The 57,671-nt window shown below is 46.3% G+C and carries 49 protein-coding genes (2 of these 49 running past the window's edge); 27 read left to right on the plus strand and 22 right to left on the minus strand.

All coding sequences use genetic code 11. From position 1 onward, the window contains the following. The 3 genes from MHN31_RS08680 to MHN31_RS08690 all read left to right on the plus strand — a co-directional run. On the plus strand, positions 1-230 hold the final stretch of the coding sequence (locus tag MHN31_RS08680) for an oligosaccharide flippase family protein (RefSeq protein WP_125559565.1). It extends 1,078 nt beyond the left edge of the window; 230 of the gene's 1,308 nt are visible here — the last part of the coding sequence; its start codon lies beyond the left edge, outside the window; its stop codon occupies positions 228-230. Positions 231-346: 116 nt separating this feature from the next. After that, the gene (locus tag MHN31_RS08685) at positions 347-742 is read left to right on the plus strand and encodes a glutaredoxin family protein (RefSeq protein WP_125559567.1); all 396 of its coding nucleotides are present in this window, start codon (positions 347-349) and stop codon (positions 740-742) included. Positions 743-845: 103 nt separating this feature from the next. Beyond that, on the plus strand, positions 846-1,898 hold the full coding sequence (locus tag MHN31_RS08690) for a tetratricopeptide repeat protein (protein WP_239444071.1): 1,053 nt from the start codon (positions 846-848) through the stop codon (positions 1,896-1,898). On the opposite strand, the gene MHN31_RS08695 is transcribed toward MHN31_RS08690, so the two are convergent. After that, entirely contained in the window at positions 1,885-2,511 is a 627-nt protein-coding gene (locus MHN31_RS08695; protein ID WP_239444072.1) for a hypothetical protein, read from the minus strand. The genes MHN31_RS08690 and MHN31_RS08695 overlap by 14 nt on opposite strands. A gap of 88 nt (positions 2,512-2,599) precedes the next feature. Between MHN31_RS08695 and MHN31_RS08700 the strand changes: the two genes are divergently transcribed. Next, a complete protein-coding gene (locus MHN31_RS08700) occupies positions 2,600-3,469 on the plus strand; it encodes a LysR family transcriptional regulator (protein WP_239444073.1) in 870 nt (289 codons plus the stop codon). Between the two features lie 346 nt (positions 3,470-3,815). Here the strand turns inward: MHN31_RS08700 and MHN31_RS08705 are convergent, their stop codons facing one another. Then, on the minus strand, positions 3,816-4,802 hold the full coding sequence (locus MHN31_RS08705) for a rhodanese-related sulfurtransferase (RefSeq protein WP_239444074.1): 987 nt from the start codon (positions 4,800-4,802) through the stop codon (positions 3,816-3,818). 237 nt (positions 4,803-5,039) lie between these two features. Between MHN31_RS08705 and MHN31_RS08710 the strand changes: the two genes are divergently transcribed. The 3 genes from MHN31_RS08710 to MHN31_RS08720 all read left to right on the plus strand — a co-directional run bounded on the left by MHN31_RS08710 (position 5,040) and on the right by MHN31_RS08720 (position 10,028). Continuing rightward, the gene (locus MHN31_RS08710) at positions 5,040-6,371 is read left to right on the plus strand and encodes a DEAD/DEAH box helicase (RefSeq protein ID WP_239444075.1); all 1,332 of its coding nucleotides are present in this window, start codon (positions 5,040-5,042) and stop codon (positions 6,369-6,371) included. 2 nt (positions 6,372-6,373) lie between these two features. After that, the gene (locus tag MHN31_RS08715; protein ID WP_239444076.1) at positions 6,374-7,210 is read left to right on the plus strand and encodes a S1-like domain-containing RNA-binding protein; all 837 of its coding nucleotides are present in this window, start codon (positions 6,374-6,376) and stop codon (positions 7,208-7,210) included. Between the two features lie 568 nt (positions 7,211-7,778). Beyond that, positions 7,779-10,028: a hypothetical protein gene (locus tag MHN31_RS08720; RefSeq protein ID WP_239444077.1), complete on the plus strand. Its 2,250-nt coding sequence runs from the start codon at positions 7,779-7,781 to the stop codon at positions 10,026-10,028. Positions 10,029-10,423: 395 nt separating this feature from the next. Here the strand turns inward: MHN31_RS08720 and MHN31_RS08725 are convergent, their stop codons facing one another. Then, positions 10,424-11,275: a GNAT family N-acetyltransferase gene (locus MHN31_RS08725; RefSeq protein WP_239444078.1), complete on the minus strand. Its 852-nt coding sequence runs from the start codon at positions 11,273-11,275 to the stop codon at positions 10,424-10,426. 791 nt (positions 11,276-12,066) lie between these two features. Here MHN31_RS08725 and MHN31_RS08730 point away from each other — a divergent pair. From MHN31_RS08730 to MHN31_RS08750, 5 genes are all read left to right on the plus strand, one after another. Further along, positions 12,067-12,918 carry a hypothetical protein gene (locus tag MHN31_RS08730; RefSeq protein ID WP_239444079.1) on the plus strand — a complete coding sequence of 284 codons (852 nt, stop codon included), beginning with the start codon at positions 12,067-12,069 and terminating at the stop codon, positions 12,916-12,918. A 3-nt stretch (positions 12,919-12,921) separates the two neighbouring features. Next, positions 12,922-13,485, plus strand: coding sequence for a hypothetical protein (locus MHN31_RS08735; protein ID WP_164517511.1), 564 nt, complete (start codon positions 12,922-12,924; stop codon positions 13,483-13,485). A 228-nt stretch (positions 13,486-13,713) separates the two neighbouring features. Continuing rightward, entirely contained in the window at positions 13,714-15,000 is a 1,287-nt protein-coding gene (locus MHN31_RS08740) for a hypothetical protein (protein ID WP_239444080.1), read from the plus strand. Positions 15,001-15,157: 157 nt separating this feature from the next. Continuing rightward, positions 15,158-15,631, plus strand: a complete 474-nt coding sequence (locus MHN31_RS08745; RefSeq protein ID WP_049865313.1) for a peroxiredoxin — start codon at positions 15,158-15,160, stop codon at positions 15,629-15,631. 388 nt (positions 15,632-16,019) lie between these two features. Further along, positions 16,020-16,619 (plus strand): GNAT family N-acetyltransferase, encoded by a 600-nt coding sequence (locus MHN31_RS08750; RefSeq protein ID WP_239444081.1) that lies wholly within the window; start codon positions 16,020-16,022, stop codon positions 16,617-16,619. Between the two features lie 60 nt (positions 16,620-16,679). Here MHN31_RS08750 and MHN31_RS08755 read toward each other — a convergent pair whose 3' ends face one another. The 7 genes from MHN31_RS08755 to MHN31_RS08785 form a co-directional block, all read right to left on the minus strand. Beyond that, on the minus strand, positions 16,680-16,967 hold the full coding sequence (locus MHN31_RS08755) for a transcriptional regulator (protein WP_239444082.1): 288 nt from the start codon (positions 16,965-16,967) through the stop codon (positions 16,680-16,682). Continuing rightward, positions 16,960-17,439, minus strand: coding sequence for a hypothetical protein (locus tag MHN31_RS08760; protein WP_239444083.1), 480 nt, complete (start codon positions 17,437-17,439; stop codon positions 16,960-16,962). Before MHN31_RS08760 ends, MHN31_RS08755 begins: the two co-directional genes overlap by 8 nt. A 159-nt stretch (positions 17,440-17,598) precedes the next feature. After that, entirely contained in the window at positions 17,599-18,726 is a 1,128-nt protein-coding gene (locus tag MHN31_RS08765) for a PAS domain S-box protein (protein ID WP_239444084.1), read from the minus strand. Between the two features lie 189 nt (positions 18,727-18,915). After that, on the minus strand, positions 18,916-20,187 hold the full coding sequence (locus tag MHN31_RS08770) for a metallophosphoesterase (RefSeq protein ID WP_239444085.1): 1,272 nt from the start codon (positions 20,185-20,187) through the stop codon (positions 18,916-18,918). Between the two features lie 43 nt (positions 20,188-20,230). Then, positions 20,231-23,020: a TonB-dependent receptor gene (locus MHN31_RS08775; RefSeq protein ID WP_239444086.1), complete on the minus strand. Its 2,790-nt coding sequence runs from the start codon at positions 23,018-23,020 to the stop codon at positions 20,231-20,233. A 523-nt stretch (positions 23,021-23,543) separates the two neighbouring features. Then, positions 23,544-24,470 (minus strand): FAD-binding protein, encoded by a 927-nt coding sequence (locus tag MHN31_RS08780; RefSeq protein ID WP_125559598.1) that lies wholly within the window; start codon positions 24,468-24,470, stop codon positions 23,544-23,546. Then, on the minus strand, positions 24,467-25,219 hold the full coding sequence (locus tag MHN31_RS08785; RefSeq protein WP_058795437.1) for an electron transfer flavoprotein subunit beta/FixA family protein: 753 nt from the start codon (positions 25,217-25,219) through the stop codon (positions 24,467-24,469). The genes MHN31_RS08780 and MHN31_RS08785 overlap by 4 nt, the downstream gene beginning before the upstream one ends. A gap of 175 nt (positions 25,220-25,394) precedes the next feature. On the opposite strand from MHN31_RS08785, the gene MHN31_RS08790 reads away from it, so the two are divergent. Beyond that, positions 25,395-27,044 carry an electron transfer flavoprotein-ubiquinone oxidoreductase gene (locus MHN31_RS08790; RefSeq protein ID WP_138538219.1) on the plus strand — a complete coding sequence of 550 codons (1,650 nt, stop codon included), beginning with the start codon at positions 25,395-25,397 and terminating at the stop codon, positions 27,042-27,044. 114 nt (positions 27,045-27,158) lie between these two features. Beyond that, entirely contained in the window at positions 27,159-27,641 is a 483-nt protein-coding gene (locus MHN31_RS08795; RefSeq protein WP_010384630.1) for an acyl-CoA thioesterase, read from the plus strand. A 28-nt stretch (positions 27,642-27,669) separates the two neighbouring features. On the opposite strand, the gene MHN31_RS08800 is transcribed toward MHN31_RS08795, so the two are convergent. Beyond that, positions 27,670-28,464 (minus strand): MipA/OmpV family protein, encoded by a 795-nt coding sequence (locus tag MHN31_RS08800; RefSeq protein ID WP_125559602.1) that lies wholly within the window; start codon positions 28,462-28,464, stop codon positions 27,670-27,672. 344 nt (positions 28,465-28,808) lie between these two features. Here MHN31_RS08800 and MHN31_RS08805 point away from each other — a divergent pair, with 344 nt between their 5' ends. Beyond that, positions 28,809-29,570 (plus strand): response regulator, encoded by a 762-nt coding sequence (locus MHN31_RS08805; RefSeq protein ID WP_239444087.1) that lies wholly within the window; start codon positions 28,809-28,811, stop codon positions 29,568-29,570. Here MHN31_RS08805 and MHN31_RS08810 read toward each other — a convergent pair. Continuing rightward, positions 29,567-29,920, minus strand: a complete 354-nt coding sequence (locus tag MHN31_RS08810; RefSeq protein WP_138538215.1) for a hypothetical protein — start codon at positions 29,918-29,920, stop codon at positions 29,567-29,569. The genes MHN31_RS08805 and MHN31_RS08810 overlap by 4 nt on opposite strands. A gap of 150 nt (positions 29,921-30,070) precedes the next feature. Between MHN31_RS08810 and tsaA the strand changes: the two genes are divergently transcribed. The 3 genes from tsaA to MHN31_RS08825 all read left to right on the plus strand — a co-directional run bounded on the left by tsaA (position 30,071) and on the right by MHN31_RS08825 (position 33,594). Next, on the plus strand, positions 30,071-30,781 hold the full coding sequence (tsaA, locus tag MHN31_RS08815) for a tRNA (N6-threonylcarbamoyladenosine(37)-N6)-methyltransferase TrmO (protein WP_125559607.1): 711 nt from the start codon (positions 30,071-30,073) through the stop codon (positions 30,779-30,781). 158 nt (positions 30,782-30,939) lie between these two features. After that, entirely contained in the window at positions 30,940-32,664 is a 1,725-nt protein-coding gene (locus MHN31_RS08820; RefSeq protein WP_194867249.1) for a proline--tRNA ligase, read from the plus strand. 129 nt (positions 32,665-32,793) lie between these two features. Then, a complete protein-coding gene (locus MHN31_RS08825) occupies positions 32,794-33,594 on the plus strand; it encodes a UDP-2,3-diacylglucosamine diphosphatase (RefSeq protein WP_010384619.1) in 801 nt (266 codons plus the stop codon). Between the two features lie 48 nt (positions 33,595-33,642). Here MHN31_RS08825 and MHN31_RS08830 read toward each other — a convergent pair whose 3' ends face one another. From MHN31_RS08830 to MHN31_RS08840, 3 genes are read right to left on the minus strand one after another with little or no spacing between them, the layout of a single operon-like run. After that, positions 33,643-34,851: an ABC transporter permease gene (locus MHN31_RS08830; protein WP_239444088.1), complete on the minus strand. Its 1,209-nt coding sequence runs from the start codon at positions 34,849-34,851 to the stop codon at positions 33,643-33,645. Next, on the minus strand, positions 34,844-35,629 hold the full coding sequence (locus MHN31_RS08835) for an ATP-binding cassette domain-containing protein (RefSeq protein ID WP_138538212.1): 786 nt from the start codon (positions 35,627-35,629) through the stop codon (positions 34,844-34,846). Before MHN31_RS08835 ends, MHN31_RS08830 begins: the two co-directional genes overlap by 8 nt. After that, positions 35,626-36,447, minus strand: coding sequence for a DUF3025 domain-containing protein (locus MHN31_RS08840; protein WP_125559618.1), 822 nt, complete (start codon positions 36,445-36,447; stop codon positions 35,626-35,628). The genes MHN31_RS08835 and MHN31_RS08840 overlap by 4 nt, the downstream gene beginning before the upstream one ends. A 182-nt stretch (positions 36,448-36,629) precedes the next feature. On the opposite strand from MHN31_RS08840, the gene MHN31_RS08845 reads away from it, so the two are divergent. Both MHN31_RS08845 and MHN31_RS08850 read left to right on the plus strand, forming a co-directional pair. Continuing rightward, positions 36,630-38,261, plus strand: a complete 1,632-nt coding sequence (locus MHN31_RS08845) for a M28 family metallopeptidase (RefSeq protein ID WP_125559620.1) — start codon at positions 36,630-36,632, stop codon at positions 38,259-38,261. Between the two features lie 72 nt (positions 38,262-38,333). Continuing rightward, positions 38,334-39,500 (plus strand): putative manganese transporter, encoded by a 1,167-nt coding sequence (locus tag MHN31_RS08850; RefSeq protein WP_239444089.1) that lies wholly within the window; start codon positions 38,334-38,336, stop codon positions 39,498-39,500. A 510-nt stretch (positions 39,501-40,010) separates the two neighbouring features. On the opposite strand, the gene rmf is transcribed toward MHN31_RS08850, so the two are convergent. The 7 genes from rmf to lrp all read right to left on the minus strand — a co-directional run bounded on the left by rmf (position 40,011) and on the right by lrp (position 47,601). Next, positions 40,011-40,181, minus strand: a complete 171-nt coding sequence (gene rmf / locus MHN31_RS08855) for a ribosome modulation factor (protein ID WP_010384607.1) — start codon at positions 40,179-40,181, stop codon at positions 40,011-40,013. 517 nt (positions 40,182-40,698) lie between these two features. Beyond that, positions 40,699-41,988 carry a serine--tRNA ligase gene (serS, locus tag MHN31_RS08860; RefSeq protein WP_239444090.1) on the minus strand — a complete coding sequence of 430 codons (1,290 nt, stop codon included), beginning with the start codon at positions 41,986-41,988 and terminating at the stop codon, positions 40,699-40,701. Positions 41,989-41,999: 11 nt separating this feature from the next. Further along, entirely contained in the window at positions 42,000-42,380 is a 381-nt protein-coding gene (gene crcB / locus MHN31_RS08865) for a fluoride efflux transporter CrcB (RefSeq protein ID WP_125559788.1), read from the minus strand. 5 nt (positions 42,381-42,385) lie between these two features. Beyond that, on the minus strand, positions 42,386-43,738 hold the full coding sequence (locus MHN31_RS08870; RefSeq protein ID WP_239444091.1) for a replication-associated recombination protein A: 1,353 nt from the start codon (positions 43,736-43,738) through the stop codon (positions 42,386-42,388). Continuing rightward, positions 43,731-44,384 carry an outer membrane lipoprotein chaperone LolA gene (gene lolA / locus MHN31_RS08875; RefSeq protein WP_125559626.1) on the minus strand — a complete coding sequence of 218 codons (654 nt, stop codon included), beginning with the start codon at positions 44,382-44,384 and terminating at the stop codon, positions 43,731-43,733. The genes MHN31_RS08870 and lolA overlap by 8 nt, the downstream gene beginning before the upstream one ends. Continuing rightward, on the minus strand, positions 44,384-47,053 hold the full coding sequence (locus MHN31_RS08880) for a DNA translocase FtsK 4TM domain-containing protein (protein WP_239444092.1): 2,670 nt from the start codon (positions 47,051-47,053) through the stop codon (positions 44,384-44,386). Before MHN31_RS08880 ends, lolA begins: the two co-directional genes overlap by 1 nt. Before the next feature lie 68 nt (positions 47,054-47,121). Beyond that, positions 47,122-47,601 carry a leucine-responsive transcriptional regulator Lrp gene (gene lrp / locus MHN31_RS08885; RefSeq protein ID WP_010384600.1) on the minus strand — a complete coding sequence of 160 codons (480 nt, stop codon included), beginning with the start codon at positions 47,599-47,601 and terminating at the stop codon, positions 47,122-47,124. Positions 47,602-47,740: 139 nt separating this feature from the next. Here lrp and ald point away from each other — a divergent pair, with 139 nt between their 5' ends. The 7 genes from ald to mfd form a co-directional block, all read left to right on the plus strand. Beyond that, positions 47,741-48,862: an alanine dehydrogenase gene (gene ald / locus MHN31_RS08890; protein ID WP_125559630.1), complete on the plus strand. Its 1,122-nt coding sequence runs from the start codon at positions 47,741-47,743 to the stop codon at positions 48,860-48,862. Between the two features lie 137 nt (positions 48,863-48,999). Continuing rightward, the gene (locus MHN31_RS08895; RefSeq protein ID WP_239444093.1) at positions 49,000-49,836 is read left to right on the plus strand and encodes an HDOD domain-containing protein; all 837 of its coding nucleotides are present in this window, start codon (positions 49,000-49,002) and stop codon (positions 49,834-49,836) included. A 171-nt stretch (positions 49,837-50,007) separates the two neighbouring features. Then, positions 50,008-51,882, plus strand: a complete 1,875-nt coding sequence (locus MHN31_RS08900; RefSeq protein ID WP_194867335.1) for a methyl-accepting chemotaxis protein — start codon at positions 50,008-50,010, stop codon at positions 51,880-51,882. Positions 51,883-51,966: 84 nt separating this feature from the next. Beyond that, complete coding sequence (locus MHN31_RS08905) at positions 51,967-52,560, plus strand: PilZ domain-containing protein (RefSeq protein WP_125559633.1); 594 nt, start codon at positions 51,967-51,969, stop codon at positions 52,558-52,560. Positions 52,561-52,614: 54 nt separating this feature from the next. Next, a complete protein-coding gene (locus MHN31_RS08910) occupies positions 52,615-53,664 on the plus strand; it encodes an agmatine deiminase family protein (RefSeq protein WP_239444094.1) in 1,050 nt (349 codons plus the stop codon). Beyond that, entirely contained in the window at positions 53,664-54,554 is an 891-nt protein-coding gene (locus tag MHN31_RS08915) for a carbon-nitrogen hydrolase (RefSeq protein ID WP_125559637.1), read from the plus strand. The genes MHN31_RS08910 and MHN31_RS08915 overlap by 1 nt, the downstream gene beginning before the upstream one ends. Positions 54,555-54,669: 115 nt before the next feature. Next, on the plus strand, positions 54,670-57,671 hold the 5' portion of the coding sequence (mfd, locus tag MHN31_RS08920) for a transcription-repair coupling factor (RefSeq protein ID WP_239444095.1). 472 nt of this gene lie beyond the right edge of the window; the window shows 3,002 of its 3,474 coding nt (coding positions 1-3,002); the start codon lies at positions 54,670-54,672; the stop codon falls past the right edge of the window.

The raw sequence follows: 57,671 nt of genomic DNA on the forward strand, positions 1-57,671 counted from the left end.
AATACACGGGTAAAGGAAAATACGTGGTAGTCATTGGCCTGTTAACACTTGTTACGGATGCAGTACTAAATTGGCTACTTATTCCAACACATGGAATTACTGGGGCGGCAATTGCAACTTGCATTGCGCTCTGTGTAGCCTCATTACTGACCTGGAGTACGTTCATGCTATGCAGAAAACCACCCTATTCCAATGCGACTATTCGGTCGGCCCAGTCAGGTCATCGCTAATTTAACGGCTGTCATCGATTATTTATTAAAATAATTGACACAATCTGTACCCTTTTGTAATTTTAACTTACCTGCTAGTTTGCAGACTGGAACAAATAAAAATAATAAGGAAAATTATGGCGCAACGAGCTAAGCGAAGTGCGGTGTTTATTCTGATGTTGTTACTGGGTTTAAGCTTGGGCGTCATGCTCAAATATGGCTATCTAAAACTATATCATCATCCGAATATAATGACTCAAGATACATCTGCCCATTACGAGGGGACTGACAAACCTGTGATTTTATACACCACTCTCTGGTGCCAATACTGTAAACAGGTTCAAGATTACTTTAAAAAGCACAATATTGATTACCTGAGCAGAGACATAGAATCCAATGATCAAAAGATAAAATCTCTGTTTGACAGCCTTAAACGCGCTGACATACCGCAGATCATCATTGGCAATAAAGTCATTACAGGTACAAACCTGAGTGTGGTGGAAAAAGCATTACAAGAACAAGCTTTTCTCTAAGATTGGCCCTTTCAAGGCGTATACCTAATACGTAGACGCCTTACCTTTATTGCGCTATCTTAAAAAGTGTTTCGTCGTTCACTCACTTTTTTAGGAGTATGCGTTGCAATATAAGTTGTTACTACTCATTGGTTTACTATATGGCTTACCTGTTTCAGCCACACCTCAATTGCAACCCATACACCGCTCCACCGCGGATATCCTAAGAGAGGCCGAAGACTATATTATTGTAGAGCCTTCACACTCTTACCAACTGCTCAGGCAAGTTGAGTCAATAACCACACTCACTCCCTCACAGCGGATCCGCTGGCACTTAATTAAGGTACGTTCAGCTATTGCCACAAATAATTTAAGCGACATAGAAGCAGAGCTAGCTGCCCTGATTAAGTTACAGCAACACGCCTACTTTAAAAACCATCTTCCCAGTATGCTCAGTGCAATGGGCATCGCGCTAAGACGCCTTGGTTATCAGGCAGAAGCTAAATCTTTATATACCTGCGCATTGTCACTTGATGTGACAGACAAAAAAAGAATGGCATTACTCATCAATCTTGCCGTTTTATCACGGCATATGAATGACTACCCGCTTGCCAGACAATCTTACAAATCCGCAAAGAACATTGCACTCAGACTTCATCACGAACGTGCACTGGCAAACGTTAATAATAATTTGGGAACTCTTGCACTGGATGAAGGTAAAATAGACTTAGCTGAAACATACTTTCGGGAAGCCTTGGTTGGTTATCAGTCCAGTGACAAACGCTCAGGCAATATTACAGCAGGCACCAACCTGCTACTCGTATTTGCAATTCAAGGGCATACTCTCAATTTCCAGCGCCTGATCAGCCCTATTTCAGCCTTGATAGACGCTTACCCAGATGCGTCAAAAAAAGCGCTGTTACTATGGCTGATAAGCGCGAATGATGCCAACCTTGGCGTGGCACTCCCGCAAAACATGAAAGAAAACCTGATCTCAGCGTTTGAGCAACTTGAGAGCGTCAAAGTGCAACAGCTGATTCAACGCCACCTGGCGCCCAAAGTACAGGTTGCAGTCACGCCAGGCAAGCGCTCGGCCCGAACTACAAAAATCACACCAACCTGGTTTCAAGAGCTCTCATTTTGCTCTAACAAGGAGCCTGAGTTTAAGGTTCAATAAAGTCTTGCGTTTCCTGATATAAGGAACGAACAAATTGCAATTTTAAGGGAGTAGTTTTATCTAACGGTTTATCAGTCATACTATCCAGCAACCGCGGTAAACTTGCATGGTCACGACACCTCACTTGAATAAGCTGATCGAAACTAGGGAGATGGCCGATTTTATGCACTAGCAAACAATCGTTCATGGTGAGTGGTAAGATGTAGTACTGGCCATTGTCAGCCAGCGCCACAGGCTCATCGAGCAATATCTCTTTTACTTTGAGTGTCAGCCCGGTTAGCGCTTGAACACCACCTCGTTCAAAATGTCCCTGATAGACATGACCTTTCACCCGAACTAACTCCCCACTGCGTAACTTGTCAAGTTCGAAGGCTCTCGGAGCAAACGTCACTAAAGAGTTTGAATTAATTAACTGCACCAAAGATTCTTGGTGTTGCTCTTCAGCGTGCACTTCAAAGATAAGTTGCCGAGCATGCACTCCCCTCGGAAGTGGCAAATGTGAAGCGATAATTTTGTGCTCTGCATATACCAGCGCAAGTCCATGCACACCAAAACTGCTGTGCTGATGAGAGAACACAACCGGCGTAAATAATACCAATAGCCATCTAAGCAATGAAAGATCCTCTTTTTATCAAATTCCTGACAAGTTTAAGGTATATTTAGTTCCACATCGTTACCAAATAGGCATTGATGATTCCAAAATGGAAATAATAGAATTAACTCGATTTGTCGAGATTGCGAATGCAAAGACGCTTCAGAGTGCGGCAGCCAACTTGCACACTACACCTGGTGCATTATCCAAGTCATTGAAAAAATTGGAGTCTTCACTAGGTATATTGCTTTTCGACCGAGTTGGAAAGCAGCTGTTCCTTAATGAAAATGGTAAACGCCTGTTACCTGAGGCACTTAAGATTTTAGACCTTAAAGATAACGTAAAAGCCATGTTGACTCCGACAACCCCTGTTTTTAATTGCCGTGTCTCAGCGCCAGCTATCCTCCAATATCGCTGGGTAGGCAGTATCGGCGCCAAGGCTTGCGATATCCAAATAGAATATGAAACCGACTTCGAACTCACTGCGCTCGAAAAAGTTAAAAGAGGCCTGGTTGATATAGCACTGACAACTCAGCTAATCCAATCCCGTTTGAATGAGGATCTCGAAATGGTCACTATTGGAGAGCTGACCTTGAAGTTAGCGGTTGGTAAAACCCATCCATTGGCCGGCAAACATTCAGTCACCTCAGCTGAGCTTGCGAACTACCCATTCGCCGTGCCAAATACGTCTCCATTCTGTGGAGAATTACGTGGATTTAGTTGTGATGGCTGGCCACACAGCAATTTAAAAAGAGATATAAAGTGGATTGTTAACGATTACGCCGCGCTGTGCGAACTTGTGAAATGCGGGCTGGCCGTTGCTTTTTTGCCTGATTACATGATTGAGGCCTGGCAACTCACTCAGCTTGAAGTGGATTCAAACCTGAAGAACGATACTGAACAGGTGTGTTTGATTTACCGGCAACATGCGCCTGCCTGGATAAAAGCACTGGCTGAAGAGGTAAAATTAATCAGTTAAAAAATGGGCGTAATCGTTTCCCCTTGCTCAGATACCACCTTTAAGTAGATAGTCTGTAAGCCAAAAAAGTTTAGAAATGAAAATAAAGCAACTTAAAGTCATCTTAATCACTTAATTCTGCAATGACATTTTAGATAGGCAACGACTCTTTAAACTGTCGCGCTGATAGCGGCACGTGTGCTTATGAATCTTGTTATTGTCGCGAAGCCCACACTGACTGTAGTGACCTCATTGAATAATTGACAAGATTTGGCAGTTTTCATAGCCATACACAAACCAAATTCACTTGATTTATAAACTAAAAAAGCCAGCAATGTGCTGGCTTTTATGATCTTAATAAATAATTTTAAGCTGATTTAGCGCGCTGCGCGTCTTTCTTCGCTTGTTTTTGCTCTTTACGGGCACGTAAAGTTTCCTGTGCCTCATGGCCGATATGGCCTTCACCACGTTGCTTTGCCAGCTCCATTTGTCTTTGACGCTCTGCAAAACGGGCTCTTTGCTCTTCGGTCACATTATCATGACAGTGATGACAAGATACACCTTCCATATATTCCGGACGCTGCATTTCTTCTGCAGTGATCGGCATACGACATGCGTGGCACTGATCATATGAGCCTTTATTCAAATCGTGGTCAACGGCAACGCGGTTATCAAATACAAAGCACTCGCCCTCCCACATCGTTTCTTCTTTAGGCACATCTTCCAGATATTTAAGAATACCGCCTTCGAGGTGGTAAACTTCATCAAATCCCTGCTCCTTCATATAGGCAGTGGACTTTTCACAGCGTATGCCACCTGTACAGAACATGGCTACTTTTTTATGTTTTGCGGGATCCAGGTTCTTCTCGGCCCACTCTGGGAATTCGCGAAACGTTTTTGTATTCGGGTCGATGGCATTTTTGAACGTACCGATTTCAATCTCATAATCATTACGCGTATCAACCAAAACCACGTCAGGGTCAGAAATCAGTGCGTTCCAATCCTGTGGCTTAACATAGGTTCCAACCACTTCTTTAGGATCGATGCCCTGAACACCCATTGTCACGATTTCTTTTTTCAGCTTGACCTTAGTGCGATAAAATGGGCAGGTTTCGTCGTATGATTCTTTGAAAACAATATTATCCAGACCCGGTTGCTCATTCAGCCACGCTAGTAAAGCATCAATGCCTTCGCGCTTTGCGGCAACGGTACCGTTGATCCCCTCTTCTGCCAGTAATAAAGTGCCACGCACTTCATTGGCTTCCATGACATCCAGCAAGGGCTGACGGATCGCCTGATAATTTGGCAAAGACACAAACTTGTACAAAGCACATACAACAAAATGGTTATTCATAACTTTCTCTTTAATAAGCTTTATAACAGCCTACACTTAAGCACGACGTGTAAGCACTTAACCGAATCGCAAATCCGGCGCCAGGCGCGATATTTTACGGATTTTAAGGATAATTGCAAAACCGTTTGCCCCCGGTGGTCAAAGAACTCACACAAAGCACTGTAAAGTTATGGTGGTAGTGGAAGTTAGTTTGTTATAATGCTGCGTTTTAGAAAATAATTACTGGAGAAAAGTACCTTGAGATTTTCCGAACTGGGTCTTGACCTGCGCTTTGAAAAACAATTAGAACACCAGGGGATCACAACCCCGACCGAGATCCAGGCTCAGGCCATCCCTACAGCCCTTGCCGGGCATGACACCTTTGCTCAGTCAAAAACGGGCTCCGGAAAAACTCTGGCATTTTTACTTCCTGCTGTACAACGCGTGATGAAACAAAAGGCGCTCAGTAAACGAGACCCACGTGTGCTTATCGTTGCGCCAACCCGAGAGCTGGCCACACAGGTATTCAACCAATGCCGTTTGTTAATTGCGGGTACCGCCATGTCTTGTACAAAAGTACTCGGTGGTGAGAACTTTAACGACCAGGTAAAAGCGCTTCGCAAAGACCCGCACTTTGTTATTGGTACGCCGGGTCGTATAACCGATCATATAGAGCAACGCAGTTTGCAGCTTCACGGCCTTGAATTGTTGATCTTTGATGAAGCCGATCGGATGCTTGACTTAGGCTTTGAAAAGCAGCTTTCTACAATTAACAATGCGGCTGATCACCGCCTGCGTCAGACTTTGTTATTCTCTGCAACGCTTGAGCATGCTCAGGTCGAGATCACATCAAGAGATTTACTTAAATCGCCAAAACGTATCCTGCTCAGTGGCAGTAACGAAAAGCATGACGATATTCGCCAGGCAATGTACTTTGCTGATCACCTGGATCATAAAGAAGCACTGCTTAAACATTTTGTACAACAAAGCGATGTAAAACAGTGCATTATTTTTACTGCGACTCGACAAGATACTAATCGCTTCAGCGACATGCTCAATGAACTGGGAATAAAGGCCGTTGCGCTCGCAGGCGACCTGGCACAGAGCAAGCGTCTGGATATTATGGATGCATTTAGCCGTGGCTTATTTAAAGTGCTGGTTACCACAGACGTGGCATCGCGAGGCCTGGATCTGCTAAATGTATCACACGTCATCAACTTTGATTTACCTAAGCAGGCAGAAGAATACGTTCACCGAATTGGTCGTACCGGACGTGCTGGTTTCAAGGGAGACGCGATTTCCTTTGTAGGCCCTAAAGATTGGAAAAGTTACGAAGCCATTGCTGCTTATCTTAAAGAAACAGTCCAGTTTCAGTTTGTCGAAGGGTTAGAAGCCAAGTTTAAAGGCTTTAAGCCCAATGTAACTAAGCCTAAACAGAATATCAAGCGTAAGCCAGCTGACACCAAAGCTAAGGCAAAGCGCGTCCTTAAGCACAAACCACAACAACCGAAAAAGGCGATCCCGGCACCGTTTGATGTCGATGGACACGCACCACTAAGAAGAAAGCCTAAGAAGCCAACCGAGGAATAAACATGCTAGGTACCACACAGTTTTTAATGATCGAAGAGATCTGTGCCGAAGGCGCATACCTGGATGGCAAAGAACAAGGCGATGTTTTTTTGCCGCTTAAAGAACTACCGGACCACCTCGAAGCGGGTGACAACGTTGAAGTATTTGTGTTCAGTGACAACCTGGGCCACCCTTGCGCCACCACGCAAAAGCCGCTTGCGCAACTGGGCGAGTTCGCCCTGCTGCGCGCCAAGCAGATTAATAAAGTGGGTGCCTTCTTAGATCTTGGGATCAGTAAAGATGTATTAGCACCATACAACGAGCAAAAACCAAAAATGCGCGAAGGATACAGCTATCTGGTTAAGCTCTACCTGGATAACGCCAGTAAACGCCTGTGTGCCTCAAGTAACCTTGGGAAATTTTTAAATAAGACGCCTGCGCAGTACAAGAAATTTGAGCAAGTTGACTTAATTGTCGCCGCTAAAACTGATCTCGGCTACAAAGTCATTGTCAACGAACAACACTTTGGCATGGTATTTTTCAATACCGTATTTAAACGCATGTATATCGGTCAACGCATGACGGGTTATGTAAAACAAGTTCAGGAAGATGATAAGATTGATATCTTACTCGAAAAACCGGGCATGGATAAAATCTCAGATCTGGGCGAACAGATCCTTAAAAAGTTGGAAGATAACAATGGGTTTCTACCACTTGGTGACAAATCAGACCCTGAGCTGATTAAGAAAACTTTCTCCACCAGCAAAGCCAACTTTAAAAAAGCCATCGGTGGTCTGTTCAAGCAGGAAAAAATCCAAATTGAAGCGACATCCATCTCTTTGATTAAAAATCAAAAATAGTCAACTCGAGTGATTCTTGAGAAAGGCGCAAAGGTGATGCGCCTTTCTGGCGCGGTGTTTGTCCTTGCATGAATGAGGTCACGCCAAGTGTTTTATCGATATTAATTTGTGGGGTGTAACTGGTATACATGCTTGCTGTATAAAACACAGGCGTCATGACAAGCTTTTACTCAGTTCAACCGCTGCCAGATTACATTCTGGCACATCCAGAAACAGAGTCCCGCTCGCCTACTATGGCCGTCTGCTAGGTTACCAGGCCATAGCGCATCCCGGTAAACTTTCTCAAAAGATAGCAATAATAAAGCAGGATGTTTTTTAACACCTTGGTGTTGACTAAAGCGTGACCCGGAGGCACAGTGCTCTGGTCATTCTAGTCTGGATAATTAATGCCGAAAATGAAGGCTTCGTTAATTGTCAGGCTTTACCAGCATGATGTATCAATGACAAATACTATGCCGCGGGCAGTATCTATTACTTCGGAAAAATGAGATTTTGGAACCTACCGCCCATAAAAGCACACGACACAAAAATACACGCAAGTGTTGAATAATAACAAAAGGAATTATAAATGAATTTCCTCAATGTACTTTCTCTGAGGAGAGAGCAGATCAATACTATCAGCTCGCTGACTCTCATAACTGGTTTAGTCGCCAGCCCGGCTTTTGCAAATCCTGTAGTCGGAAAAGTAACGCACTCAATATCAGCACCTAGCTCTGGCAGCGTATACGAAAACAGTACCGTTAACTGGTCACCTTTGTCAGGCTACTCAAACCTGAATTTTTCATATGTCAAGTTAGGTATAAAAGCGCCCGGGTCGGGTTACAGTTACCGCAATCTGTCCTCGAGTAGCTACTCATTTAAACCAAGCAAAGCAGGTAAATGGTGCTTTGTGGTAAGAGGTTTGCACGATGGCGCATTTGGTCTTTTCAGCTCCGAACAGTGTATGAACGTGAGCGATTCCATTTCGGGTTTAGTTACACATTCTGTGTCTGTCCCTGAAACAGGCAATACCTATAAAAACACCACCATTGCCTGGTCGCCATTATCGGCATTTTCAACAACCGATTTCTCATATGTAAAGTTGGGGATCCGTTCACCGAATGGGAGCTGGCGCTATCCAAATTTTGGCGGTAGTAGCTATACATTCGTACCCGATCAAAAGGGCACCTGGTGCTTTAAAGTACGCAGTGTGTCGGGAGGCACATTTGGACTGTACAACACCCAAAAATGTATGACTGTGAATGATTCTGTATCACAGTTTGTAACGCACTCTCTGAATGTCCCTACCAGTGCGGCCATAAACAATCCGATAAAGGTAAACTGGGCACCTTTACCTGCTTTTTCTGACCGTAACTTCTCTTATGTAAAGCTAGGGACAAAAGCGCCCGGTACGGCTTGGAGCTTCCAGAATCTGTCTGCTTCAGATATAAATATTACGCCTACTACAGCAGGTCAATGGTGCTTCCAGGTTAGAGGTAATACCAGTGGCGTATTTGGCTTGTTTACCGCGCAACAATGCGTGAATGTACAAACCTCTGTCAATGGCTTGGTTACTCACCAGGTTACGCCCGTTCCTGCGGCTATAGAAGGGGATCCGGTGACTGTTAAATGGTCTGCATTACCCGACTTTGAACACCTTGATTTCTCCTATGTAAAGCTTTATGTCACACGCCCGGACGGAACAGCTTACCATGACAATTACCCCGAACATGGCGAGTATCAGTTTAACCCAAATCAACCGGGTAACTGGTGTTTTAGAGTGCGCGGAAAATATGATGTACTTGGACTGTACAGCAATGATGTGTGTGCCAAAGTAAAACATCGAAATATGCTGTTCGACGGAGAGTTCACGCATGCAACCAACACGGATTTGTCGCCTTTTACCAGCCACCAGACTTACCACATCGGGGACTGGAATATTGTTGATGTAAACGGTGACAAAAAAATTCGTTTCACAACCCCGGTATTGAGCGAGCAATTGAACGATCCGGTTACTTACGAACTTGATTCATATCAGCAGTTTTACGACTACTGCACGGGTGCTCAAACGCCATACACTAACTTTAAGTCTTTTCGGTGTATAAAATCAGAAATTACGTTTGGCCGTGACAATTACGAAGACGGCGCTGCTGTAAGTGCCGGTGCCACAAGCTGGTATGCTTATGAGTTTACGATTGACAAAATGCTCACCAAAGAAGAGTGTACATCGAAACAGTCCAATAAGTGCTATGTATTTATATCTCAGTTTCATACGACCAGCGCACACCCGCATTTGTCTCCCAATAATGCGGTATTGCTGAGATATACTGACGATAATTTCAACGACATCAGTCTGAACATTAATACAAAGGTTGATTGTGATAGTCCCGCTTTAACGGATACTTCTTATTGCAATGCTCCTAAAACTTACTGCGCTGAAAAAGATGAAGACGACAACTGTATCTTAGTCAGAAAATACCAGCAGCACATAATGGGCAGTCTATCTGGCTTAAAAGAAGGCGAAACTTACTTAATCAAAATGAAAATCAAATGGGATACAGGGCTGGATGGCCGGGTAACGTCATATATTAAACGCCCGGGAGAAGCCGATTTTGTACAGTTTGGTGATCAACAAGACATCCAGACTTTACCCGACAACATACCTCTGGTTGTGCAAACCGGAATGTACTGGGGCGGGTTAGACCCAACGATTCTATTTCCAAATGGAGATAATGGTTCACCAATGACGGTAACTTTAGATAAAATCCAGATGGTGAGAGAGGCATGTCACCTCCCTGACATTTTCAAAAATCAGTCTGAGTTAAGCAGCTGTCATTAAAAGGTGCATTAGTCATCATTAGACAAATCTACTGAATCAGAAAAGCACAAAGGCGTAAGCCATTGTGCTTTTTTCATTGTCTCGTTCAAAATAAGGAATACATGTGAAGTTAAACTTTCCTGGACAACCAACGGTGGTGAAACGGGAGGGTACAACATCTATTACGATGTTAACAAAGACAGCTCAACTAATTTCAACGATCAGGTTGCTAAACGTCAATATGACACAACTAAAGCAATCCTCACCAATCTAAAGTAAGGCGACGAGCTATTCATTCAGTCTGCATTTGGGCGTGATAACGACCCATGTGAAGTGACTTTAAGACACAACATTAGCCTGTGATCTGGCACTATGGCGCACTATCTCGCGCCATCTTAGTTTTTTGACTCATCAAATTAGCCAATTTCAAAAGACGTCACGCCAAACGTTTTCTCTATACCAATAGACGGTGCCTCTTTGGTATACATTCTCGCCGTATCAAATACTGCCGTCATGTTGAGTTTTTCAACGAGCGCTAGTGCTTCTGAATTACACGTAGGTATATCAAGATATACAGCACTATCATCAACTACTTTGGCATTCAATGCACCAATGATAGCCTCTGCTTGCGACGCACTTTTGGTAAACAAAGGCGCTATTTTATAGCCCTCCTGGCACTGTCTGATTACCCCTGCCCCCTGTAATTCTCCCGAAACAATCACACCAACAGAGAAAGCATTATTCTGTCCAAGCCAGGCATGCCAAAATTCTGTTCTTTGCGCAGGAAAAAAGGGCATTAAAAATTGATTAAGAACTTCAGACGGCAGCGAGTCAAGCGCTACGAGGTCTGCCGCGCCTCTGGATGCCAATTTGTGACTAATGCCCTGATAGCGACGATTTGAATAGGCTAAATTAAAGCCCGACTTTTTGTAGTTTTCTTGCTGCTCAACAACACCATCCAGACCTATATTACACCCATCCAATCGAGTCATGGCCGCCTGCCAGATTTTTAGACCAAACCCCTGACCCCGGTATTCAGGTTTAACAATATAAAATCCAATAAAACCAAACGAACTGCCATATTTTACGGCAGAAATCACAGCGACCGGCTCATCATTCAGTAGCCCAATGAGAAACCCCTGAGGATCGGCCTGATAGTAACAATGTGCATCTTCAAGCCCCGGGTTCCAGCCTTCTTGTGCCGCCCAGTCGATTGCTAAATTCACCTCATCACGGGTCATAGTACGAATTGTATACTCTTTATTCATAGCGCTTGCTCCTTGTGTACAGCGATGCCGACATGACAGTGTACCAGCACTATAAACTTCTGGGTGGGAAAGTGAAGTCCGACTAGCGCTGTTAGCCTTCCATTATCAATACGGACAGAAGCTAAACATGAGTACTCATCTGGTCCAGACGCTAGCTGATAAACGCAACGTAATGCCACAAACCGGGATAAATCCAGCCCAGTGAAACTAAAAAGAGTGACGAAAGAGCGGCCACCAGGACCACCCATTTAGGATGTAATTCATTACCATCCGGGTTGTCCGGCCCACCGGGTAGCTCTTCAGGTAAATGAACTATTTGGCTTAGAATTATGAACAAGCAAAGGCATATAGCACAGAAAAGTAAACTCAACTCAGTAATATAAGACAGGACAAATGCCATACAAGGCACGATGAAAGCCGCGTTTCTAGCGCTCTGCCAGTACCTGTTCATCGGGCTATCTCCTCATATGTGATTTAGTTGTCGAGGTAAGATTGAGTGCTACTACAATACCAGTCGGATTAAGCCGCACTTAATGTGTTTTTCACATAAGAATATCTTTACAGCAGAGTGATGGAACTGTAACGACATACTTTGCGGAACGTCAATAACCAATACTATCATGCATTGTTACTTGGCAACCCGCCGTGAAAACCTAGGCGTCAATTGATACTTTACCCTGCTAAAGGGTACCGATATAATGCACAGCTTTCAAACAACCAAAACCTACTAACATATGAAAAAGCTGCTACTTATAAGCTCTATAGGCTTGATTTTACAAGGGTGTTCGGGAATGAAGAACATCCCTATGACACAAGAAACACGGGATGCCGCAAAGCAAACCAATACTTACAATTTGGTACTACAAGATGAAGTCAGACCCGCAGTCAATTTATCTAATAGTGTCAGTGGCGGTGTTGCAGGTGGCCTGGTTGGCGCATTAGTCACCTCTGCCATTGATTCATCCATAAATGAAGACCGAGCGATCGGTGCATTTGGTGTAGCAGCCCCTTTGTTGAACAATACGCTTGATTTGAACTTCCGCAAGTTGATCGTTGAAGAGTTTAATCCGGTGCTTATCTCTGAGTTTAACGCGCAAGACACCAAAGACAGCGCAGAAACAAAATATCTTAATGATGATAAAGTCAAAGAACAAATATCTGCCCTGAAAGAAGGTGAGGCTGCGCTTTACCTTTTCACCCACTATCAGTTTTTTGATAATTTCAAAGTCGTTTTGTTTGAAACAAACGCGACACTCTATGTGGCTAAGCAAGGCAAGGTCTCTGTTTCAAAGCCTGCGTACCGAAATTCATTTACCTATATTTCAGATAATGTAGGCAATGGTGGTATGGATTCAATCCGTCTATGGAATGATAACAACGCAGATTTATACAGAACAACAGTCAGTACAGCATTGTCTGAGATTAGAGAAATGCTAGAACATGATATTAAAGTGGCCCAGGAAGAGTCATGCATTACCGGTACCAAATATATCCGATATAACGCATTAGGTGAGATGAAAAGCTCAGGCAAGATTACAGAGCGAGAGGGAAAGCGGGTTCAAATCAGAGACAAAAATGGTTCACTGGTTAATTTGGCCGACAACTTACTTGTTAAAGAATTACCGAAAGAATGTAAGGCGTAAACAATGAAAAAACTAACGACTCTTTTACTTCCTCTTGCACTACTTTCAACGAATGCTCTGGCTGTTGTCGACGTAGAGATGAAAGTGAGCAAACTCCCAAAAAAGGTAAGTAAAACGCATCAACAAATCGCAGCTAAACTTGCCGATTCCAAATGCACATATGTTGTAAATCCCGTTTCAGACATCCGCCAAAACAAGGATGCAATCAGCTGGAAAGTGAACGCAACAGGGGTTCAGCAATGGTTTAATACTGTGCATCAGAATGTTGTGGCCCCCCTGCTCCCAGAAACAACTAAAGATATCGTTGTTGAAGTCACACCAAAATTGAACATGCTATACACCTATAACGAACAGTTAAATATTAATGGTATGGCGGTATCTACAGTGGGCTACTCTATCAACGGTAAACCTGCTGGCCAATATCATGTCAGAGGGTTTAACTCAGACTCTAACTGGGCAAATGGAGACAGCGAATTTGTGGGATCAGCAGAACACGCTGCTCAACATATGATCACACGCATTCTGGAAAAACTGCCAGAAATTTGTAACAACGCTGAATCAGCATAATTATCGCTACAGCAAAGGGCTGCGACACAGCCCTTTGCTTGTTTACACGAAATCACAATTCTCGTCCCCTTTCACATCAAACAAGGGTTGGATGAACTTACCAGGTACATCATCCGGATAACCCATACTCAACTCAAAGTGATCTGATCTGTGTAATACTCAGTAATGGTAACTTCTTGTGATTGCTCTACAGTAGTAAGGACCGTCTTGATATTGAAAGGAATTGTTATGCATCCCCTTAAGCTTTCCCTAATAACAGCTGCAATCACAACATTGCTGGCTTGCTCCACCGAGCCTACAGGCTCTGAAAATACGGCTTCCAGTCAGGATCCCCTGTTTTGCCCGGCCAATATTAACTGGGTAACAAACCCCAATAATCCTCCCAGTGAAATTCCAGGTGGCGGGCAGAACTTGTGTCAGTTTTACCAATTCTCCTGGCAATGGTTTATTTCTTTGGTAAATGCGCCAGATGGCAATGAACGTACCTTTTTGAACGAGGAGCGCTACCGAATATTTCTTGGTGGAGGCCAGGATTCTTGTGCCCCCAATACGTTGCAATCTAAGTTGTTTGTCAGGGGTGGGAAAGACCCCCATACTACAAGTGAAGACTTTAAAGCGCCTCATGAAATGAATCAGGCGTTAAACAATGCTGTATTGTACGACCAGAATGGCAACATCGTATTGTACGAAACCCGGTTTGACAGTGGTATGTGTGATGTCGCTAAGGGCTCACCGACACTACCTGCCGGTACAACCGAGATTAAAACCTCCTGGCGCAAAATCACTGAGAAAGACAGACCTAATTATGTCTGGGTAAGATCAGATACCAATAACAATGGAGAGCTGGATGCCGATGAATTATATGGCATGGTTGGCTTCCACTTGGTAATTAGCACCCCAGATCACCCCGAATTTATCTGGGCTACCTTTGAGCACAAATACAATGCGCCGGATTGTCAAAAGGCCAACCAGCCCATCTCCGGCTGGAGCTTTGCCAGCGAGCAATGTACCGCCTCGTTGCCCACCCCGGATGCAAACTGTGAATTCAACAAAACCCTAGATCCCGACAAAAAAGGTGACTCCCCGTTAACGGGCACGCCCACAGAGGTCTGTCAGGTTTACGCGCAAGGTACAGCTAAGGGCGACAACCAGGCCGAGCATAACAGAGCTAATATTATCTCCCTTAATGAGCAACTAAATAAAGTGTTTAAGCGCATGCCTACCTACAATTCACTACGTGTACTCGCAAAGTATGAACTGGTGGGTGGGCTCTGGTTGAACGATGTCACTCAGCCCTCAAGCAACCGCAACAATCAGCGCGGCTCCATTCAGCTAGCCAACACCACCATGGAAACCAACGCACAACAAGGACGCAAGTTCAATGAAGTGGTCTATACGGGTCCACACAACTTGACACCTGCGACAAACTGCTTTGATTGCCATGCGTATTCAGGCCCTACCAAAAACGCTGGCGTTAGCCATATTTTTAACTCTATACATGGCTCTACCAAATAACGCCCCAAAGTCAGTGATAACCTGGGTCTATCAGGTTATCACTGTCAAACCAAAATAATTGCAAAAACATGTATTAACCCTGCATTTTATCTGTGTTTAACCTGCAATTTTAAGTCTAAAATAAGCGTAATCTCAGTAATATCCGATGAGGAAAATCATGATTGAACAAGGGCAAGCCTTACCTAAGACAACATTAAGTGAATTGACAGCAGATGGCATGGTCACGCATCACAGCGACGTTCTTTTTGCAGATAAAAAAGTTGTCTTGTTTGCACTACCTGGCGCGTTTACACCAACCTGCTCTGCAGCCCATTTACCTGGTTACGTCGCTCTGGCCGACAAGATCAAAGCCAAAGGTGTCGATATCATTGCATGTGTGTCTGTAAATGATGCATTTGTAATGAAAGCCTGGGGAGAAGCACATAATGCGAGCGAAATAATGATGCTCGGTGACGGCGATGCTAGCTTTACTAAAGCGCTGGGGCTGGAAATGGACACAGAAGGGTTTGGCGGGATCCGCTCACAACGCTATGCCATGATAATCGACAATGGTGTAGTGACAGAGCTTCTGGTTGAAGCACCGAAAACCTTTGAGGTCAGTAAAGCAGAAGTCATCCTTGAAAAATTGTAATTTTCAATGACAAGCGCTGAGGGGGTGCAAACGCTCTCTCAGTATTTCGTTCGTTATCCTTTTCACTTTCCCACCTTATTTGAACACAATAACGAATACAAAAAACCAGGAATGTCATTAGGTGTCACAACTCAGTGAATCAATGGCCACAGTGCTTGAAGATCTTATTGGAACTTTAAAGGAGGCGAGAACGGGCTAGTCTGGTTCGAGCAATTCAATATCCAGTTTAACCGATGCGAACTAAGGGGTGCTATCAAAGCACTTCAGGCTTATGGAGATATGTGCAATTTGGATGGACTTGTGCTCTCGAAGCTATTGAGATAAAAAGCATACTTAAGTATCCTTCAAACCTAAACTTGGCAGCTTGTTCAGCACATTGTGAAAAATTATGAATGCTCACCTAATGCAGATTAACATTGAACACGGTTGGGATATCATACACAGTCAAACCATTGCACAAATTTACGACGACGCGTTTGGTGCTAAGTTTGCTCGTGCAATCCCCGACAAAGCAAAGCGGCTCGCCGTACTCGCAGATTGCTTTATGCCCGAGTATTCCTTCATAGCTTTCGATAATGATCAACCAGTCGGAGTCGCAGGCTTTAGTGACCAAAATGGTGCACTCACATCAGGCATCGATTTTATAGGGTTATTCAAACACCTTGGCATACTCGGTGGAATACGTGCTTGCGTTATTTTTAGTTTATATGAGCGGCAGCCAAAATTGCGAGAGTTAGTGATGGACGGTATAGCAATTACAGAGTCACATCGCGGCAGAGGCATTGGCACTCAGTTACTGGACAGCATTATCAGTTATGCCCAGTCACATCACTATTCATCAATCCGCCTGGATGTGATCAACAGCAACCCCAGAGCAAAAAAACTGTATGAAGCGAAAGGTTTTGTTGTCGTTGAAACAGACTACTTTCCATATCTGAACTGGTTGCTCGGCTTTTCAGGATCAACCACCATGCAGTTTACCCTTTAGTTAAGTACAAAAACGCCCCGACTTTCTAATAGCTGCGGGCTTACTTTGTTTCGAACAACCTCAGAGGCCAACAATCTCTCGTAATGCAGCAACATGCCCTCGATAAGCGGCTTCTCCTTGTACACTCAAAGAGAGCCAGGTGCGCTGACGAGCAAAGCTGGTCCGTTTATTGACTGTGAGATAGCCAGCCTGCTCTAGTGCTTTTACGTGCTTAGATAAAACCGAATCGCTGACCTCCAGCTGTGCCTTTACTAAAGAAAACTCCATTTCGGCTACGGTTTCGAGTAATGCGCAGATCTGCAAACGGTTATGTGCATGGATCAGCGGATCAAAACACGCTTCAGTCATTGGCTTTATCCCGCGATATCCACTCCCCTGTAGGAAGCTTATACAGCACAACAAAACTCAGCAAGCCAATCATAATCCCAGCGGCGTATGCAAAGTGCCAGTCCCCCTGTTCAGTAAAATAGTGGCCCAGTAACACGATAAGTGCACTCGTAAAAGCCAGCGCAATATTGCGGACTCCGGCTTGAGACTTGGAAGCCATGCTTTTTGCTTTTATACCCACACCTTTTAGATAAAAAGACCAACTCATTACCAGTACAATTAATGTACCTACAGACACGAAAGTTACGAAAGTCCACATACTACTGTGACCTGCCTGGGCACTCGCCGCAGTTGCAAGTGCAGCTAACACACTTATTAACCCGTTGAGCCAAACAGGTGGTCTGAATTTCAACAGGGCAAACCTCTTACCTTCGGCCGACATCGCCAACAGGGCTTCAGCAGACCCCACCCCTACCTTATTGTCTTTATTCATTGTCATTCCTTTACTTTCCAATATGGAAACTAAATACTAGCAGCGACTTTCCACATTGGCAAGTGAATAAATACTACATTGCTGTATTCAAAATCACAGTGCGGCACGTCGGATGGTAAATATCAGTAGTTGGGTAGTGTTTTATACCTAGTAGAGCAATTATTGACCGCCGATAAGGGACAACAACTGCTCGCCAGCCATAATGGCATTGCTCTCCCCGGCAAACACATTATCGGTTTTACGCTCAACAAACACGTCATTCAACCAACTACTGATATCTTTGTTAAACATCAACAAAAATTCAATAGGAAAAGACGGATCCGTTGCCTGGCTGTCCAAACGCTCTGCAACCTCATCAATCATTAATGCACCGTCATTAAATTCAATACAAAAATACAATGTGTTTGCGAGCTCTTTGTATAGCCGCGCGACATTTTTAAACCGGGCCTCAGAGTAACCGTTAAGCTCTATCAAGCCTGTTTCTGATTCCAGCTCATTAAGCGCTCCGACGATAGATTCAACATCATCTTCTTCAATTGGGCTGTCCGCCCAAAAATCTTCAGCAGTCAGCGCTTGCTTGTTCAATCGCTGATCTGTGCCTCCTTCTGATGGTTCGTCCAGGTCAAAAAACAGCTCATCGAAACTGTTTTCATCAGGTTCCTGATACGGAAAAGCTTCCTGAAATAGCTCAACATTGTCTTTCAGGTGCAATCTGCCGTTTAACAACTTAGCACTTCTTTTTAAGGCCCGAAGCACAGAGTCAGAAGCATCGCCAAAGCGATTACCCTGACGCGCTGAATCCTGATAAAACTGTTTAAAGACATCGGTTGACTCACGTATTTGCCTGACCAGACGACGCATGTTCGTCAGGTCTTTTTGCAACGAAATATAATGAGTGACCTCTCCTGCCTCATTGGTAATTGCCGAGATATTCCACTCCACTGGATACATTGAGCCGTCTTTTCGATAATTAACTGAAGACCCATAGAAATAGCCGTTTTCCTCCAGTGCCGGACTCAACCTGGCCAGGACTCTGCGATTACTTTTTGGTCCCTGTAAAATGGCCGTTGACTGACCTATCAGTTCTGCAAGCTCATAGCCTGTATGACGGCAAAACACCCGATTTGCATAAACAATCCGATATCCATGGTTACGATCCGCATCTGTGACGACAATGGCGTGCTGTGAGCGCATCAGTATTTGTTTGAGTAATTCAATTGGAGAAGAATTCTCTAACAACTGACCAAAAAACAGGGTTTCTTCCATCGAGGGATCATTGGTATTCATTGGCAACTCAACTCATATTCGACCATAACGACGCTCTGCACGACTAATGACAGCAAGCGATATAGGTATCGTATTGTGTGAGTTTAACTATAGTGCAAATTACCGAATACCATGATTTTTTTGAACTACATCAAATTAATTTTTCTGGGGTAACACGCGTGTCAAGTTGCGGAGTCACCCCAGTTGTCATCAGTCACTGCGTTTTGCGAAACTGAATGTCTGCTCGGCCTCGAGCTTACCGCTTTGATCATGGGGAGTGGTATAAAAAGACACATTCAACTTATCCTGATCATTATCCAGTTCAATGTGTGTAAATCCCCAAATAAAGCTTTTAGACCACACCAGATCGTATTCGGGATAGCGCCTTTCCTGTTGCTGCGCAAACGGTGTATGGGTACCACGCATTTTTGCAGCTGCCCCGCTGATTATCAGGGGCAGTTTAGGTATAGAACTACCCGGCATTACGCGGCTACAATCATCCGTTAATAACTCCAGATCATGTTCGTGACCCGCAATGTAGGCATCTGCATATTGACATAACTCGGGCAAAATCAGCCGTCTCAACACATGGCCTTCATCATATTTAGTGCCACCTATCGACCATAATATGTGATGTCCGTACACCAGTTTCCACTTTGCTTTTGAGTTTTTAAGGCCATCGGCCAGCCAGGCTAATTGCCGGTGATCTTCACCATTAACCGGCTCTTCATGACGCTCAATGTCTTCAACCTCTGCCTGCCCGGCAGCCAGAGCACTGGCCAACCCCTGTTCGCTGCCGTCCGGGCGTAACGGGATCTCATAGTAGTGTTGGCCCGAAAGCAGCATATTGGTATCGAGTACAAACAGTTCAACATCATTACCCGGCTCTCCTATGGTATAGCTGTAGTAACCTCGCTCAGACATGGTAAAATTTGGCTGACTTGCCATCCATTCAGTTTGCAACTTCACCCCTTTACGTGACGTTTTCCAGTCGTGGTTGCCCAGAGCAGAGTAAACAACTAACTCCGGTTGCTGCGCAAATAGCGGCTGCAACGGTTTTAAGATCAGATCGTTCATACGTTGCTGATCGTCTTTACCATCATTTGCGCCGGCGCCATCCGGGTAAATATTGTCGCCCAGTTGAATGGCAAAATCGCACCGTTTTATCTGGCATAAGGTTGCCATCGCCTTACCCGTTGCTATCGCACCGGTCTGCTCGGTGGCTATGTCCGTGTCGGGGTAAATATATATGGGGGCATGATTAAACTCATTCAGCGGACGATGCTCTTCGAGCCAATCTGCTTTTTCAGCTGCAATAAATTGCGTTTTATTTTTGGGCTTCTGAATGTGTTTTTCTTTAGGGTAGTCCGGGTGATACCCTCCGTCACCAAACGCCAGGAAAGAAACATTGGCCGACATCGCAGGACTCGATATCAATACAGAAGCGCTCAGGCAGGAAAGTGCAATATATTTTAAAGTCATAATTTTAAATGTGCCGGATCAGCCCGGCACGCTCCAACAAGGATTAGAATGAGGTGTAGGTAAAACCCAGTTCGAATGAGCGACCATATTGCTCATACTGAAAGTTATATTTTTGCTCACCGTGATAAATGTAGAGTGGTTCATCCGTCAGATTGACGGCGTTAAAGTACATCTGCATTTGCTCATTGAAGTAGTATTTAACGCTCAAATCTAGCTGCATGTGGTCATCCTGATACACACGTGCATCACTCTCGGTGCTCAGATAGGCTTTGCTTTTATAGTTACCACTCAGGCGCGCACTTAAGGTGTCATCTTCGTATCCAACCATCAGGTTTGCCACTGTATCCGACTGACGAGTCAATTTGTCATCTGCGTCAATTAAGGTGGTATTAGCTGACAGCATCAGACCATTTTTGAAGTTTTTGCTGTAAGCCAGCTCAATACCTGTTAAGTCTGCCTCGCCACCATTCACGAATTGCATGACCTTTTTATAGCCCGCCCACTGTGCCTGATCCTGCACTTCCTGCTCAGTGATAAAGTTATCGATTTGCTTGTGGAATAATCCAGCAGACATAACGCCAATACTGCCTGTGTAGTATTCAATGGACAAATCCAGGTTCTGAGACTCATACGGGTCCAAGTTTGGATTGCCAACTTCACCTTCTCGCTCTGTCACCACCTGTCCGTCGTCTTCATCTGTTTCACTTTCGAGTAACTGGTAGGCTGCAGCCTCTTCAAATCCCGGACGTGCAATGGTTTGGGTATAAGCAAAGCGTGAAATCAGATCATCACCCAGCTCGTAACGCAGAGTCAGATTGGGTAGCAAATGATCGTAGGATTTCTCAACTTCCCAAGGGGTGATATTGACTTGCTCTGTGTCTGCTAATTTGTCTTTTTCCAGTGAAACCTGATAACCCCGCGTGGTGTAGTCAGTATCCTCGTAACGTACACCCGTGATCAGATTTAGTTTACCAAAATCAATATTGACCATGGCATACAGCGCACTGACGGTTTCTTCAGAGCGATAGCTACGACCCTTTGACTCGATATCGGTTTCCTGATCGTTTCGCTCGAAGGATGCCTGATTTTGCGCAAAGTAAGCCTGCAATCCGGATTCGGATAAACCCGGACCAAAGTCGCCCAGGTCATATGCTGGTGCACCCGTTTTAAACTGCTCTGCCGTCACATCATCAAACCCGCCGTCGTATACCACAGCGTTGACTGAGTTCAGCTTTTCACGGTCGCGATACTTAGCGCCAAACTTAAGCTCTGCATTATGTCCAGCGATAACCAGATCTTTAGTCAGATCTAATTTAAAGCTGGTTGCTTCATCTTCGCTCAGATTATTTTCGTGAACAATTTCGTCGAGTTCAAAACGGCTTAATTGATGTGCGGCCTCACTACGAGACAAAATCGGGGTGTCTCCCAGGCTGGCATAGCCCAGAGTCAAATCTTCTCCGGCAAACGCTATATCCAGTCGATCAGGCTCTTGCTCGTCTGATTTTGAGTAAACCAGACTGTATTCTACAAACCAGTCTTTGATCAGATGCTCACCACCCGCGACCACAGACAAAATGCTTTGTTCCTCGTAGCGATCTTTGCTATCCCGGTCCATTTCAGCACCGCTAAAGTACGCCATCGTATCGCCTGAATGCCCGCTTAAATAATTGCCTTTATCGAACTTGTATTCATTGCGCAGACGGAACTCGTCGTCTGAGAATTCGCTGTACATAGTTCTCAGATAGTACTTATTGAACAATCCCTGATGCAGATCCAAATTCAGGGCAGCTCCCAGGCGCTCTCGGGTGATGGTATAGTGACGCTGTTCAATTTCCTCTGCACCAAAAAAAGCCACTTCTTCGCCGGAATTGGCATCTTCCATTTCCAACTCCATCCAGCCGCCATCAGTTTCCATATTATGTGAGCCAAACTTGCGTTCAAACCAGGATATCGCCGTCGCTACGCCCAGCTGAGTCTGGCTGCCAATGTCATAAATATCGCTGTAGCTAGCGGACAGTTTGGGGCTGCTTTTTTCAACCTGTTCATTGTAAGCGCCCTGAACATTGAAACTGTAGCTTTCCCCTTCACGGTCAAATGCACTCAGACTTTTCACTTCGATACTGCCACCAATCGCATTGGCATCCATATCTGGGGTGACTGTTTTGCTCACCTCCAGACTCTGAATAATTTCACTTGGCAGCACGTCCATTGCAACGCTGCGCACACCACCTTCCGGAGAAGGTACAGCTGCGCCATTGATAGTCACATTGTTGAGATTTGGATCAATTCCCCGGATCCCAACAAAACGGCCTTCACCCTGATCTCGGTCGATAAACAAACCCGGCAGACGCTGCAATGCCTCGGCCGCATTCTGATCTGGTAACTGTCCGATGCTATCTGCACTGACGATAGACTTGATACCATCCGCATTTTTCTGCCGGTTCAATGCACCTGCTTGCCCTGCGCGTTGTCCTTTAACGATTATGTTATCCATTTCTCCCTGGTAGGCGCTAAGCTGCACTCGAGTTTTAGTCACTTCATTGTCTTTGATCACCACTTGCTTTGTGACAGATTGCGCGCCGATATAGCGTACTTCAAGCGTGTAGGTACCGGCTGGGAGATTGATGAACCTAAACTCACCATTACGCTCGGAGCTGACTTCACGCCCCAGCTCCTTAATAATAACTTTAGCCCCTTCAAAGCGGGCTTTGTTTTGCTGATCCGTCAGTTCACCTTGCAACGTATTAGCAAATGCTGGTGCACTCATCACGCCAAGTGCTAAAGCAACGCCCGCACAGGCCTTAGAAATCACGGAAGGTAGATTATTTTTCATATTTTTTCTCGCACAGGAAGAGTCGTTTATAAAATCCGCGAAGACCTTAACCGGGCTCAATGACCGAATTATTGCAATTCCTGTGGGTACAGCCTCTATTTAACGGCAAAAAGGGCCATTTAAAGCCAATTTGAGCTAAAATGTCCCCTCCTCAGGCTTTAACCTGCTGGCATTTATGAAAAAAGCTGAATTCTTCAGCGCACCTAAACACTTCCATGAGCTATTTTAACCCGGTAAGAACATTGCTCAGTTATTCGCTATGCTGCAACCATGGTTCGCTAACTACATGATCGCTGTCACTTTTGCTTAGAGTAACTGACTGAGGGTAAGCAGTGCACAACACCCCATCATTGCAGTTTCATAAATACCGCAAGGTTTAGAAAATAAAGTGAGAGCTAGTAACTTATAAATTTATTTTGCTGCCATTGCGTGATAAGAATGGCCAATCAGGTTTGATGAGCAATAAATATGAAAAAAGCCGCGGTACGAAGGTACTCACGGCTTTAACAACCAGAATTTGTTTTTACAAAGCTTGTTCAAGCTGAGGTAAGACGTCGAACAGGTCTGCGACCAGGCCGTAATCAGCCACCTGGAAAATTGGCGCTTCGGCATCTTTGTTGATGGCAACAATGACTTTAGAATCTTTCATGCCTGCAAGATGCTGAATTGCACCGCTGATACCAACAGCAATGTACAAGTCTGGTGCAACAATTTTACCTGTCTGACCTACCTGCATATCGTTAGGTACGAACCCGGCGTCAACCGCCGCACGAGATGCACCAATAGCAGCGCCTAATTTGTCAGCAATGCCGTTAAGCAATGAGAAGTTTTCACCATTTTGCATACCTCGACCACCTGAGATAACAACAGGTGCCGCCGTCAGCTCAGGGCGCTCTGATTCTGTTTGTTCAACACCAACAAAACTACTTTGGGTATTTTCAACCGAGGTAGCCAGTGTCTCAACAGCAACAGGTGCCTGCTCACCAGCCGCATCAAATGCGCTGGCACGAACAGTAATGATTTTCTGCGCTTCCAGTGACTTAACTGTCGCAATAGCATTACCTGCGTAGATCGGGCGCATAAAGGTGTCGGCATCAACAACCCCGACAATCTCAGAAAGTTGTGATTTGTCCAGTAAAGCAGCAACGCGCGGCATGATGTTTTTACCCGTGGTTGAAGCCGCAGCCAGAATATGACTATAACCTTCAGCCAGCGTAATCACCAGATCAGCGGTACTTTCTGCTAGTTGATGTTCTAGCACACTGTCGTCAGCCAGCTTTACCGCCTTTACACCGGCGATTTGTGCAGCAGCCTCTGCAACAGGACCCACATTATTACCCGCAACCAGAACATCAATTTCAGCGCCAAGCTGACTAGCTGCATGAACGACTTTTGCCGTTTCAGGCTTTAATACACCATTTTCGTGTTCAGCAATGACTAGTACGCTCATGAGATCACCTTAGCTTCAGTTTTTAGTTTATTGACCAGTTCTTCTACGCTCTCAACAATGATGCCCGCTTCACGTTTAGCAGGCTCTTCCACACGCACAAGTTCAATACGTGGCGCAAGGTCAACGCCCAGCGTGTCTGCTGCGATAACATCAAGCGGTTTACGTTTTGCTTTCATGATATTTGGCAATGAGGCATAACGAGGCTCATTCAAACGAAGATCTGTGGTTACAACCGCAGGCAGGTTCAAGGCCACGGTCTGCAGACCACCATCTACTTCTCGAGTCACAACGGCTTTACCATCTGCAATTTCAACGTTAGATGCAAAGGTTCCCTGAGGACGTTTAGTTAATGCAGCTAACATCTGACCAGTTTGATTGTTGTCAGAATCGATAGACTGTTTACCCAAAATAACCAGTTCAGGGCTTTCCTGCTCTACCAACTTTGCCAGAAGTTTGGCTATATGTAGGGATTCAAGTTTTGCATCAGTTTCAATATGAATTGCTTTATCAGCACCCAAGGCCAGTGCGGTGCGTAGCTGCTCCTGACACGCTTTATCACCGATTGAAACAGCGATCACTTCGTTCGCTTTACCTGCTTCTTTTAAGCGAATGGCTTCTTCTACCGCGATCTCACAGAACGGGTTCATTGCCATTTTCACATTGGTCAGATCAACATCACTGTTGTCGGCCTTGACTCTTGCCTTGACATTGTAGTCAATCACGCGTTTGATTGGCACAAGTACTTTCATGGTTACTCCATCATCTGGTTATTCTATTGGCTGACGTACACGTCAACAAAACAATTTAATGAAACCAGACTACTTCCTGTTGACGTAAACGTCAACCTAAAATAACCTTAGCTTAACCTTAACAAAACTAAAGCCTCGTTTTAGTTAAACTACCGTCAATCTATGTGAGGTAAAAATGGTCGAACGCGAAACCATGGAATTTGATGTTGTGATTGTAGGCGCGGGCCCTGCGGGCCTGTCGTGTGCGATCCGACTTGCGCAACAGGCACAGGAAAAACAACAAGAACTGATGATCTGTGTCGTTGAAAAAGGCTCTGAGGTCGGAGCACATATATTGTCTGGTGCTGTCTTTGAAACTAAAGCGCTGGACGAATTAATCCCGGATTGGGCCGAAAAAAATGCCCCTGTCACAACAAAAGTGACCGAGGACGAAATCTACCTGTTTAAAGATCAGGACAAAGCCACCAGCATCCCGCACTTTGCGGTCCCCAAAACGTTTAAAAACGACGGCAATTATATTGTCTCAATGGGCAATGTCTGCCGCTGGCTGGCTGAACAGGCTGAACAACTGGGCGTGGAAGTATTCCCAGGATTCAGCGCTCACTCGCTGATAGTTGAAGATGATGAAGTGAAAGGCATCATCACCGGTGATATGGGTGTTGGCAAAGATGGCGAGCCAAAAGACAGTTATATGCCCGGTATGGAACTGAGAGCCAAATACACTGTCTTTGCAGAGGGCTGTCGTGGCCACTTGGGCAAACAGCTTATCAGTCAGTTTGCACTGGATAAAGACGCCACCCCTCAGCACTACGGTATTGGCTTTAAAGAGATCTGGCAAATTGACCCGGCAAAACATCAGGAAGGTAAAGTTGTCCATGGTACGGGCTGGCCGCTCGATAGCGAAACCCATGGTGGTTCGTTCATGTATCATGCCGAAAATAACCAAGTCGTGATCGGATTGATCATTGATCTAAACTACAAAAACCCGTATCTGAGCCCGTTTGACGAGTTTCAGCGCATGAAACATCAGCAAGTATTCAAAGACACGCTGGAAGGTGGCGAGCGCGTTGCATACGGCGCCCGCGCTATTGCAAAAGGCGGCCTTCATGCGTTACCTAAAATGCACTTTCCGGGGGGTCTGCTAATAGGGTGTGATGCCGGTACTCTGAACTTCGCTAAAATCAAAGGCAACCATACGGCGATGAAATCGGGCATCATTGCCGCAGATACCATTGTGACGGCGCTGGGAGAAGATGCTCATCGTGCTGAGTTAAACGAATTTGCTGACAATTTTAAAAGCAGCTGGCTATATGACGAACTTTATCAGTCACGTAACTTTGGCCCGGCCATGCACAAGTTTGGCCGTATCTTAGGCGGTGCTTACAACATGGTTGACCAAAACCTGTTTTCAGGTTCATTGCCATTTACACTCAAAGATACCACGCTGGACCACGCGTCTCTTCGACTGGCAAAAGATTCGCAGGAAATTAGCTATCCGAAGCCGGACGGAAAGTTAAGTTTTGACAAGCTTTCATCGGTGTTTTTATCCAATACTAACCACGAGGAAGAGCAGCCTTGTCATCTGCAGCTCAAAGATGTGACCATTCCGATCCAAGTTAATCTTGAGCAGTATGCAGAGCCCGCTCAACGTTACTGCCCGGCTGGTGTCTACGAAGTCAGCGAGACTGAAAATGGCGATAAACAGTTTGTGATCAATGCACAAAACTGTGTCCACTGTAAAACCTGTGACATCAAAGATCCGAGTCAGAACATCACCTGGATGACCCCGGAAGGTGCCGGCGGCCCCAACTACCCAAATATGTAATCCGACCCGGCAGGTGCCCGCTACCTGCCGCTCACACCCTTTATCCTAAATTGCCGGGGCAAAATGCCCCTTTTTTTCTATACTTAAGCAAACGTTGAGATAATGAGGTGCCCCATGGCGCAGCAATCGGAAGTCGTGTTTCGCTTTTTAGCAGAGCCAACAGATGTAAACTTTGGTGGCAAAGTACATGGCGGTGTGGTGATGAAGTGGATAGATCAAGCGGGCTATGCCTGTGCAGCAGGCTGGAGTGGTGCCTACTGTGTTACTGTATCCGTCGCGGGTGTACGTTTTCATCGCCCTATTTTGGTTGGCCAGATCGTAGAAGTTTCAGCGCGGATTGCACACACCGGCAAAACCAGTATGCAGATATTCATCCAGGTACGATGTGGCGATCCACAAAAGCAACACATGGTAGAAACCAATCACTGCATAATCAGCTTTATCGCTATGGATCAGGCTGGGTACCCTATTCCCGTTGCCAAGTTTGAGGCAAAAACGAAAGAACAAAAAGCGCTGGAGCAATATGCCATTCAGATGAAAGAAATTGCGATTCAAACAGAATCTTTGTTACAAAATACGCTGGATCAGGGTGACTGATCCAGCGCTTACACAAGCCACTTACATACTAAAACTGATACATAGCACCGATGAAGGCTATGTCCATCGTATCATCGCCAACGAGCGGACTTTTGCTGATAACATCATCCAACTCCGTTCTGCTCACACTGCCAATTAATGTTACCTCAGGCGTGATTTGATAATACGCATTGAGTCCAAAGGTAACGTTTATCGCATTGTCGTCAGTCTGATAGGCTGTGCGGCCGACTGATGCGTTGATATTCTTACCGCTTATTCCGTAAACGGTGTTCACATAGTCCGAATCGAGCCAACGTACCTGTGCCTGTGCTGAAATACCAAACCCGTGGCTGCTTTCATACAAAGGAACTTCTGCACTCAGCGCAAAGTTGGTGGCATCTGATTCATCAGACAAGTCAGTGTGGCCGGATAAACCAAACCATAAAAACTTTGCCCCGTAATTCAGTACCAGCTCGCCATCGGGCGCATCATAGCCTTCAAACACTTTGCTGTTAGAGCTATTGTCTCCAAACAGACTGTCATACCCTTCGTTACGGTAGCCCAGACCCGCATAAGCGCTGAAGACGTCGTTAATATTCAAAAATTGATAACCAATGGTGCTGTCTTCATTAGAAAACCAATTGCCTTTTTTAATGTCTGCCATAGGAATGAGTGCAAACTCATTCTCACCGCCCTGCCAGGGCAGATCTGCAACAAGCACACCCGCGCCTATTTTTACGTCCCAATCGTCGTTTGCCTGCTCTTCAGCAAGACTGCATACACTTGTCATTGCCAGACACAGCCCAAGTGCTCGTACCATGTTGTGTTTTGTTATCCCGATCATAATGAGTTCCTTTGTCTCTATAAGTTTGCTTTAGCGCTGAGGTAAAATAATCAGAGGACTTTGGAGACCAATACAAGATGCCTGGCCGACTGCCCCTGAACTTCACGGCTTCATAATGCGCTGAAATAATGCAAAACTCAGTGAGGACCTTGTGAGCAACTGTTACTTTGTGCGGCATTTCAAAACAATTATTCACATAACCTGCTTTCATCGGTATTTTCTTGTGAGTAAGTCACTCAATTTGGAACGGTTTAAAATTATCGAATCCAACCCTTACCTACTGGTAAGAGCTGTGGTATGATTGCCGCCGGCTTAAATAATGGTCAAATATAGAGCAAGCAGTAGTGAGAAATGTCCGATTTTTGGTGGTCGATGATTGTACCACTGTACGCAACGTTGTACGTAACATCATTAAGACACGTCTGGGTTCTGAACAGGTGATGATGGCCGCCGATGGTAAGCAGGCACTCCAGATCCTAAAATCAAAGCCTGTCGACATTATTATCTCTGACTGGCAGATGCCTGAAATAAACGGCGAAGAGCTGCTTTATGAGGTTCGTAACAGCACCCAGTTTAAAGACATTCCTTTTATCATGATGACCTCTAATGGCGAGCGTGATTTTGTTATTACCGCAATACAAAATGGAGTGAGTCATTTTGTCGTTAAACCTTTCAGAGCAGACAAACTGGAAGCTGCAGTCAATAAATCTTGGAACAGTGCCAGTAAACGAGATTCAGTCAGACACTCGGCTCTGCCCTCACATGCAATGCGGATCATCGCCTCTGATGCCCTACTTGAAGCCAAAGTACATAACATCAGTCATACCGGTATGCAGGTCTATACCAATTATGTTGATGCTCTGAAGCTATACAAACTCACTGAATTTAACCTCAGCTTTGACAATTTTGACGGGACTCATGCACTGAGCATATCCCCGCTCTATGGCAACATAGTGCGAATAGAAGCAAATGATGGACCTGAGCAGGATTGTTTACTTGGAGTACGCTTTGAGTTAGAAAAATGCAGTGAACAGGTTCAGAGGAACCTCGACAAACTGATGAAGCGCCTCAACAACGTAGTACCGGATATCGTTGATAATAGCTAGATGACCTGTCTGGCGAGTTCAAATACCGTTTTATTGGTGTGCTTAACCAACTCATGACGCGGCATCTCGCATTGTGACATCACCTTATTGACGACTAACTCTATTTCACATTGTAATGCTGTATTGAACTGGGTAGCGCGCACACTGCCGTCGCCCACACCAGCGAATAAAGGCTGTAAGAATGCCCGCCGCTTACGCAACTGCTCAACCACCAGGGGCGTCACCGGCGATTGCTCCGAAAACACTTTGCGACAAATATTGCTGACCAGGCGGCTGTAAGTCGGCTCCATCATATTTGAGATTAAATCTGTGTGTTGCCCACCTACCTGGGTACTTTCTAAACTAAACATTTAACAAACCAATACATAATGTAATAACCCGATCCTAGCTACAAACCTAAGTCTATGGAATTACACTCGATTACAGCGATCTGCTGTTGCATTTGTTCGATGCGCATTACATCGTTACAATACGCGCAAATTTACTAGCCGGAATAAAGCGTGCAATTCGATATACAGCCAATCGGTGTGATCCACTCACCATATAAACAAAAGTTTGCTATTCCCAGACAACCTCGCCTGGTGCCAGAGGCAAAGGCCAAACTGGTATTTTGCGACGCATTTAACCGCGAAGAATTCGTACGAGGAATAGAAGAGTTCAGTCACCTTTGGCTATTATTCCGCTTTCATGAAACCGCTGACAAAGGCTACTCTGCCTTAGTACGGCCACCACGGCTGGGGGGCAACGAGCGTAAAGGCGTATTCGCAACTCGCGCCACCTTTCGTCCCAATGGTATTGGTATGAGTGCGGTGAAACTCGAAGGCGTTGAATACAAAAACGGACAACTTGCACTTTTGCTGTCTGGTATTGACTTACTGGATGGCACGCCCATTGTTGATATAAAACCTTATCTGCCCTACTCTGACGCGCTGACCGACGCGGCAGCCGGATTTGCCGATACCCGTCCTGAAACGGCAATGACCGTCAGTTTCAGCGAACAAGCCGAAGCCTTTATTAATACCCAAAGCGATTACCCGGAGCTTAAAGCCTTCATAACCAACGTGCTCAAGCAGGACCCACGCCCGGCGTATAAGAAAAAGAAGGCAGATACGCAAAGTTATGGTATGAATCTGTATGACTTCAACATTCGCTGGATGGTCGACGGCGAGCACAACCAGGTGCTGGAAGTGACTCATATCCAGCCGGATTGAGCAAAAACTCTTCAGCCATCAGAACAGTCGCTTTTTCACGATAAATAAAGCTTTTTAAGCGGTTTTAGCGCTGTTAAACTAACCCGACAAAAATACTACAACAACTTAGGGTTGCGTGGTCGGTTGGCCGAAGCAATCTTCATTTGAACGGAACAAGTATGCGTACCAGTCAATATATTTTAGCGACTCAAAAAGAGACGCCTGCAGATGCAGAAGTGATCAGCCACCAGCTGATGTTACGTGCGGGCATGATCCGCAAGTTAGCCTCAGGTTTGTACACCTGGCTACCCTCCGGCCTGAAAGTACTGCGTAAAGTAGAGAACATCGTACGCGAAGAGATGGACAAAGCCGGTGCCATTGAAATGCTTATGCCCATCATTCAGCCTGCGGATCTATGGCAGGAATCTGGCCGCTGGGAACAATTTGGTCCGGAACTACTGCGCATCAATGACAGACATAACCGTCCATTTGCGCTGGGTCCGACACACGAAGAAGTGATCACCGATCTGGTACGCCGTGAAGTCAGCAGCTACAAACAACTGCCTCTGACCTTGTACCAGGTTCAGACTAAAGTACGCGACGAAGTACGCCCTCGTTTTGGTGTGATGCGCGCGCGCGAATTTACGATGAAAGATGCCTACTCTTTCCACCTGGATGATGCATGTCTGGAAAAAACCTATCAGGTAATGCATCAGGCTTACTGTAACATCTTCGAGCGTCTGGGCCTGGATTACCGCCCGGTCATCGCAGATACCGGCTCTATTGGTGGCAGCGTGTCACATGAATTCCATGTGCTTGCTGAGTCTGGCGAAGATGCCATTGCATTCAGCACAGACAGTGATTATGCCGCTAATATCGAAAAGGCAGAAGCTGTTGCGCCATCAGAGTCTCGCCCTGAGCCTTCGAAAGAACTGAATACTTTCGATACGCCTGAAGCAAACACCATTGCCGAGCTCAAAGAAAAGCATGGTGTTAAACCACACCGTGGTGTTAAAACACTGATCGTCTATGGTGCACCTGACGAAGACGACCAACGTGGTCTGGTTGCTCTGATCCTGCGCGGCGACCATGAGCTGAATGAGCTCAAAGCAGAAAAACTGCCACTGATAGACGCTCCGCTGGAAATGGCAAAAGAAGAAGACATAGTTGCAGCCATTGGCGCTAAGCCAGGTTCATTGGGCCCGGTTGGTCTGAACATGCCAGTTATCGTTGATCGCAGCGCTGCGGTAATGGCCGATTTCGTCGCAGGTGCAAACCAAAATGGCGTGCACTACAGCGGCATCAACTGGGATCGTGATGTCACAGATTACACGGTTGCTGACATTCGCAATGTGGTTGAAGGCGATCCAAGCCCGTGTGGCAAAGGCACGCTACAAATAAAACGCGGCATTGAAGTGGGTCACATTTTCCAGCTGGGAACTAAGTACTCAGAAGCCATGAGCGCCGGTGTATTAGGTGAAAGCGGAAAAAACCAGGTAATGACCATGGGTTGCTATGGTATTGGTGTATCACGTATTGTCGCTGCTGCGATTGAGCAAAACAACGACGATTACGGGATCAAGTGGCCTCAGGCTATCGCCCCATTCGAGCTGGCGATTGTGCCAATGAACATGCACAAGTCACATCGTATTCCAGATATTGCACAGAAGTTCTATACCGATCTGCAAGCGGCCGGCGTTGAGGTGTTATTCGACGACCGTAAAGAACGCCCGGGTGTGATGTTTAACGACATGGAGCTACTTGGTGTGCCATACACGCTCGTAATTGGTGAGCGCAACCTGGATAACAACCAGGTTGAACTGAAAAACCGCCGTACAGGTGAAAAACTCATGCTGGACATCGATTCTGCCGTTGCAGAAATTGCTAAGGCACTGGGTAAATAAACCTTCAGACAGAGCGTACACAGTTGCGCTCTGTTTCTCTCTTTGCTGTCATAATAGCTTCTCGTAACTGCCCTGCTTTTGTCATCCGCCGTCTCTAACTTAGGGCTTATTACGCTCGAGAACATGGCTATGACACAAACCTACTATCCGACAATTTGGATCTCCGATGTCCACCTTGGCTACAAAGACTGTAAAGCCGATTTCCTGCTGGACTTTCTTAACAGTACTCGCTGCGATACCTTATATTTGGTTGGCGACATCGTTGACCTTTGGTCTTTAAAACGTCAGTTCTTTTGGCATCCAAGTCACTATCAGGTGCTGGAGTGTATTCAGCGAAAAGCCGAAAATGGCACCCGGGTTATTTATATCCCTGGCAATCACGACGAAACCTTTCGCAATTATGTGGGTAAAACGCTGTTTCACGTCGAAGTGCACAAAACTTACGTACATACTACGTCAGCGGGTAAGCGGTTCTTACTTTTACATGGCGATGACTTTGATTCCGCAACCCGATATAACAAACTAATCAGCATTATCGGCGACGCGGCCTATGACTTTTTGCTATTTCTTAATCGCTGGACTAACCGGATCCGAAGATTATACGGTGGTCATTACTGGTCTTTAGCTTCCTGGCTGAAAAACCGCGTCCATAAAGCCCGTGAAGCCATTCATGCCTTTGAACAAGCCGCCGTACACGAAGCCAAAAAGCACGGTGTCGATGGCATCATTTGTGGCCATATCCACCAACCAAGAATCTCGGTTATGGATGGCATCGTATATTGTAACGATGGTGACTGGATTGAGAATTGCACAGCGCTGGTTGAAAATGAGCAAGGCCGCATTGAGCTACTGCATTGGTCAGACATTAAGAAAGTGCTGACCGTCGTTGAACCGGAAGCCAGTTCGCCGCAAGATGTGAAAGCCGCTTAAGCAACTAGCATGGATAAAGTCTGCGTTTATCCATGCTAGCCCGTCGCTTTATCTGAATAATACCTCTTCACGGCTAAACCAGCGCACACAGCATGCCAGTAGCGCGGCTGCGAGCAGGATTGAAGCCAGGAAAATCATACCCACGGCCTGGTAGTCCACCGTTCCTTTGACGATTTCTTTAATCGCCAGCGCAACATTTGTGATAGGGATCCAGGCGGTTTTGGCATTTAACGCCATGTTAGGTAAAACAGACACCACGATGGGCACAAACACCAACATGCTCAAAGGCCCCATGTAATTTTGCGCCTCTTTGAAGCTACGCGCATAAATCGAGATAGCCAATACCAAAGATGACAACATCATAGCCACAGGCAACAGCAATGCAAAAATAAGTAAAAAATCCCATTGAGTGACACTCGCAAAAGCACTCAGGATAGAATCAAGCGCCCCAAAGCCGCTGGCTAAGCCAATCCAGATAGACATGCTGGATACAGTCACCAAAGCGCAGGCTATAGAGCTGATCAATATAGTGAGGAACTTACCTAAAACCAGCTGAGTACGAGTCAATGGTGTCAGTAGCAACGTCTCCAGTGTACCACGTTCTTTTTCACCTGCACCGAGGTCGATAGCCGGGTAACTGGCTCCCATTAGTACCAGCGGGATCAGCATATAGGGAATAAAAGCACCGATTTTCTCGCCAATATTTTCTCGCCGATCAGCGGTGTCCACTTTTTCCATCAGCACAGGCTGAAGCACCGCGCCTTGCTTATCGGTATCCACACCGAGCTCACTGAGCGCTTGCTCCGTCAGTTTGGCTGAATAGGTATCAATAACCTTTTTTATCCTACTATAAATGTAATTGATCGACTGCGCATCATTAAAGACCACCTGAAACCGGCTCTGTTCGCCTTGAGCTAACTGTTTGTCTGGCGCCGCCGGGATATAGATACCCACATCGATAATGCCCTGCCTGACTGCGTCACGCAATGCAGAGACACTATCAAGCTGAGCCTCTCCTTCATATCGTTTAAAGCTGCGGTGGTAGAACAAGGTGTCGGAAAAAGTAGGTGCGTAGTCTTCGTTGACTACAAAATAGGTATGGACTTTTTGCTCAGCTTCGAGTGCTGCCTTAGAAGTTAAAAAAGCCACAAAAGCGAACAACACAGGAAAGATTACAATGGGCAGCGCAATCACAAAGAACAAGGTTTTTCTATCTCTAAGCAGCTCTCGAAGCTCCTTGAACATGACCTCAAACATCTTGTGCCTCCCGAACAATGTTTAAAAACGCCTGATTAAGTTCCCTATTCTTTCCTTGCTCACGAAACGTCGCCAAATCTCCGTCAAAACAACTGACACCTTTATCAATCACACACACCCGATCGCACAACATATCCACTTCATCCAGATGGTGAGTAGAAAAAATAACGGGTGTGCCCTGTTCTTTTAACTGCCTGATAAATGTCAGCACGGTTTGTTTGGTCATGATGTCCAGACCTGTTGTCGGCTCGTCCAGAATAACCACCTGGGGTTCATGCACCACGGCCCTGGCGATATTGGTTTTTTGCTTCATTCCGGTTGACAGGCTCTCTGCCCGCTTATCAAGAAATGAGGTCATATCCAGTGTCTCATACAACAGCTCACAACGTGCTTTCAATGATTTGCCTTTAAGCCCATGTAATCTGGCAAAGTACTCGACGTTTTCTTGCGCACTCAGTCGCCCATATAACCCCGTTGTACCAGACAAAAAACCGATACTACGCCGCCCGTGAAGCGGTTTTTTAACGATATCCTGTCCACCGACAAAGATTGCACCACTGTCAGGTGTAAGCGCAGTAGATAGCATCCTGAGGGTGGTGGTTTTGCCCGCACCATTGGGCCCAAGTAACCCAAGTACCTCCGCCTGCTGGCATTGAAACGAAACAGACTCGACAGAATGAAAATAACCATTGCGTTCTCGAGGATCGCTACTGGTTTTATTTTTGTTGTGCTCCTTGCTGAGCTTGAAGCGTTTTTTTAAACCTTCAACCTGTATCACTGAGTATCCTTTTTCTTAACCGGCTGCCGCTTGGGGCGAAAGTAGTCGGTATCACTGTAAAAAGCCAGATCCTGTTGCCCCTGATACCATTGTGGGATCCCAAGCAAGGGTAATGGCGACATCTGTTGGTTATTATCTAACAGCCCTTGACGCTCTATCATATTAACCAGTTTCTGGTCCAGATGGCGATACTGAAGTTGCAAAGGCAGATGATAAAAGGCCTCATCAACTTCGATACAAACCACTTTACCCGTTAAACCGATAAAGGGCTTGGTCAGCATTTCATAATTCGCATGACCAAAGGTAAATGGCAACAGATTATGATGCCACATCGCACCGTATTCATAGAAAACCTCCTGCCACTGATGCGCTCTTAACGCACTTTGCCAGCTCAAGTCAGGTATCGCGAGCACGACACCACATTCGTCAAACAGAGTCAGGGCATTGCGCTTTTTACTACGTTGCTTCAGGCCGTGCTCTGCGATTTCCTGCATATGCAAACGGTTAAGCAAAGACTTAGTTTGCGGAAAGAGACACCAAATCAGGGCACCAAAAAAGTCGTGCCAGTTGTTTTCACGGGTCGGAATGCGATGGGTTTGCGCTATGATCTCCTCGTAATACAAAGTTTCGCTTTCCAGCTCACTGTTTGGTGTAAACACAATGTCGCGACTTTGCGTGCTATCTTTTTGTTCATTCAGCCAAGTGAAAGATGGCCAGTCTGAGTGATGACTGAGTGCAAATAACTCTTCTAAATGCTCAAATGGCGCCTGACTGAACAGGTCTGCATGCCAGTGTTCTGGCGCGGTAAATTTATTCATATTGCCGGTTTATCTTTCTCTGGCATAAATCAAAGCAGCCATTTTACCTCAGCGAGCCGCCTTATCCCAGCCGACTTTGTTCAGTAATTGTACAAACCCGTCAATTGTCGCCAAAAGTCGAAATATCAATACAAATAACGTTATACTAACGGCGTATAACAACAAGCGAAGATAATAACACTATGAAACTAAAACTAGCGCTAAGCGCACTTTCTGTTGCTGTGTTAGCTGGCTGTATGGCGACACAAACTAACCAGCCAGGCGACGTAAATGCGGCTTATAACAGCATCAATGCAGAGCAACTGGCCGGACATATCAAAACCCTGGCCTCTGATGAATTTGGCGGTCGAGCACCGTCTACAAAAGGTGAAGAGCTGACCCTCGCTTACCTGAAAAAGCATTTCACAGAGCTTGGCTTTCAGCCGGGTAATGGCGATAGCTTCTTCCAGGAAGTACCTCTGGTCTCAATCGAAGCCGATCCAAACATGACGCTGAGCATTGGTGGAAAAGACTACGAATACAAGAAAGACATGGTAATGGGTACGGGTCGTATCAGCAAACTGGAGTCTATTAAAGACTCTGAGCTGGTATTTGTCGGCTATGGTGTGAACGCTCCGGAGTATGGCTGGAACGATTATGAAGGCCTGGATGTGCGCGGAAAAACGGTTGTCATGCTGGTCAATGACCCGGGCTTTGCACGCAAAGATCCTGCGCTGTTCACCGGTGAAGCCATGACCTACTACGGTCGCTGGACTTATAAATATGAAGAAGCGAGCCGTCAGGGAGCAGCTGGTGCAATTATCGTTCACGAAACAGCACCTGCCTCTTATCCCTGGAGTGTTGTTGAGAACTCCTGGAGTGGTCCTCAGTTTGGCTTCCAAAAAGAAAACAACAACATGGATCGTGTCGCGGTAGAAGGCTGGGTTACCAGTGACGTTGCCAAAGAGCTATTTGCTAAAGCCGGTCTGGACTTCGCGCAAGCGAAAGAAAAAGCCGCAGCCGGCGCATATCACGTCGATATGGGCGATTTGACCGCGTCTGTTACCGTGAAAAGCAAGATCAGTACGTCAACGTCTTATAACTTCATCGCGACTTTGCCTGGCGCAAAACACAGTGATGAGCACATCATCTATTCTGCGCACTGGGACCATCTGGGTACCGATCCTAACCGTAAAGGCGATAAGATCTACAATGGCGCGCACGATAATGCAACCGGCACAGGTGGCATGATCGAAGTGGCGGAAGCATTCAGCAAACTACCCGTAAAACCAGACCGCTCTATCACATTCCTGGCGGTTACCGCGGAAGAGCAAGGTCTCTTAGGCTCTAAATTCTATGCAGCGAACCCGGTGATTGCTGCGGACAAAACGGTCGCTAACATCAATATGGATAGCCTCAACCTGCTGGGTAAAGTGAAAGACATCAGCGTCGTCGGTATCGGCAAGTCATCACTGGATGAGATGCTTGAGACAGCTGCTAAAGAGCAAAACCGTGTTGTTTCTGGTGATCCGCGCCCGGCTGCTGGCGGCTACTACCGTTCAGATCACTTCGCCTTCGCTAACATGGGTGTGCCGGCAATGTATGCTGGCGGTGGTACAGAAGCGCGTGATGAGGCCACAGCACAATATCGTAAGCGCATGAGTCTGGTTCTACGTGGTTGTTATCACCAACCGTGTGACCGTTACCGCGATGAGTGGGATTTGAGCGGTGCAGTACAAGATCTCCAATTGTTCTTCCAGGTCGGTTATGACATTTCACAGCAAAGTGAATGGCCAACCTGGAAAGCAACCTCGGAGTTCCAGCGCAACAAATAAATACAAATGATATTGATTTTCATTTAATAACATTTTAAAGTGCAACTGTGTTTTCAACCGGTTGCACTTTTTATGCTCTCACAATCCTACTCTGTCACAACCAGAGGTAAATCAGCGCTCTCTTCCTTTATAGCAAACAAGCGATTATTGCTTCCCATGCTAGTCAGTCTGGCGATTTTATTCGAACCTCTCCGTGAGCTGACTATCGCCACACTTGCAGATGCGTTTTTTCAGGTAAGCGTATTTGTTGCCGGCACACTCGCTATTTATTACTTTCTGGTCGACCGACTGCCGCAACTTGAACTCAGCTATCTTAAAGCGAAATCCCCGGCACTGGAAATCTCTATGGCCGCAGTACTTGGCGCTCTGCCTGGCTGCGGTGGCGCCATCATAGTGGTTACTCAATTTACGAAAGGCCAGGCAAGCTTTGCGTCAGTGGTCGCCGTACTGACTGCAACCATGGGGGATGCAGCTTTTTTGCTTCTGGCTAAAAAGCCAATTGAGGGACTTACAATCATCACTTTGGGTATTGCCGTAGGCATAGTCAGTGGTTTGGTCGTTAACCTGTTACACAAACCCGGGTTTTGCCAACCCGATGCGCAGAGTAAAAATGTGATTGAATGTAAAGCGCCGTCTAGTGCTATCCGTTTCAGTGAACCTGTATGGCGTTGGGTACTTCTCCCTTGCCTGATGATAGCTTTGCTTATCGCATTTAACACCGATTTAGGCATACTGACACAGCCCGTTGAACTGGCAGGTGCGGCACTTGCCCTGTTTGCACTCACAATCTGGGCGTTGTCTTCTAAAGGTCAAAGTTATCGGGAAGTCACTGCGGAAGATGATGAGCAAGATCCCCCTTCCAAGCTTGCCAAGGTGATCCACGATACGCATTTTGTCACGGCCTGGGTTGTCGCCAGTTTTATGCTCTATGAGTTGTCTGTCGCTCTGTTTGGCTTAGATCTGGCTGCTTGGTTTTCCCAATACGCCGTTTTCGCCCCCCTTATCGCAATAGCCATTGGCATGCTACCAGGCTGTGGCCCTCAGATAGTGGTAACCAGCTTATATATTCAGGGAGTTTTACCTTTTAGTGCACTGGCAGCCAACGCGGTGGCAAACGATGGAGACGCATTGTTTCCGGCCCTGGCACTCGCCCCCGGCGCTGCGGTCGTGGCCACACTCTACTCGGCCATACCGGCACTGTTTGTGGGTTATGGGCTATATTACTTTGCCAATCTGTAATTTCACCCTTTGTCCGAAAGATTTGCTAGACAGGCACCCAGTGGTGCCTGTTCAAACATAAACATCCAAAGATCATTGCTCTGTACTTTGACTAAGTGCAATCTCAGCGCCACCAGATAAGCATTCGGCGCAAGTTTCTTTATCCCTGAGGCTCAGCCTGAAAAACCTTCAACACGTCAGCTCATCGCGCTCGAGACGACTCCATAATCACATAATAAGAATAGGTTCATAGCTACTACGTTAATTGGTACTGATCTTGACTATTTAGCTTCAGGTTACTGATGCATTGTACAGTTAGGCACTCTGCCCCATTAGCAGCAACGGTAGAGAGCGCAACGGGTTCAACGCTGAGTAACACCTAATCGAAACAATCGGGTCTACACGCGCTATTTTGAGGCCAATATGGTGCAACGATACAAGAAAGATTAGTAGGAGGATTTAAATACAAAAAAACAAAGCCCCATCGTAGGGGCTTTTGACCTTGCTTAGTCATTAGATATTTATAGGAATTTAGGTTTTGTACATGTTGCGGTTATCTATGGCCTCTCGCCATCCCCCCAACCATTCTGATCTGTGCTCTACTTGCTGATATGGACATAAATCTTTGGACCGGCCCGCTAAACCTGCTTTGAATCCCTGGGCATGTGCTCTTTCTAAACGGTCTCTTTTCTGTCTCTTCATAGGTAAATTCCTCACCTTTCATATTTTTCGAGTTGCTTTCGTCTTGACGACATCCACATTTAATAAATAGTTAATAAATTCGTAAATATCAATCCGTACGAAACACGACAGGGTCCTCTGTACACTTTGATTCAGTGCTTCGCCGCAGGCTGCCTGACAGCCGATAGCTCGAATTTCATCTAACTACTAACATTTTTACTATTGCATATGGTTAAACAACGGCCGACTGTGAACGCGCTTTTTCGCCAGACACAGGTCGACTAATTCAGGATTGGCCAAACCTTCAAAAACAATAAATCATATATCGTTTTCACATGCAACAAGCGAACGATGACTGGCAAGTAACAAATATGGGTAAACAGAAAATTAATGCAGAAAATAAAGATAACCCTTAAAAGTCATCTTGTTCTAGTGAAATATTAGATTGTTCATTAACAAATCAGCGTAAAAAAACATTCATTAATTTGTAATAAAAAAGGCCGCTAGAATGCGGCCTTAGATCAACGCGTTAAGCGTTTTACTGGATTTTCTCAAGACCACCCATGTATGGTCTTAATACAGTTGGTACGACAATAGAGCCATCTGCTTGTTGATAGTTTTCCAATATTGCGACCAAAGTACGGCCAATCGCCAAACCTGAACCATTTAGTGTATGCAGTAACTCAGGCTTTTTCTCACCAGCACGGCGGAAACGCGATTGCATGCGGCGCGCCTGGAAGTCCTGCATGTTTGAACAAGAAGAAATTTCACGGTAAGTGTTTTGCGCAGGCAACCAAACTTCAAGGTCATAAGTTTTTGCCGCACCAAAGCCCATGTCGCCGGTACACAAGACGACTTTACGATAAGGCAGCTCCAGTGCCTGCAAAATGCCTTCTGCATGGCCTGTCAGCTCTTCCAACGCAGCCATCGAATCTTCAGGCTTAACCAGCTGTACTAACTCTACTTTATCGAACTGATGCTGACGGATAAGACCACGTGTGTCACGACCATAACTGCCCGCTTCACTTCTGAAACATGGCGTATACGCAGTCATGCGAACTGGTAGCTCTTTCTCGTCGAAAATTTCGTCGCGTGCGCAATTGGTCAGAGGTACTTCGGCAGTAGGAATTAGGCTGTAGCCGTCCTGGTCTTCGCTTAATGCTTCCGTATGAAACAAATCTTCAGCAAACTTAGGTAACTGTCCCGTGCCGTACAAGCTTGCCTTGTTAACCAGGTAAGGCACACACATTTCGGTATAACCGTTTTGGTCTGTATGCGTATCCAGCATAAATTGCGACAATGCACGGTTAAGACGAGCAATACCACCACGCATTACCGTAAAGCGAGAGCCACTAAGCTTAACGCCGGTTTCAAAATCCAGACCTTTACCTAACGCCTCACCCAGGTCAACGTGATCTTTAACTTCAAAGTCAAACGCTTTTGGCTCGCCCCACTTGCTCACCTCAACGTTTTCACTTTCATCTGCGCCAACTGGAACATCTTCGGCAGGTAAATTTGGTAAGGTTGCAGCAATATCTTGCAACTGAGCCAGCACTTCATCCTGCTCTGTTTTTGCGGCACTTAGCTGATCACCCAGGTCAGCAACAGCATCCAGTAATGGCTGAACGTCTTCACCTTTTGCTTTAGCCTGGCCTATCGCTTTGGAACGGCTGTTACGCTCACTTTGCAGTTCCTGCGTTTTGGTCTGAAGTGTTTTTCGTTTTTCTTCCAGCGCGTTAATAGCAGCCACATCGAGCTCAAAGCCACGTTTTTTCAAACGCTCTGCTGCTTCCTCAATGTCCTGACGTAAATACTTTGCATCTAACATAGTTTATTCTTTTAACCTTTTTGCATGACTAAGCACAGGCCTATCCAGGCCATGAAAATACACATCACGACATTCAACACTATATTAAGTACCATTTTCATTATCTGGCCTTGCTGAAGTAACAGCAAAGAATCCATAGAAAAGGTAGAAAATGTCGTTAAAGCACCCAAGAAGCCAATCCCGACCAAACTTTTAGCCGGAGATACTTCAATGACCTGCTTATCAATTAATCCGTAGAGAATGCCCATCAACAGTGAACCCAGAATATTAACGGTCAACGTACCAAAAGGGAATCCCTTACCCAAGAGTTTTAAGGTGATATCACTAATAAAAAAGCGCAGGCAGGCGCCAAATGCGCCACCGGTCGCAATCATCAGGTAAGTTTTAATCAAATCCATCAGTGATTGTCTTCATCTTGATAGCGTTTCTGGACACTTTGTTCATTCAAAGAACGCAAGTAACGGAGTTTTTCAGAAATTTGTTTCTCTAACCCTCTGTCACTGGGCTCATAGTAACGACGCTGCTGTATATCTGCAGGGAAGTAACATTCACCAGCGGCAAACGCCCCCGGTTCATTGTGTGCATATCGATACTCCTCACCAAAGCCGAGTTCTTTCATCAACTTGGTGGGGGCATTACGCAGATGCTCCGGCACCGGAAGGTCAGGATCGCTGGCGGCATCCTGCTTAGCCTGATTGAACGCCATGTAGACGGCATTACTTTTGGCCGCACTGGCCAGGTAGATAGTTGCCTGTGCGATGGCCCGCTCTCCTTCACTAGGACCAACCCGGTGATAGATATCCCAGGCATTCAGTGCCACTTGCATGGCACGTGGATCGGCATTGCCTATGTCTTCAGTCGCAATCGCAAGTAATCGCCTGGCTACGTAAAGCGGATCGCCACCACCAGCAAGGATCCGACAATACCAATATAACGCGGCGTCCGGATCGCTACCCCGCACAGATTTATGAAATGCTGAGATCAAATCGTAATATATATCCCCGCCCTTATCATATTTCGCCAGGTGCGACGGTAAGACTTGTTTTAGTACCGCTTCATCTACTAACACTTGCCCTTCACCATTGGCACCCAGATCAATGGCTTGTTCAAGCAGATTGAGCGCTTTTCTGGCATCGCCATCCGCAGCACGAGACAATGCATCTATCACGGCATCATCCAGTGTAATTTGCAGGCTGCCAAGCTCTTTGTCCTGAGTCTGTGCCTGACGCAGTACCTGAGTAAGCTCATCGAGACTAAGCGGCTTTAAGGTATAGACACGTGCGCGGGATAAAATCGCATTGTTCAGGGCAAATGAAGGGTTTTCAGTGGTAGCACCAATAAAGATAAACGTACCGTCTTCGATATGTGGCAAAAAGGCATCCTGCTGTGACTTATTGAATCGATGGACTTCATCAACAAACAAGATTGTACGAGTACTACTTTGGCTTAGGCGATTCTTCGCATCGAGCACTTGCTCACGGATCTCCTTCACGCCTGCTGTAACCGCAGATAACTTGCACAATTGTGCATTCGCATGATGCGCGATGATCTCTGCAAGTGTGGTTTTACCTACCCCGGGAGGCCCCCACAAAATCAAACTATGGCAACGTCCCAGAGCAATAGCCCGACGCAACGGACTATCAGCACCAAGAATATGACTTTGCCCAATGTAACCGTCTAAGTTGGACGGTCGCATTCTCGCCGCCAAAGGCCTGACATCGGGCGCAAAATCAAAACCCAGGTTAGTCACTTTGTGTCTGGTCGTCGACGACCACCCCTTCTGGGATCACAAACTTAAACTGCTCGGCATCCACCGGACCATTGATCTGTGCCTCGCTGAACTTAAAGCTGGAGATCTGACCTGAAGAATCTGTGACGTTCAACTGGCCAATTTTCAGGCCACCGTCAGCAAACAAAACATCCAACCGTTCCACCTGAGCACCGGACTGAATGGGCTCAATACGATAGCCACCAGAAATTTCTGAAACCTGGTATTTCTGCCATTGCTTTGGATCTTGTGTCGTCAGCAATACAAAGGGCGTTGTGTCTATCAGACCAAGTGTATTAAGAATCGTTGCTTGCTCAGCAAAGCTGTCAAAATAAACCGTACGAAGCCCATCTGAAACTAGTAAAGTTTCATCGGGCTCATTCTGTTGCCAGCGTATTTTTGCAGGGTATTGCAGTACTATTTCGCCCTTACCGGATTGGATAAGGTGTCCGTCCTGATCAATCACACTTTGCTCAAACTCGGCTCGAAAGCTCTCCAGTGCTTTTAACTTATCTTTCAAAGACTGTGCAGCAACACTAACCGTTTGCGTTGCGTTCGCTTGAGTTGCAAATACTGCCGGATTAGCCCCGACCATACATAAAGCCAGAATAAGTGGTTGTAACTTCATTAATTCGCTCCACCTTTGGGCACCAGTACTTCTCTGGCACCATTGTGCCCTGGCGCACTGACGACGCCGGACATTTCCATTTGTTCAACCAGGCGAGCCGCGCGGTTATAACCAACGCGTAATTTTCGCTGAACGCTAGACACTGAGACCTTACCGGTTTCAATGACAAACGCCACGGCTTCATCATAGAGTGGGTCGGACTCATCGTCTTCCCCCTCACTTGCCTCGCCTGGCAGTAAAATATCTTCTGTGGCTTCGCCACACAATATGTCATCGATATAGTTGGGCTTACCGCGGGCTTTCCAGTCACTGACGACCGCATGCACCTCATGGTCATCAACAAATGCGCCATGAACACGTATCGGTACACTGGTGCCTGGTGGTAGATATAGCATGTCACCCATACCCAACAGGTTTTCTGCACCTTGTTGGTCCAGTATGGTACGCGAGTCGATTTTACTCGATACCTGAAACGCCATCCGGGTTGGGATATTCGCCTTGATCAGGCCGGTGATCACATCCACGGAAGGTCGCTGCGTCGCCAGCACAAGGTGGATCCCTGCTGCACGCGCTTTTTGCGCGATACGGGCAATTAACTCTTCTACCTTTTTGCCCACAATCATCATCATGTCGGCAAATTCATCGATCACTACAACAATACTCGGCAGCTTATCCAGCTCTTCGGGCTCGTCTGCCATGCCATCCGTGTCTTTAAACAAGGGGTCCAGAATTGGATGACCAGCTTCCTTTGCATCCAGGATCTTCTGGTTGTAGCCCTTCAGATTTCGCACGCCAAGCGCTGACATCAGCTTATAACGACGTTCCATTTCACCCACACACCAACGCAACGCATTGGCTGCTTCTTTCATATCCGTGACCACCTCACACAGCAAATGCGGAATGCCCTCATACACCGACAATTCAAGCATTTTAGGGTCAATCATAATCATGCGTACGTCTTCAGGTGGTGATTTGTACAACAAGCTTAATATCATAACATTAACGCCGACTGACTTACCTGAACCTGTTGTACCGGCGACAAGTAAGTGAGGCATTTTGGCCAAATCGGCCACCACCGGCTGCCCGGCAATATCTTTGCCCAGTACCATGGTCAGTGGCGAAGCATTTTGCTCAAACTTAGGGGCGTTTATCACTTCTGATAAACGCACGATTTCTCGATTTTTATTTGGTAGCTCCAGACCCACAAAAGTCTTGCCCGGAATAACTTCAACCACACGCACACTGACGGCTGACAGAGAACGCGCCAAATCTTTCGCAAGGCCGGTGATCTTAGCAACTTTAATTCCAGGTGCCAGATCCAGCTCAAAACGTGTAACAACCGGTCCCGGATAAACTCCCATAACCTTAGCCTGAATATTGAAATCCAATAGTTTGGACTCAACAAGTCGAGATACCGCTTCGAGCTCTTCTTCTGAGATCGGGTTTTTCGCTTTGTCTGGTCTGTCTAGCAAGTCGAGTGACGGCAAAGGATCTTTCGGAGGTTCAGCTTCCAATAAAGCTTCAAATTGCTCTTTGGCGCTCGGTGGTGGCTGATAACCTGATGCAGGTTTTTCTTTCGGCTTTAATGGCCGTGCAGGTGATACCACTTTGGTTTCAACAGGCGCAGGAGTATCGTCCAGTGCATTCAGTGCCGCTACCGTATCAAACGCTTCATCGTCGACCGCAGAGAAGTTAATTTCCTGCTCAAGAATGTCATCCAGCTCATCGAACACGCTGGGCGCTACGGCGATATCATCGTCATTGGCTATCGCTAAATCACTTGCCTCTGAGTGACGTATCTCGGGCTCGGGCTGAGATGCTGGTTTTGCGCCAAACAACTTATCTTTTAGTTTTTGAGGCTTACTCTTATTGGACTGTTGATCAGTATCCGAAATTTGCTCGACGGGATCAGGGGTTGTGGCCTCAACCACATTTTCTATAACCTGCTCACTGGCTTCGGCTTCAACTTGCACAGCTGCTTGATTGCGCTCAGCACTTTCGACCAGCGTAGCATTATTCGGCAGACCAGCGTCTTTGCTGTCTTCTTTGCCATCACTTAGCGTGACCGCTGACTTGGGTTCGCTACGATGTTTTATTTTGTCGAAACACCATTTACAGAACGCAACCACTTTTTCGCCAATATAGTCGACAAATTCAACCCAGGATACCCCTGTTAACAGGGTCAGACCGGCAAAGAAAAAGCACAATAACAAGATTGTGGTTCCAGTAAAGTTAAATGCAGGCATCATGGCACTGGCGACCACATCCCCCACTACCCCACCGGAAGAAAAATTATAAATATCATCAAAATTGATGCTACTGATAGCACTGGCTGATGTGATAAATAACGTGCCGCCTATCAGTCTCAGTCCCAAAGTTGTGTAGTCTAACTGCAGTAGCTTATGTGGTTTTTTGAACAACAGATAGCCAAACAACTGAATGACAGCCGGCACTAAAAATGCCAGCCAGCCAAAGCTGAGTAACAAGATATCAGCAACCCAGGCACCAGCAGCACCTGTGACGTTGTTAACCTTGATAAACTCGCCTGTTTGCGTCCAGGCGGGGTCTGCCGGGTCAAAGCTGATAAGTGCGCACAGCGTAAATATCGCTGCCGCCGTACTGACAATCAGGCCAGTCTCCAGCAGGCGCTGAATACCATTTAAGCGCATTATGTAATACCTAAATACTGTTTCGTTAATTCTAACATGACTTTTTGCACACCTTAGCAAGAATTTCCCTAGGGTGCACAAGGTTTTATCACTTCACCTTGCTCCCCTTTTACTTCTTCCATTACAACATAGGTACGACTTTCACTAATACTGGGGAGTTTTAAAAGTATCTCACCCAAAACGCCGCGATACTCAGACATATCCGTCACCCGAGTTTTTAACAGATAATCAAAGTTACCAGACACAAGATGACATTCGATAATTTCATCATGTTGTTTGACCGCCTGATTAAACTGATCGAACACGTCTGGCGAATTTTTATTAACTGTGACCTCAACGAATACCAACAAGCCCTGACCCAGTTTCACCGGGTCAACAACTGCCTTATAGCCTTTTATATAGCCTTCGCGTTCGAGTTTTTTTACCCGCTCCAGACAAGGCGTAGCGCTTAGCCCTATTCGTCTTGCCAATTCTACATTAGAAATTCGTCCGTCTTTTTGCAGTTCAACTAAAATCTTTCTATCGGTTCTGTCTAACTGAGTATGCATGATCAGTTTTATATCCTGAATATTTACTTAATACAGTGTTATCAACTATTCATTATACTAAAAAAGGTAGGACATACTAGCAAACCATATCTATAATGGTCGAAAATTTTTACCCCGTTCTTAATTGAGGCGAATTGTTATGATTATTGGTGTACCTAAAGAGATAAAAAACCACGAATACCGTGTTGGTATGGTTCCAGCGAGTGTTCGTGAACTGATTAATCACGGCCACCAGGTAATAGTTGAAACAAATGCAGGTATCGGTATTGGTTTCACTGACGAGGATTACATTCAGGTTGGTGCTGAAATCCGTGACACAGCGGCACAGGTTTTCGAACAAGCTGACATGATCGTTAAAGTAAAAGAGCCACAGGCTGTTGAGCGCGCAATGCTACGTGAAGACCAAATTCTATTCACTTACTTGCACCTTGCACCTGATTTGCCTCAGACAGAAGATCTGGTTAAGAGCGGCGCAATCTGTATCGCATACGAAACTGTTACTGACAACCGTGGTGGTTTACCACTATTGGCACCTATGTCAGAAGTTGCTGGTCGTATGTCAATCCAGGCTGGTGCGCAGGCACTTGAAAAGTCAAACCTGGGTCGCGGCATGCTTTTGGGTGGCGTACCAGGTGTTGAACCAGCGAAAGTCGTTGTGATCGGTGGTGGTATGGTTGGCCGTAACGCAGCACAAATGGCTGTTGGTATGGGTGCTGACGTAACAATCCTTGATCGTAACATTGACGTTCTGCGTAGCCTAAACGCACAGTTTGGCAGCCAGGCTAAAGTTATCTACTCAACGGTTGATGCGCTGGAGAAGCACGTTGTTGAAGCAGACCTAGTGATCGGTGGCGTACTAATCCCAGGCGCAGCTGCTCCTAAACTAGTTACAGCTGAGCACATCAAAGCAATGAAGCCTGGTGCAGCAATCGTTGACGTTGCTATCGACCAGGGTGGTTGTATCGCAACTTCTAAAGCAACAACACACGCAGAGCCAACTTACATCGTTGACGATGTTGTTCACTACTGCGTAGCAAACATGCCAGGCGCAGTACCACGCACTTCTACGTTTGCTTTGAACAACGCAACGCTGCCTTACATCATCAAGCTTGCAAACCAGGGCTATAAAGAGGCGCTATTGTCTGACGAGCACTTCCTGAATGGTCTGAACGTTATTAAAGGCCAGATCACATGTAAAGAAGTTGCTGAAGGCTTTAACATGGAATACGTTGAAGCACGTACAGCGCTTGCCAACGTATAATTAAACACTTTGGTGTTTACAAAGCCTCGCTCATGCGGGGCTTTTTGCTTTTTATACGCCAGACTCGAAGAGAGTTGCCTGCACCGCTTTTTATTGTCTATCTTTTTATAATAGTCAGGTAGTAAAGGTAGCGTTGCATGGCCATATCTCTCACCCAGCAAGAAAAACTCATTTTAAAAACGGTCAATATTCCGCCAAGACCACAAGCACTGTTGCAGTTTTCAGAAGAAGCTAAGCTCCCGGAACCAAACATCACCAAAATTTCAGAGATATTGCAAAGCGATGTCGCGATCAGTGCGGCTATTTTGCAGGTAGTGAATTCAGCTGCCTTTCGTCGCAGCCGCGAAATTGACTCCATTGAACAAGCTGTCATGATCCTGGGCTTAAAACGGCTTATTCCGTTAGTTAAAGCGGTGGCTTTGAAGTCCTCTGTTGATTTACCTGCTGCACTAAGCGATTTCTGGGAAACGCAATCCGATATTGGTCAACATGCCTCTCTCATTTGTAACCGCCTTAACCGGCCTGCACTGGCAAATCACGCCTACATGCTTGGTTTATTCCATGGCGTTGGGATCCCCATTTTATGCCAGCACTTTGATGACTATCAAAACGTACTGGATAAAGCAAAGACAGACGGCTGGACCGAAGCCAGTCAATTTGAGTTTGCTCAGTACCACACCAGCCATGGCACCATAGGTGCGTTACTCGCTCAGCAGTGGCGCCTGCCAAAGATCGTGATTAACGTTATTTACTACCAACATGACGTAGACGGTATTCTTACGTCCGGGGAGTTAGATAACATTGGTAATGACCTGCTGTCGATTTTAAAAATTGCCCGCCATAAATCCTATTTAGCAACAACCCCAGTAAGTGAACAAAACCCGGAGTGGCAAGTGATCAAAGACGATGTCATGGATTATCTGGATATTTCTGACGAAGAGCTCGACGAGTTGTGGGGTGAATCTTCAGAGTAGCGATAACCCACACCCATCACCTACAAATAAGAACACGATAGGCCGAGATAATTAACCATGGCAGATCTGTTGCAGATCCGCTTATAACTAATAAAAACTGTATTTAAATGCCTAAATAATTGAAAGTTTCCCTCAATGATTTACCTTTATAAAGGGAAGCAGTTAGGAGATATGCCTGTGAAGTTCAAATTTAAGGTAATAGCCGTTTCAGCCTCAGTGCTCTTTCTGGCCCTGTTATTACTATCACTTAAACAGTATTTTTTATTGAAAGATAATTTACAACAACAAGTCAATGATAGTGTGGGAGAAATCATTCAGGGGATCAGTAACACTGTAACCTCGCAGATGCAAGGTGCTATTGATTTGGCAGTACTGACCACCGGACTGGTCGAACAAAGCGACTCACTTAAACAAGCCCTGCCCTTGATCTCACAGCCCAAATTAAAAGAAACATTTCTGTTGATTGGCTATGGTGAAGACGCGACCGGAAACTATGTTGCAAGCGATCCAGGATGGGACCCTGGACCAACCTGGGATCCACGGGTGCGTCCGTGGTTTGCAGGCGCTAAACAAGCTAATCAATTAATTGTGACGGCACCTTATGCCGATTCAGTGAGCAAAGAAATTGTGGTATCTGTCGGCACACCTGTTAAAAAAGGCGGCCGTTTCCATGGCGCGATTTTCTTTGATGTCAGTCTCGCCAAACTCGGAAATATGATCAATTCGTTCGAATTATTTGACTCTGGTTTTGCGTTTATGGTGAGTAAAGATGGCACCATTATTTCGCACCCCGATACCGAGTTAAACGGTCAGCAAGCAAGTCAATTTTTAGGCCGAACCCAGGTGTCTCAAACGGTGCAAGAAGTTATGATGAATAACCGCACCTATTTAATCACCTTTAAGGACGTCGAAGGTTTGGATTGGTATGTGGGGGTCGCGCTCGAAAAAGACAAAGTCTTTGCTGCTGTTGATACTATGGCTCAGGACGCCACTTTGTTTTCACTCATCGCTGTGATTGCAGCCGTTGTTGTATTATCTTTGGTCATTAACTTCCTCCTTAAGCCCCTTGAAGACATCAATGTTGCCATGGCTAACATTGCCCAGGGTCACGCTGATCTGACAGTTCGCCTTGAGGCATCTAACGAGCCCGAATTTGCGTCACTGGCTGAAAACTTCAATCGCTTTACTTCCCGGTTGCAAACGCTCATTGCTGATATTCAGCAACTTGGACATGAAGTATTAGAAGATGCCCGGCAAACGTCTACCGGTGCCAATCAGGCCACCATGGCCATTGAGCAACAGCTTAATGCGCTCAATACCTTAACAACTGCAACAGCGAACATGTCAAGCACTGAACAACAAGTTGCAAACACAGCACAACAGGCAGCCGACGCGATTCAAAATACCGATAACCTCGCCAGCAATGGTGAAACCATAGTTGCAGAATCAACCGACGCCATTACGGATTTGTCAGTACAGATCAAACGTGCTGTTGATGTTGTCGCTGAACTCGAAGTATCGTCCTCAGGCATAGAGCAGATATTATCTGTCATCAATGGGATTGCCGAGCAAACCAATCTGTTGGCGCTTAACGCCGCCATTGAAGCCGCACGGGCCGGCGAATCTGGTCGCGGGTTTGCGGTAGTTGCCGATGAAGTAAGAACCCTGGCGCAACGTACACAAGAAGCAACTACCGAAATTAAAGCCATGATAGATCAGCTGCAAAGCGGCGCTCAAAGTGCGGTTGGAGTTATGAATCAAAGTCAGACCATAGTTGAAAAGTCGGTCAGCAAAGCCAATGACACTCGGGAGGCACTGGATGCAATCCGTCAGTCTATTGCCAGCATTGTCGATTTAAATGTCAGTATTGCCAACATGATCAGCGAGCAGAAACACGTAGTGGAAGAAGTTAATCATAATGCTTCGCAGATCCGTAACCTGTCTGACACTGTGTTTGATGAAGCCAAAGCAGTTGACCACACAATGCAGTCTCAGGTAGAAAAAATTGCTAAGCAGGAAGACATGTTAGAACAGTTCAGGGTGTAAACTTGCCACTGAGTAATACTAGCGAGTGAGGTTAAAACTCGCTAGTATATGGATATAAAGACAGTATAAGTAGCATTTCGGCATATGCATAGCGACCTTAAAGACACTTTCGAGCAATATTTTCAGATTGCTGAATCCAACCAGATTAACCTGTACCCTGTTGACGCCAATATGGTGCCCAAAAGTCAGGCTCAACTAGAAGCTGCCATTCCGCCTCTGTTCAGGCTTGCAAACGAAATTAATGAACTGGACCTAAATGCACTGAGGCCATTGCGAAACCTGGGTGATGTTGCCAGCGATTTGGCTGCGTATCTGCAAGCTCAGTCACGTAAAATCGACCTGATCATGAGTCATATTCTGGCCACGGAACAACCTGAGGATGAACTACTCAGATGTGACAGCTATGGTGGTGGTGGCATCACAGCCACACTAGAGCAAGACTATAACCTTGGCCAGGACTTCAGAACCAAAGTGTTCTTGCAACATGAAGCCAGCGCCATATTTTGTTATGCCCAGGTTATAGATAAAGAGGCGATTGATTCGGGCTTTCGTTATACCCTGGCCTTCACTCAAATTCGCGATAACGATCAGGAACTGTTGGTCCGCGCCAGCTTGCATGCCCAAACTCGGCAGTTAAAAAAACGTCAGTCACCTGACGAAAATGAACAAAATAGCTGACAGCTAAGCTGTCAGTGCTAAACTAGTCGTCTACTATTTTTGATTGATTACACCATGAGTTTTACACTTTTACCCGAGTGGGCAACACAAGATGCCGTGATGCTTACCTGGCCACATCAAAATACTGACTGGGCAGACATATTACCCCAGGTTGAACCCGTTTATATCGCTTTGTGTCAGCAGATCTCTCAAGTTGAGAAGGTCGTCATCGTAGCGCACAATGCCGAGCTAAAAGCACATATAGAACAAAAACTCACTGCAGCAGATGTCGACATGACACAAATCGTGTTCGTGGTTGCACCCTGTAACGATACATGGGCCCGTGATCATGGACCACTGACTACGCAGGATGCGTCAGGTCGACTCTCTGTAAAAGACTTCACCTTTAATGGTTGGGGTAATAAGTTTGCAGCTGAGCTCGATAATCAGATTAATGCGCACCTGCACGCTCAGGTGGTTAACCCCCAAAACCACTATGAAGCTATAGAGCTGGTGCTTGAAGGCGGTGGGATTGAAATCGACGAAGCAGGCACTTTGTTAACCACGTCTGAGTGCTTGCTTAACCCAAATCGTAATCCGCACCTGACTAAAACCGAGCTAGAGCAAAAACTGAGCGAGGTTTTAGGTGCCAAGCGGTTCCTCTGGGTAGACCATGGCTTCCTGGCCGGTGATGATACCGACAGTCACATTGATACGCTGGTCCGCTTTGCCCCTAATAATACGCTGGTGTACGTCAGCTGCGACGATCCAAAAGACGAGCATTTTGCAGCCCTCAGTGCGATGGAGACACAACTGAAGTCATTCCGCACGCCACAAGGCCAACCATATAACCTTGTCGCCCTGCCCTGGCCTAAAGCCGTATTCAATGATGAAGGCGACCGTTTGCCGGCCACCTACGCAAATTATCTGATCATCAATGATACCGTTTTGATGCCGCTCTACGGCGATGACAACGACGCCCGCGCACTGACTCAATTGCAAAGCGCGCACCCGGAGCGTACCGTCATTGGCATTGACTGCCTGCCTATTATTCATCAGTTTGGCAGCCTCCACTGTATCACTATGCAGCTACCCGCCGGATTTTTAAAACAGGACCAATTTTAATGAGTAACAACACGTTGAAAGTCGCACTGGTTCAGCACAGTAATAGCGCTGACTTACAAAACAACCTGGATAAGTCTATTGCCGGGATCCGCGATGCCGCGGCTCAGGGCGCGAAACTCGTGGTATTACAAGAGCTGCACCGCAGCCTGTATTTTTGTCAGACTGAAGACACTGACCTGTTTGACCTGGCTGAGACGATCCCTGGCCCTAGTACCGATGTATTTTGTCAGCTTGCCAAAGAACTGAAGCTGGTAATTGTCGCTTCGCTTTTCGAAAAACGCGCAACCGGCTTGTATCACAATACAGCTGTTGTCTTTGAAGCCGATGGCAGCATTGCTGGTCAGTATCGAAAAATGCACATTCCTGACGATCCGGGCTTTTATGAAAAATTCTATTTTACACCAGGCGACATGGGCTTTACGCCTATTCAAACCTCAGTAGGTAAACTAGGTGTATTGGTATGCTGGGATCAATGGTTCCCGGAAGGTGCGCGCTTAATGGCCATGGCAGGTGCTGATATGCTGATTTACCCGACAGCAATAGGCTGGGACACGCGCGACGAGCAGGACGAACAAATTCGTCAGCGCGACGCCTGGATGATCGCACAACGCGCCCATGCCGTATCTAATGGCTTGCCCGTTTTAAGTGTTAACCGTGTTGGCCACGAAGCCGACCCAAGTGGCCAAAGCGAAGGGATCCAGTTCTGGGGTAACTCCTTTGTCGCGGGGCCACAGGGTGAGTTACTGGCACATGGCAGCGAATCTGAAGAACAACTTTTGGTGGTTGAACTTGATCAGAGCCGCAGTGAGTCAGTCAGACGAATTTGGCCATACCTGAGAGATCGTCGTATCGACCATTATCAGGACCTGTGCAAAATTTACCGGGACTAATCTATCCCAAAACGGCCTCGACATAGCGTCAGGCCGCTTTGCTTTATTATCGCTAAGCGCGAGTCGAATTACATTAAGTGCAATAAAAACAACATGCAGTAACAGGAGTATATGAATGGCAACAGCGCAGTGGAACAAACTTCCCTGGGTCAAATCACAAAAGGATAAAATCCATTGGGGCCAGCTGGTCGGTAGCAGTATGTCCATTGCCATCAGTGAAGGCGTCAGACAACATGATGCACTGGTTGTGGTGGTAACACCTGATACGCCAAGCGCATTGCGCCTTGAGACTGAATTGGGTTACTTACTGGGTGAAGACAAAGTTCATGTTTTCCCCGACTGGGAAACCTTACCCTATGATCACTTTTCACCTCATCAGGATATCATTTCGCAGCGCCTTGCCAGCCTGAATTCCCTGCGTCATCAGCATCAGGGCGTATTATTACTGCCTGTGTCCACGTTAATGTTGCGTACTGCACCTCCTGAATTTATTTATGGCAATGCCTTACAGTTTAAGGTCGGCGACTCACTGGATGCACAAAAGCTCAAAGAAACGCTGGCTCAGGCCGGATACCGTAACGTACAGCAAGTAATGGAGCACGGCGAATTTGCTGTCAGAGGCTCTATTATCGACCTGTTCCCAATGGGCAGCACCACACCATTCCGGCTCGACTTTTTCGATGATGAACTGGACAGCATTCGACTCTTTGATATTGAGACGCAGCGCTCCAGCGAACAAATAAAGTCCATCGATTTATTACCCGCTCACGAATTCCCAACCAACGACGAAGACATTGAGCGTTTTCGCATTGCGTATCGGGAAACCTTTGGTGCGAGCAGCGAACAAGACTCCATTTATATGCAGGTAACCCGGGGCAACTGGCCTGCCGGTATTGAGTATTACCTACCGCTATTTTACGAAGAAATTGCGACCATTTTTGATTACTTGCCAGAACAAGCCGTGTTTATGCACCTGGGTGACATAGAACAGGCAGCCTCCGAGTTTTGGTTAGACGTCAACAATCGCTATGAGAACCGACGGGTTGATCCATTGCGCCCCCTGCTGGAACCAGTGCGCCTTTATCAGAACGTCGAAACTCTGTTTGAAGGGTTTTCGCGTTACCCCAGAATTCGTCTGAGTGAAGCAAGCCTGGGCACCAAAGCCGGGCATACCAATCTCAGCGCCCACCTGGTGACTGATGTCCGTGTTGACCACAAACAGACTGATCCCTACAAGCCACTGCTGGATTACATTACCGTACAGAAAAAGAATAAAGGCCGGGTGTTATTCAGTGTAGAATCGGATGGTCGCCGTGAATCTCTAATGACCTTACTCAAGCCAAGTGGCCTGAAGCTCAAAGAGTTCGATAATTTTGCTGATTTCGCCAGTGCGCGCAACGATGTAGGTCTGATTGTCAGTCCGCTCGAGCGCTCTGTCATGCTCGACGGAAACAAGCCCTTAAGTATTCTGACTGAGCAAGAATTGCTGGGTATTAAAGTTTCACAGCGCCGCCGTCGTAAACACAAATACGATCAAGGCCAGGATGCACTTATACGCAACCTGGCAGAACTCAAAGAAGGCCAGCCTATTGTCCACCTGGACCATGGTGTCGGTCGATACCTTGGCCTGCAAACCATTGATGCCGCCGGTGTTGCCACAGAGTTTGTGACCATCATCTATGCCAATGAGGCCAAGCTCTATGTGCCCGTATCTGCACTACACATGCTAAGCCGATACTCCGGCGGAGAAGAAGCCTCTGCCCCGCTGCATAAACTCGGCTCAGACGTCTGGGAAAAAGCCAAACGCCGCGCCGCGGAAAAAGTCCGTGATGTTGCCGCAGAGCTGTTAGACATCTACGCTAAACGTCAAAGCAAACCGGGACATTTATTCAAACTCGACGGCCAGGCCTATCGTGAATTCAGCGATACCTTCCCGTTTGAAGAGACTGACGATCAACGTAACGCCATTGACGCCGTACTGGGTGATATGCAAACGCCACTGGCAATGGACCGACTGGTGTGTGGTGACGTTGGTTTTGGTAAAACGGAAGTGGCCATGCGAGCAGCCTTTGTTGCGATAAATGACAACAAACAAGTTGCCGTGCTGGTGCCCACCACCTTGCTGGCGCAACAACACTATGAGAACTTCCGCGACCGCTTTGCCTCCTTGCCCATTGAGGTTGGTGTATTATCCCGCTTTAACAGCACGAAAGAGCAAAAAGACACCCTCGACAAGCTTGAAAACGGCCAGCTTGATATTGTGATCGGCACCCACAAACTGCTGCAACAGAGCATCAAGTATAAAGACCTGGGCTTATTGATTGTCGACGAAGAGCACCGCTTCGGGGTAAGGCAAAAAGAGAAGATCAAACAGCTGCGCGCCGACGTAGACATACTCACGCTCACAGCAACACCCATTCCACGAACCCTGAATATGGCCATGAGTGGCATGCGTGACCTGTCAATCATTGCAACACCACCCGCAAAACGCCTGGCAGTGAAGACCTTTGTGCAGGAGCGCAACGATGAAGTGATCCGCGAAGCCATCCTGAGGGAAATTAAACGCGGTGGTCAGGTGTACTTCTTACACAATAATGTCGAAACCATAGATAAAACGGCAGCCGACATTGCCGCACTGGTGCCTGAGGCCAGCATTGCCATTGCGCATGGTCAGATGCGCGAAAAAGAACTCGAACAGCTGATGAGTGACTTTTATCATCAAAAGCACAATGTGCTGGTATGTACCACCATCATAGAAACCGGCATCGATATCCCGTCTGCCAATACCATCATCATGGACCGCGCAGACAAACTGGGCCTGGCACAGATGCACCAGTTACGTGGCCGGGTCGGGCGTAGCCACCATCAGGCTTATGCCTACCTGCTGACCCGCAACAGCCAGACACTGACCAAAGATGCCGTAAAACGACTTCAAGCCATTGAATCACTTGAAGACCTTGGCGCCGGCTTTGCCTTAGCGACACACGATTTGGAGATCCGTGGCGCGGGTGAACTACTGGGTGATGAGCAGAGCGGTCAGATCCAAACCGTCGGCTTTACCCTTTACATGGAAATGCTTGAGCAGGCTGTACAAGCACTAAAAGACGGAAAAGAGCC

The sequence above is a fragment of the Pseudoalteromonas sp. McH1-42 genome (assembly GCF_022347845.1).
Classification (GTDB): Bacteria; Pseudomonadota; Gammaproteobacteria; order Enterobacterales; family Alteromonadaceae; genus Pseudoalteromonas; species Pseudoalteromonas rubra_D.

Bases quoted from the DNA above. Each gene is read 5' to 3' on its own strand.
- MHN31_RS08810 (WP_138538215.1), bottom strand. From the start codon at position 29,920: ATGTTTAGTTTAGAAAGTACCCAGGTAGGTGGGCAACACACAGATTTA.
- MHN31_RS08750 (WP_239444081.1), top strand. From the start codon at position 16,020: ATGAATGCTCACCTAATGCAGATTAACATTGAACACGGTTGGGATATC.
- MHN31_RS08770 (WP_239444085.1), bottom strand. From the start codon at position 20,187: ATGACTTTAAAATATATTGCACTTTCCTGCCTGAGCGCTTCTGTATTG.
- MHN31_RS08790 (WP_138538219.1), top strand. From the start codon at position 25,395: ATGGTCGAACGCGAAACCATGGAATTTGATGTTGTGATTGTAGGCGCG.
- MHN31_RS08845 (WP_125559620.1), top strand. From the start codon at position 36,630: ATGAAACTAAAACTAGCGCTAAGCGCACTTTCTGTTGCTGTGTTAGCT.
- MHN31_RS08685 (WP_125559567.1), top strand. From the start codon at position 347: ATGGCGCAACGAGCTAAGCGAAGTGCGGTGTTTATTCTGATGTTGTTA.
- MHN31_RS08775 (WP_239444086.1), bottom strand. From the start codon at position 23,020: ATGAAAAATAATCTACCTTCCGTGATTTCTAAGGCCTGTGCGGGCGTT.
- lrp (WP_010384600.1), bottom strand. From the start codon at position 47,601: ATGCATACTCAGTTAGACAGAACCGATAGAAAGATTTTAGTTGAACTG.
- MHN31_RS08720 (WP_239444077.1), top strand. From the start codon at position 7,779: ATGAATTTCCTCAATGTACTTTCTCTGAGGAGAGAGCAGATCAATACT.
- MHN31_RS08905 (WP_125559633.1), top strand. From the start codon at position 51,967: ATGCATAGCGACCTTAAAGACACTTTCGAGCAATATTTTCAGATTGCT.
- MHN31_RS08705 (WP_239444074.1), bottom strand. From the start codon at position 4,802: ATGAATAACCATTTTGTTGTATGTGCTTTGTACAAGTTTGTGTCTTTG.
- MHN31_RS08785 (WP_058795437.1), bottom strand. From the start codon at position 25,219: ATGAAAGTACTTGTGCCAATCAAACGCGTGATTGACTACAATGTCAAG.
- MHN31_RS08725 (WP_239444078.1), bottom strand. From the start codon at position 11,275: ATGAATAAAGAGTATACAATTCGTACTATGACCCGTGATGAGGTGAAT.
- MHN31_RS08735 (WP_164517511.1), top strand. From the start codon at position 12,922: ATGAAAAAACTAACGACTCTTTTACTTCCTCTTGCACTACTTTCAACG.
- MHN31_RS08730 (WP_239444079.1), top strand. From the start codon at position 12,067: ATGAAGAACATCCCTATGACACAAGAAACACGGGATGCCGCAAAGCAA.
- MHN31_RS08700 (WP_239444073.1), top strand. From the start codon at position 2,600: ATGGAAATAATAGAATTAACTCGATTTGTCGAGATTGCGAATGCAAAG.
- MHN31_RS08915 (WP_125559637.1), top strand. From the start codon at position 53,664: ATGAGTAACAACACGTTGAAAGTCGCACTGGTTCAGCACAGTAATAGC.
- MHN31_RS08895 (WP_239444093.1), top strand. From the start codon at position 49,000: ATGGCCATATCTCTCACCCAGCAAGAAAAACTCATTTTAAAAACGGTC.
- MHN31_RS08820 (WP_194867249.1), top strand. From the start codon at position 30,940: ATGCGTACCAGTCAATATATTTTAGCGACTCAAAAAGAGACGCCTGCA.
- MHN31_RS08765 (WP_239444084.1), bottom strand. From the start codon at position 18,726: ATGAATACCAATGATCCCTCGATGGAAGAAACCCTGTTTTTTGGTCAG.
- MHN31_RS08825 (WP_010384619.1), top strand. From the start codon at position 32,794: ATGACACAAACCTACTATCCGACAATTTGGATCTCCGATGTCCACCTT.
- rmf (WP_010384607.1), bottom strand. From the start codon at position 40,181: ATGAAGAGACAGAAAAGAGACCGTTTAGAAAGAGCACATGCCCAGGGA.
- ald (WP_125559630.1), top strand. From the start codon at position 47,741: ATGATTATTGGTGTACCTAAAGAGATAAAAAACCACGAATACCGTGTT.
- MHN31_RS08745 (WP_049865313.1), top strand. From the start codon at position 15,158: ATGATTGAACAAGGGCAAGCCTTACCTAAGACAACATTAAGTGAATTG.
- MHN31_RS08830 (WP_239444088.1), bottom strand. From the start codon at position 34,851: ATGTTTGAGGTCATGTTCAAGGAGCTTCGAGAGCTGCTTAGAGATAGA.
- MHN31_RS08880 (WP_239444092.1), bottom strand. From the start codon at position 47,053: ATGCGCTTAAATGGTATTCAGCGCCTGCTGGAGACTGGCCTGATTGTC.
- MHN31_RS08840 (WP_125559618.1), bottom strand. From the start codon at position 36,447: ATGAATAAATTTACCGCGCCAGAACACTGGCATGCAGACCTGTTCAGT.
- MHN31_RS08715 (WP_239444076.1), top strand. From the start codon at position 6,374: ATGCTAGGTACCACACAGTTTTTAATGATCGAAGAGATCTGTGCCGAA.
- MHN31_RS08795 (WP_010384630.1), top strand. From the start codon at position 27,159: ATGGCGCAGCAATCGGAAGTCGTGTTTCGCTTTTTAGCAGAGCCAACA.
- MHN31_RS08900 (WP_194867335.1), top strand. From the start codon at position 50,008: ATGCCTGTGAAGTTCAAATTTAAGGTAATAGCCGTTTCAGCCTCAGTG.
- MHN31_RS08800 (WP_125559602.1), bottom strand. From the start codon at position 28,464: ATGATCGGGATAACAAAACACAACATGGTACGAGCACTTGGGCTGTGT.
- MHN31_RS08850 (WP_239444089.1), top strand. From the start codon at position 38,334: ATGCTCTCACAATCCTACTCTGTCACAACCAGAGGTAAATCAGCGCTC.
- MHN31_RS08910 (WP_239444094.1), top strand. From the start codon at position 52,615: ATGAGTTTTACACTTTTACCCGAGTGGGCAACACAAGATGCCGTGATG.
- MHN31_RS08740 (WP_239444080.1), top strand. From the start codon at position 13,714: ATGCATCCCCTTAAGCTTTCCCTAATAACAGCTGCAATCACAACATTG.
- MHN31_RS08755 (WP_239444082.1), bottom strand. From the start codon at position 16,967: ATGACTGAAGCGTGTTTTGATCCGCTGATCCATGCACATAACCGTTTG.
- lolA (WP_125559626.1), bottom strand. From the start codon at position 44,384: ATGAAGTTACAACCACTTATTCTGGCTTTATGTATGGTCGGGGCTAAT.
- MHN31_RS08780 (WP_125559598.1), bottom strand. From the start codon at position 24,470: ATGAGCGTACTAGTCATTGCTGAACACGAAAATGGTGTATTAAAGCCT.
- serS (WP_239444090.1), bottom strand. From the start codon at position 41,988: ATGTTAGATGCAAAGTATTTACGTCAGGACATTGAGGAAGCAGCAGAG.
- MHN31_RS08760 (WP_239444083.1), bottom strand. From the start codon at position 17,439: ATGAATAAAGACAATAAGGTAGGGGTGGGGTCTGCTGAAGCCCTGTTG.